At 67.0% G+C, this 56,387-nt stretch carries 51 protein-coding genes, 3 tRNA genes and 1 pseudogene (1 of these 55 running past the window's edge); 35 read left to right on the forward strand and 20 right to left on the reverse strand.

Translation table 11 applies throughout. The features are described from left to right. From V8246_RS12800 to V8246_RS12815, 4 genes and pseudogenes are all read right to left on the reverse strand, one after another. A pseudogene (locus V8246_RS12800) lies at positions 1-95 on the reverse strand (endonuclease III); the annotation flags it as partial. 68 nt (positions 96-163) lie between these two features. Further along, complete coding sequence (gene nth, locus V8246_RS12805) at positions 164-826, reverse strand: endonuclease III (RefSeq protein WP_336189537.1); 663 nt, start codon at positions 824-826, stop codon at positions 164-166. Continuing rightward, entirely contained in the window at positions 823-1,185 is a 363-nt protein-coding gene (locus tag V8246_RS12810; RefSeq protein WP_336189538.1) for a hypothetical protein, read from the reverse strand. Before V8246_RS12810 ends, nth begins: the two co-directional genes overlap by 4 nt. A 9-nt stretch (positions 1,186-1,194) precedes the next feature. Then, on the reverse strand, positions 1,195-1,977 hold the full coding sequence (locus V8246_RS12815) for an enoyl-CoA hydratase-related protein (protein WP_336189540.1): 783 nt from the start codon (positions 1,975-1,977) through the stop codon (positions 1,195-1,197). Positions 1,978-2,139: 162 nt separating this feature from the next. Here V8246_RS12815 and V8246_RS12820 point away from each other — a divergent pair, with 162 nt between their 5' ends. The 3 genes from V8246_RS12820 (at position 2,140) to V8246_RS12830 (ending at position 4,598) form a co-directional block, all read left to right on the forward strand. Beyond that, a complete protein-coding gene (locus V8246_RS12820) occupies positions 2,140-2,841 on the forward strand; it encodes an FKBP-type peptidyl-prolyl cis-trans isomerase N-terminal domain-containing protein (RefSeq protein ID WP_245092850.1) in 702 nt (233 codons plus the stop codon). A gap of 99 nt (positions 2,842-2,940) precedes the next feature. Beyond that, positions 2,941-3,744, forward strand: coding sequence for a CoA pyrophosphatase (locus V8246_RS12825; protein WP_336189541.1), 804 nt, complete (start codon positions 2,941-2,943; stop codon positions 3,742-3,744). Then, positions 3,741-4,598 (forward strand): sulfurtransferase, encoded by an 858-nt coding sequence (locus V8246_RS12830; RefSeq protein ID WP_336189542.1) that lies wholly within the window; start codon positions 3,741-3,743, stop codon positions 4,596-4,598. The genes V8246_RS12825 and V8246_RS12830 overlap by 4 nt, the downstream gene beginning before the upstream one ends. 9 nt (positions 4,599-4,607) lie before the next feature. Here the strand turns inward: V8246_RS12830 and V8246_RS12835 are convergent, their stop codons facing one another. Continuing rightward, positions 4,608-5,384, reverse strand: coding sequence for an enoyl-CoA hydratase/isomerase family protein (locus V8246_RS12835; RefSeq protein WP_336189543.1), 777 nt, complete (start codon positions 5,382-5,384; stop codon positions 4,608-4,610). 38 nt (positions 5,385-5,422) lie between these two features. On the opposite strand from V8246_RS12835, the gene V8246_RS12840 reads away from it, so the two are divergent. Next, a complete protein-coding gene (locus V8246_RS12840) occupies positions 5,423-5,866 on the forward strand; it encodes a copper chaperone PCu(A)C (protein WP_336189545.1) in 444 nt (147 codons plus the stop codon). A 32-nt stretch (positions 5,867-5,898) separates the two neighbouring features. Here the strand turns inward: V8246_RS12840 and V8246_RS12845 are convergent, their stop codons facing one another. Together V8246_RS12845 and uvrA are read right to left on the reverse strand one after the other, a co-directional pair. Beyond that, positions 5,899-6,330: a thioesterase family protein gene (locus tag V8246_RS12845; RefSeq protein WP_162111290.1), complete on the reverse strand. Its 432-nt coding sequence runs from the start codon at positions 6,328-6,330 to the stop codon at positions 5,899-5,901. Next, positions 6,327-9,272, reverse strand: coding sequence for an excinuclease ABC subunit UvrA (gene uvrA / locus V8246_RS12850; RefSeq protein WP_336189546.1), 2,946 nt, complete (start codon positions 9,270-9,272; stop codon positions 6,327-6,329). The genes V8246_RS12845 and uvrA overlap by 4 nt, the downstream gene beginning before the upstream one ends. A 414-nt stretch (positions 9,273-9,686) precedes the next feature. Here uvrA and rplU point away from each other — a divergent pair, with 414 nt between their 5' ends. The 3 genes from rplU to cgtA all read left to right on the forward strand — a co-directional run bounded on the left by rplU (position 9,687) and on the right by cgtA (position 11,446). After that, on the forward strand, positions 9,687-9,995 hold the full coding sequence (rplU, locus tag V8246_RS12855) for a 50S ribosomal protein L21 (protein WP_055935657.1): 309 nt from the start codon (positions 9,687-9,689) through the stop codon (positions 9,993-9,995). 12 nt (positions 9,996-10,007) lie between these two features. After that, positions 10,008-10,268, forward strand: coding sequence for a 50S ribosomal protein L27 (gene rpmA / locus V8246_RS12860; RefSeq protein ID WP_245092869.1), 261 nt, complete (start codon positions 10,008-10,010; stop codon positions 10,266-10,268). Positions 10,269-10,393: 125 nt separating this feature from the next. Next, positions 10,394-11,446, forward strand: a complete 1,053-nt coding sequence (gene cgtA, locus V8246_RS12865) for an Obg family GTPase CgtA (RefSeq protein ID WP_336189548.1) — start codon at positions 10,394-10,396, stop codon at positions 11,444-11,446. 126 nt (positions 11,447-11,572) lie between these two features. Here cgtA and rpsT read toward each other — a convergent pair whose 3' ends face one another. Beyond that, positions 11,573-11,842 carry a 30S ribosomal protein S20 gene (gene rpsT / locus V8246_RS12870; protein WP_185896652.1) on the reverse strand — a complete coding sequence of 90 codons (270 nt, stop codon included), beginning with the start codon at positions 11,840-11,842 and terminating at the stop codon, positions 11,573-11,575. 127 nt (positions 11,843-11,969) lie between these two features. Here rpsT and murJ point away from each other — a divergent pair, with 127 nt between their 5' ends. The 7 genes from murJ (at position 11,970) to V8246_RS12905 (ending at position 19,812) form a co-directional block, all read left to right on the forward strand. Further along, the gene (murJ, locus tag V8246_RS12875) at positions 11,970-13,580 is read left to right on the forward strand and encodes a murein biosynthesis integral membrane protein MurJ (RefSeq protein ID WP_336189549.1); all 1,611 of its coding nucleotides are present in this window, start codon (positions 11,970-11,972) and stop codon (positions 13,578-13,580) included. Positions 13,581-13,664: 84 nt separating this feature from the next. After that, positions 13,665-14,612: a bifunctional riboflavin kinase/FAD synthetase gene (locus V8246_RS12880; RefSeq protein WP_336189550.1), complete on the forward strand. Its 948-nt coding sequence runs from the start codon at positions 13,665-13,667 to the stop codon at positions 14,610-14,612. After that, positions 14,609-17,440, forward strand: a complete 2,832-nt coding sequence (ileS, locus tag V8246_RS12885; protein WP_336189551.1) for an isoleucine--tRNA ligase — start codon at positions 14,609-14,611, stop codon at positions 17,438-17,440. Before V8246_RS12880 ends, ileS begins: the two co-directional genes overlap by 4 nt. Next, positions 17,440-17,937, forward strand: coding sequence for a signal peptidase II (gene lspA / locus V8246_RS12890; RefSeq protein ID WP_336189552.1), 498 nt, complete (start codon positions 17,440-17,442; stop codon positions 17,935-17,937). Before ileS ends, lspA begins: the two co-directional genes overlap by 1 nt. 196 nt (positions 17,938-18,133) lie before the next feature. Further along, positions 18,134-19,084: a 4-hydroxy-3-methylbut-2-enyl diphosphate reductase gene (gene ispH, locus V8246_RS12895; RefSeq protein ID WP_336189553.1), complete on the forward strand. Its 951-nt coding sequence runs from the start codon at positions 18,134-18,136 to the stop codon at positions 19,082-19,084. Positions 19,085-19,200: 116 nt separating this feature from the next. Beyond that, positions 19,201-19,515, forward strand: a complete 315-nt coding sequence (locus V8246_RS12900; RefSeq protein ID WP_336189554.1) for a hypothetical protein — start codon at positions 19,201-19,203, stop codon at positions 19,513-19,515. A gap of 221 nt (positions 19,516-19,736) precedes the next feature. Beyond that, a tRNA-Thr gene (locus tag V8246_RS12905) sits at positions 19,737-19,812 on the forward strand. A gap of 135 nt (positions 19,813-19,947) precedes the next feature. Here V8246_RS12905 and V8246_RS12910 read toward each other — a convergent pair. Both V8246_RS12910 and V8246_RS12915 read right to left on the reverse strand, forming a co-directional pair. Continuing rightward, positions 19,948-20,784, reverse strand: a complete 837-nt coding sequence (locus V8246_RS12910) for a hypothetical protein (protein ID WP_336189555.1) — start codon at positions 20,782-20,784, stop codon at positions 19,948-19,950. Positions 20,785-20,907: 123 nt separating this feature from the next. Then, positions 20,908-22,128: a hypothetical protein gene (locus tag V8246_RS12915; RefSeq protein ID WP_336189556.1), complete on the reverse strand. Its 1,221-nt coding sequence runs from the start codon at positions 22,126-22,128 to the stop codon at positions 20,908-20,910. Between the two features lie 524 nt (positions 22,129-22,652). On the opposite strand from V8246_RS12915, the gene radA reads away from it, so the two are divergent. Beyond that, a complete protein-coding gene (gene radA, locus V8246_RS12920; protein WP_336189557.1) occupies positions 22,653-24,041 on the forward strand; it encodes a DNA repair protein RadA in 1,389 nt (462 codons plus the stop codon). A gap of 133 nt (positions 24,042-24,174) precedes the next feature. On the opposite strand, the gene V8246_RS12925 is transcribed toward radA, so the two are convergent. Next, positions 24,175-24,693 (reverse strand): demethoxyubiquinone hydroxylase family protein, encoded by a 519-nt coding sequence (locus V8246_RS12925; RefSeq protein ID WP_336189558.1) that lies wholly within the window; start codon positions 24,691-24,693, stop codon positions 24,175-24,177. After that, entirely contained in the window at positions 24,690-25,481 is a 792-nt protein-coding gene (gene ccsA, locus V8246_RS12930) for a cytochrome c biogenesis protein CcsA (RefSeq protein WP_336189559.1), read from the reverse strand. Before ccsA ends, V8246_RS12925 begins: the two co-directional genes overlap by 4 nt. A gap of 124 nt (positions 25,482-25,605) precedes the next feature. On the opposite strand from ccsA, the gene ffh reads away from it, so the two are divergent. The 8 genes from ffh to V8246_RS12970 all read left to right on the forward strand — a co-directional run bounded on the left by ffh (position 25,606) and on the right by V8246_RS12970 (position 31,858). Further along, positions 25,606-26,976 carry a signal recognition particle protein gene (gene ffh, locus V8246_RS12935; RefSeq protein WP_336189560.1) on the forward strand — a complete coding sequence of 457 codons (1,371 nt, stop codon included), beginning with the start codon at positions 25,606-25,608 and terminating at the stop codon, positions 26,974-26,976. A gap of 119 nt (positions 26,977-27,095) precedes the next feature. After that, positions 27,096-27,896: an aminotransferase class IV family protein gene (locus V8246_RS12940; protein ID WP_336189561.1), complete on the forward strand. Its 801-nt coding sequence runs from the start codon at positions 27,096-27,098 to the stop codon at positions 27,894-27,896. A gap of 105 nt (positions 27,897-28,001) precedes the next feature. Beyond that, positions 28,002-28,259 carry a 30S ribosomal protein S16 gene (gene rpsP, locus V8246_RS12945; protein ID WP_185896634.1) on the forward strand — a complete coding sequence of 86 codons (258 nt, stop codon included), beginning with the start codon at positions 28,002-28,004 and terminating at the stop codon, positions 28,257-28,259. A 38-nt stretch (positions 28,260-28,297) separates the two neighbouring features. Next, positions 28,298-28,825 carry a ribosome maturation factor RimM gene (rimM, locus tag V8246_RS12950; protein WP_336189562.1) on the forward strand — a complete coding sequence of 176 codons (528 nt, stop codon included), beginning with the start codon at positions 28,298-28,300 and terminating at the stop codon, positions 28,823-28,825. Positions 28,826-28,957: 132 nt separating this feature from the next. Continuing rightward, positions 28,958-29,716 (forward strand): tRNA (guanosine(37)-N1)-methyltransferase TrmD, encoded by a 759-nt coding sequence (gene trmD / locus V8246_RS12955; RefSeq protein WP_336189563.1) that lies wholly within the window; start codon positions 28,958-28,960, stop codon positions 29,714-29,716. Positions 29,717-29,865: 149 nt separating this feature from the next. Next, entirely contained in the window at positions 29,866-30,264 is a 399-nt protein-coding gene (gene rplS, locus V8246_RS12960) for a 50S ribosomal protein L19 (protein WP_185896631.1), read from the forward strand. A gap of 126 nt (positions 30,265-30,390) precedes the next feature. Next, positions 30,391-31,413 (forward strand): PHB depolymerase family esterase, encoded by a 1,023-nt coding sequence (locus tag V8246_RS12965; RefSeq protein WP_336189564.1) that lies wholly within the window; start codon positions 30,391-30,393, stop codon positions 31,411-31,413. Positions 31,414-31,471: 58 nt separating this feature from the next. Further along, positions 31,472-31,858 (forward strand): S4 domain-containing protein, encoded by a 387-nt coding sequence (locus V8246_RS12970; protein WP_336189565.1) that lies wholly within the window; start codon positions 31,472-31,474, stop codon positions 31,856-31,858. A 46-nt stretch (positions 31,859-31,904) separates the two neighbouring features. On the opposite strand, the gene V8246_RS12975 is transcribed toward V8246_RS12970, so the two are convergent. The 4 genes from V8246_RS12975 to V8246_RS12990 all read right to left on the reverse strand — a co-directional run bounded on the left by V8246_RS12975 (position 31,905) and on the right by V8246_RS12990 (position 38,456). Then, entirely contained in the window at positions 31,905-32,519 is a 615-nt protein-coding gene (locus tag V8246_RS12975; protein WP_336189566.1) for a DUF937 domain-containing protein, read from the reverse strand. Between the two features lie 160 nt (positions 32,520-32,679). Beyond that, positions 32,680-34,926 (reverse strand): catalase/peroxidase HPI, encoded by a 2,247-nt coding sequence (gene katG / locus V8246_RS12980; protein ID WP_336189567.1) that lies wholly within the window; start codon positions 34,924-34,926, stop codon positions 32,680-32,682. A 400-nt stretch (positions 34,927-35,326) separates the two neighbouring features. After that, a complete protein-coding gene (mutS, locus tag V8246_RS12985; RefSeq protein ID WP_336189863.1) occupies positions 35,327-37,867 on the reverse strand; it encodes a DNA mismatch repair protein MutS in 2,541 nt (846 codons plus the stop codon). A gap of 205 nt (positions 37,868-38,072) precedes the next feature. Continuing rightward, positions 38,073-38,456 carry a hypothetical protein gene (locus V8246_RS12990; protein WP_336189568.1) on the reverse strand — a complete coding sequence of 128 codons (384 nt, stop codon included), beginning with the start codon at positions 38,454-38,456 and terminating at the stop codon, positions 38,073-38,075. Here V8246_RS12990 and V8246_RS12995 point away from each other — a divergent pair. The 9 genes from V8246_RS12995 to V8246_RS13035 all read left to right on the forward strand — a co-directional run bounded on the left by V8246_RS12995 (position 38,431) and on the right by V8246_RS13035 (position 48,923). Further along, positions 38,431-40,863, forward strand: coding sequence for a TonB-dependent receptor (locus tag V8246_RS12995; protein ID WP_336189569.1), 2,433 nt, complete (start codon positions 38,431-38,433; stop codon positions 40,861-40,863). The genes V8246_RS12990 and V8246_RS12995 overlap by 26 nt on opposite strands. Positions 40,864-40,990: 127 nt before the next feature. Further along, positions 40,991-41,482 (forward strand): CinA family protein, encoded by a 492-nt coding sequence (locus tag V8246_RS13000; RefSeq protein WP_336189570.1) that lies wholly within the window; start codon positions 40,991-40,993, stop codon positions 41,480-41,482. Positions 41,483-41,510: 28 nt separating this feature from the next. Continuing rightward, positions 41,511-43,196: an AarF/UbiB family protein gene (locus tag V8246_RS13005; RefSeq protein ID WP_336189864.1), complete on the forward strand. Its 1,686-nt coding sequence runs from the start codon at positions 41,511-41,513 to the stop codon at positions 43,194-43,196. Positions 43,197-43,242: 46 nt separating this feature from the next. Further along, positions 43,243-43,884 (forward strand): transcriptional repressor LexA, encoded by a 642-nt coding sequence (gene lexA, locus V8246_RS13010; RefSeq protein WP_336189572.1) that lies wholly within the window; start codon positions 43,243-43,245, stop codon positions 43,882-43,884. A gap of 186 nt (positions 43,885-44,070) precedes the next feature. Continuing rightward, positions 44,071-45,105 (forward strand): recombinase RecA, encoded by a 1,035-nt coding sequence (recA, locus tag V8246_RS13015; RefSeq protein ID WP_336189573.1) that lies wholly within the window; start codon positions 44,071-44,073, stop codon positions 45,103-45,105. A gap of 33 nt (positions 45,106-45,138) precedes the next feature. Continuing rightward, positions 45,139-45,651 (forward strand): recombination regulator RecX, encoded by a 513-nt coding sequence (recX, locus tag V8246_RS13020; RefSeq protein WP_336189575.1) that lies wholly within the window; start codon positions 45,139-45,141, stop codon positions 45,649-45,651. Between the two features lie 93 nt (positions 45,652-45,744). Further along, complete coding sequence (gene alaS, locus V8246_RS13025) at positions 45,745-48,396, forward strand: alanine--tRNA ligase (RefSeq protein WP_336189576.1); 2,652 nt, start codon at positions 45,745-45,747, stop codon at positions 48,394-48,396. A gap of 149 nt (positions 48,397-48,545) precedes the next feature. Next, entirely contained in the window at positions 48,546-48,755 is a 210-nt protein-coding gene (gene csrA, locus V8246_RS13030) for a carbon storage regulator CsrA (protein WP_162110288.1), read from the forward strand. 75 nt (positions 48,756-48,830) lie between these two features. After that, a tRNA-Ser gene (locus tag V8246_RS13035) sits at positions 48,831-48,923 on the forward strand. Positions 48,924-49,046: 123 nt separating this feature from the next. Here the strand turns inward: V8246_RS13035 and V8246_RS13040 are convergent. Continuing rightward, positions 49,047-49,123, reverse strand: a tRNA-Arg gene (locus V8246_RS13040). Between the two features lie 259 nt (positions 49,124-49,382). Between V8246_RS13040 and V8246_RS13045 the strand changes: the two genes are divergently transcribed. Next, a complete protein-coding gene (locus tag V8246_RS13045; protein ID WP_312769161.1) occupies positions 49,383-50,951 on the forward strand; it encodes a right-handed parallel beta-helix repeat-containing protein in 1,569 nt (522 codons plus the stop codon). A gap of 232 nt (positions 50,952-51,183) precedes the next feature. Further along, entirely contained in the window at positions 51,184-52,581 is a 1,398-nt protein-coding gene (locus V8246_RS13050) for a TIGR03013 family XrtA/PEP-CTERM system glycosyltransferase (protein ID WP_312769163.1), read from the forward strand. 27 nt (positions 52,582-52,608) lie between these two features. On the opposite strand, the gene V8246_RS13055 is transcribed toward V8246_RS13050, so the two are convergent. Continuing rightward, positions 52,609-53,556 carry a glycosyltransferase gene (locus tag V8246_RS13055; protein ID WP_336189578.1) on the reverse strand — a complete coding sequence of 316 codons (948 nt, stop codon included), beginning with the start codon at positions 53,554-53,556 and terminating at the stop codon, positions 52,609-52,611. Between V8246_RS13055 and V8246_RS13060 the strand changes: the two genes are divergently transcribed. Then, a complete protein-coding gene (locus V8246_RS13060; protein ID WP_336189580.1) occupies positions 53,522-54,541 on the forward strand; it encodes a polysaccharide deacetylase family protein in 1,020 nt (339 codons plus the stop codon). The two genes, V8246_RS13055 and V8246_RS13060, sit on opposite strands and share 35 nt — an antisense overlap. Before the next feature lie 36 nt (positions 54,542-54,577). On the opposite strand, the gene V8246_RS13065 is transcribed toward V8246_RS13060, so the two are convergent. Continuing rightward, the gene (locus tag V8246_RS13065) at positions 54,578-55,633 is read right to left on the reverse strand and encodes a hypothetical protein (protein WP_336189581.1); all 1,056 of its coding nucleotides are present in this window, start codon (positions 55,631-55,633) and stop codon (positions 54,578-54,580) included. Positions 55,634-55,636: 3 nt separating this feature from the next. Beyond that, positions 55,637-56,387, reverse strand: partial view of an NAD(+) synthase gene (gene nadE / locus V8246_RS13070; RefSeq protein ID WP_336189583.1) — the 3' portion only. Its footprint extends 230 nt past the window's final position; only the last 751 of its 981 coding nucleotides appear in the window; the start codon falls outside the window, past its right edge; its stop codon occupies positions 55,637-55,639.

Raw genomic sequence — 56,387 nt, forward strand, 5'->3', positions numbered from 1 at the left:
ACGGTCTTGTCCTTGAACCGGCAGAGGTCGCGGATCACGCATTGCGGGCAATCGGGCTTGCGCGCCTTGCATACGTAGCGGCCGTGAAGGATCAGCCGGCCCGCAACAACCCGGGGGCGCCCTTCGCAACGAGGCCGCGCCGACGGCAGGCGATGCTGCCGCGTCAGGCGACGGTTTTGTCCTTAAACCGGCAGAGGTCGCGGATCACGCATTGCGGGCAATCGGGCTTGCGCGCCTTGCATACGTAGCGGCCGTGAAGGATCAGCCAATGATGCGCATCCTGCATGAACTCCGCCGGCACCACCTTCATCAGCTTGTCCTCCACCGCGCGCACATCCTTGCCGGGCGCAAGTCCCGTGCGGTTGGCCACGCGGAAGATGTGCGTGTCCACCGCCATGGTCGGCTCGCCGAAGGCGGTGTTGAGCACCACGTTCGCGGTCTTGCGGCCCACGCCCGGCAGGCTTTCCAGCGCCTCGCGCGAGCGCGGTACCTCCCCGCCGTACCGCTCGATCAGGATCCGGCACGTGGCAATGACGTTCTTCGCCTTGGCGTTGAACAGGCCGATGGTCGATATGTAGTGCTTCAGCCCGTCTTCGCCCAGCGCGAGGATCGCCGCCGGTGTGTTGGCCACCGGGAACAGGCGTCGCGTGGCCTTGTTGACGCCCACGTCGGTGGCCTGCGCGGACAGCGTCACCGCGACCAGCAGTTCGAACGGCGTGCCGTATTCCAGTTCCGTCGTCGGGCGCGGATTGAGTTCGCGCAGCCGCGAGAACAGTTCCACCACTTCATCGCGCTTCAGGGTGGAACTCCGGCGGGGTGGGGTCATGGCTTTGAACGCTCCGCGGCCCTGGCGCGCGCGCGCTCAAGGATGGCGGCGGCCGCGGCCGGCAGGGCTGGCCTGGCCGGGGCTACGGGGTCGGCGGGCAGGGCCGCGATGCGTCGTGCCTCGCGCTCGGCGGCGCGCCGCTCCAGTCGCGCCTGGCGCTGCCGATAGCGTGCGCGTGCTGCCCACGCCGTGCGCAGACGGGTCTGCGCCTGCGTGATCGCCTCGGCCCGCGCGGGATCGGTGCCGTCGACAGGACAGGGCGCCCACGTCATGAGACCCGCTTCCAGCGCGGCGTCGACCTCATCGTTCGCCAGCAGGAAAGCCAGGCGCTGCGTCCTTTCGCAAGCGGGGCAGGGCACGGACACGACTCAGCGACCGGTGAAGGTCGGCTTGCGGCGCTCCATGAACGCACGGGTGCCTTCGCGCATGTCGTCGGTGGCGAACATCAGGCCGAACTGCGCGGTCTCGTACTGCAGGCCTTCCTCGATGCCGCATTCGCCGCCGACGTTGACCACGTCCAGCGTGGCACGCAGGGCCAGCGGAGCGGACGCGGCGAGTTGCGTCGCCACTTTCAGGGTTTCGGCCTCCAGCTCGGCGGCCGGCACCACGCGGTTGACGATGCCCAGTTGAAGCGCGCGCTCGGCCGTCACCGGTGCGCCCAGCAGGCACAGTTCCAGCGTGGCGGCGCGGCCGGCCAGGCGCAGCAGGCGCTGGCTGCCGCCGAAGCCGGGGATCAGGCCCAGGCCGATCTCCGGCTGGCCCACCTTGGCGGTATCGGCGGCGATGCGCAGGTGGCAGCCCATGGCCAGTTCCAGCCCGCCGCCCAGCGCGAAGCCGTTCACCATTGCCACGACGGGTTTGGGCAGGGTCTCGATGGTGCGCATCAGCCGTTGCCCGCGCAGCGAGAAGTCCCGGCCCTCGGTGGGGCGCAGGTCCGCCATCTCGGCGATGTCCGCCCCCGCCACGAAGGCCTTGGGCCCTGCGCCGGTCAGGACCACCACGCGCACGGCATCGTCCGTCGCTGCGGCGTCGAAGGCCGCCTGCAGGGCGTCCAGCGTGGCGGCATTGAGGGCGTTGAGCTTGTCGGGGCGATTGACAGTGATGCGGCGAATGCCATCGGCATCGGCAACCAGGACGAGAGGTTCGGACATGGGTTTTCGGCGGCTGTTTGTAAATTTTGGGTAAAGAGGGAACTCGCACCGGAACGCCCGGTCAGAGTCGCCTGTCGTCAGTGGCGGTTAAGCGCCCCGGCGGCTATCCTAGCGCGTCCATTCCAGGCGGTATGCCGCCGCCCTATCCCGGAGACTGTGTTGATGAAGTTGCGTTCGTTAGTGGTCGCTGTTGCGGCATTCGCCATGGCCGGTAGCGCCCTGGCCCAGGACGTCTCGTCCGAGAAGGGCAAGTTGAGCTACTACTTCGGCTACGACTATGGCAACAACCTGGCCGAGCTGACCGCACGCGGCGAGCAGCTGGACATCAACTCCGTGGTGAAGGGCCTGCAGGACGCGTACGCCAAGCAGAAGCCGGCGTTGACGGCCGAGCAGCTGAAGCCCGCACTGGAAGCCTTCCAGAAGCGCGAGCAGGCCCGCGCGCAGCAGGCCAAGGCCGAGTACGACAAGGTCGCGGCCGAGAACAAGACCAAGAGCGACCAGTTCATCGCCAGCTTCAAGGCGCAGCCGGGCGTGAAGACCCTGCCCGGTGGCGTGGCCTACAAGGTGCTGGAGAACGGCACCGGTGCCAAGCCGACCCAGGCCAGCACGGTCGAGCTGCAGGTGGCCGGCGCCTATCCGTTCGGCCAGCGCCCCAGCGAGGCCCGCCCGCCGCAGCAGATGAAGGACGTGAAGGTCAGCGCCATCGAGATGCAGGCCATGCGCGACGTGCTGCTGCAGATGCCGGTCGGCTCGAAGTGGGAAGTCGCCCTGCCGCCGGACAAGGCCTACGGCGCCGACCCGCGCACCGGCTTCCCGCCGAACGTCGCGGTGGTGTTCGAGATCAAGCTGGTCAGCGCGAAGTAATCCCCGCCCGATCGGTTTTCCCCTGCGCCGGCCTTGTGCCGGCGCAGTGCTTTCCGCGCAGGCGAACGTTCCGCGCTACCCTGCGCAGGTGTGAGACGAATGAATACCGCTTTCCGTGCCGTGCTGAGTCCCTGCATCGGCGTGTGCACGCTGGACGACGATGGGCTTTGCGAGGGCTGTCTTCGCACCACCTCGGAGATCGCGCGCTGGTCGCAGATGAACGATGACGAACGCCTGCGGTTGATGGAACACGTGTTGCCCGGTCGGGAACGCGCGCGCGCGCCCTGGGCCGAGCGGCTGCATGAAGGTGAGCGCCTGCGGCGCGCACTGCATCCGCTCGAAGCGGTGCCTGGCGTGCCGGGTTGGAACCATGAGGAACTGATCGACCTGCTGCCGCCCGGGCAGTTGGCCGAAGCCGCCGTGCTGGCCGGACTGGTACCACGCGCGGAGGGGACCCAGGTGCTGTTGACGCGACGCACGGATGGCCTGCGCCATCATGGCGGGCAGGTGAGCTTCCCCGGCGGTCGCGTCGAGCCGACGGACGCGGATGTCGTGGCCGCCGCCTTACGCGAGAGCCGTGAGGAAATCGCGCTGCCCGCCGCACAGGCGGTGCCGCTGGGGTTCCTGGACCCGTTCACCACCGTCAGCGGCTTCCGCGTGGTGCCGGTGGTGGCGGTGATCGATCCCGCCTTCGTGCCGCAGCCCGAGCCCAACGAGGTCGCCGACGTGTTCGAAGTACCGCTGGACTACCTGCTGGCGCCGGACAGCCTGCGCCGGGTGGAAGTGGATTACCGCGGCCGGCGGCGGGTGGTGCTCGAGTATGGCTGGCCGGGGCAGCGCATCTGGGGCGCGACGGCCGCCATCCTGTTCAACCTGCGGGAGCGGCTGGAGCGGATCACATGAACTGGACCACCCTTGTCGAAGCGACAGATCTGGCACGTGCCTTGGGCGACCCGGCATTGCGATTGGTGGATGCGCGGTTCGTGATGCTCAACGCCGCCCCCGATGCCGGCCGTACGGCCTACGCCGAAAGCCATATCCCCGGCGCGGTATACGCCGATCTGAATCGAGACCTGTCGGACCTCTCGAAGGTCGGCGAAGGGCGGCATCCGTTGCCCGACAGCGAGGCCTTCACCCGCCGACTGGGCGAATGGGGTATCGGGCCGTCGCATCAGGTGGTCGTCTACGACGCGGGCGACGGCAGCATGGCGGCCGCCCGCGCCTGGTGGTTGCTGAAGCTGCTCGGCCATGCGCGCGTGGCGGTGCTCGATGGCGGCCTGGCCGCCTGGCGGGCCATCGGCGGCGAAGAGACCAGTGCGCGTTCGGTGCCATCGCCGGTGGCGGCCTACCCGGCGCGGTTCGAGGCGCGCCACTTCGTCAGCGCAGATGAGGTCGCGGAGCGGCTGGACGAGGACACGGGCTGGCTGTTCGATGCGCGTGCCGCCGAACGCTTCCGTGGCGAGGTGGAGCCCATCGACCCGGTGGCGGGCCATGTGCCGGGTGCGGTCAACCTGCCATTCGTGCAGATGCTCCGCGATGGCCGTTTCAAGCCCGCCGTGGAACTGCATGCGCTGTTGTCGGACAGGCTGGGCGATCGTCATCCCTCGGACAGCGTGCTGATGTGCGGTTCCGGTGTGACGGCGTGCCACCTGCTGCTCGCCTTCGAGCATGCCGGCCTGCACGGTGCGCGGATCTACCCGGGATCATGGAGCGGCTGGATCAGCGATCCCGGGCGACCGGTCGCGCGCGGCGACTGAGGCGCCGCGCTACTTCTTCAGCTTGTCCACCAGGGCGCGCAACGCCGCCTGCGTGTCCGGCGCATGCCAGGCATCGACGAAGCGTTCGAGCTGGATGAGGGAAGGGTCCAGCGCCTCCACCAAGTCGCGGCGGGCCAGCGCGCGCGTCTGCAGCATGGGCTGGTGCGGCAGGCCCAGCAGGTGCTGCAGCCAGACCACGGCGCGCGCGACGACGTCGTCCTGGTCCGCCAGTTCATCCACCAGGCCAATCTCGAACGCCCGCTCGGCGGCCACCATCTCGCCCGCCACCAGCAGGCGCTCGGCGCGATACGTGCCCACCACGCGCCGCATCAGGCGCTGGATGCCTTCGGGCACCACCAGCCCCACCTGGGTTTCGTTCAATCCCAATGCGAATGGCCGCGCCGGATCGGCACTGCGCGCCATCACCCGATAGTCGCAACACAGGGCCAGCACGCAGCCCCCGGCGGGGGCGTGGCCGGTGATCGCGGCCACCACCGGCACGCGCGACTCCGCCAGCGTGCGCGCCGCGCCGAAAAAGGCCTGCCAGGCATCGAGCAGCGCCTTGCGGTCGTCGCCCAGCGACATCAGGTAGGGCACATCCATGCCGGCGGAGAAGATCTTCGGATTGCCGGCCAGCACGATGCCGCGCACGCCTTCATCGAGGGCCCTGTTGAGCGCCTCGATCAGGGCGCGGCACAGGTCCGTATCGAGCGCGTTGACGGGCGCGCGCGCCAGGCGGATTTCGCGGATGTCGCCATGGTCGGCGGTTTCGATAAGCGCGCTCATTCACCATCTCCCTGAGGTCAGGCCATTATCATAGGCGCATGAACCGATCCGTCGTGACGACCCTGCTGCCGGGACTGTTGTTCGCCGCCTCGATGCCTGCCGTCGCGGGCGATTGCCTGCCGAAGGTGGAGGATGCGTGGATCCGGATGCCGCCGGTGGCAATGCCGATGATGGCCGGCTTCGCCCGGATCGAGAATCCGTGCTCTTCGCCCGCGACCGTGGTCGGGGCGGAAAGCCTGGCCTTCGCGGACGTGTCCCTGCACGAAACGCGCCAGGAAGCGGGCATCAGCCGGATGCGCGAGGTCGAGCGGTTGCCTGTCGCGCCCGGCAAGGCCGTCGAACTGAAGCCGGGCGGGCTGCACCTGATGCTTCATGGTCCCTACCAGCCGCTGGCCGCAGGGGAAAAGGCGGTGATCACGCTGAAGCTGGCGGACGGACGCGCGCTGCCGGTGCAGTTCGAGGTGCGCAAGTCGGCCCCCTGAGCCGGTGGGCTCCTACAGGGAGCGGGCGTGCGCTATGACTCCGACACCGCCCGGATCGCTGCCGGCAGCGGTGCGCTATGGCCGGTCTGCGTGTCCATCCAGACCACCACCACGTTGCCGTCGGAATACAGCACGCTGTCGTCCTTCGCCGACACGATGCGGTGGCCGATGGTGACGCTGCTGGTGCCCAGGCGATCGACGTACAGCTCCACCACCACATCGTTGGGCCACGTCAGCGGGCGCTTGTAGTTGATGTTGTTGGCGGCCACGACCGGCGCGATGCGGTCGGTCATGGACACATCCGGCACCGTCAGCATCCACCGCACGCGGGCCTCTTCCAGGTACGAGATGTACTTGGCGTTGTTCACGTGGCCCATGCTGTCCATGTCGCGCCAGCGTACGCTGATCGGGATCTTCGCCAGCAGCTTGCGGCCTGCGGCGTTGGCGTCGTGCGTCGAACTCATCGTGCGGCCTTCTTCGTCGTGGTCTTGGTGGTTTTCTTGGTGGCCGACTTGCGCGGCGGCAGGACGTCGGGTTTGGCCACGGCAGCGGGCTTCGTGGGCTTGGGGGCCTTGGCTGCGGGCAGCAGCTTGGCGAGGAAGCGGCCGGTATGCGAATCCGGATGCGCGGCGATGTCTTCCGGCGTACCGGTGGCAAGGATCTGCCCACCGCGATGGCCGCCTTCCGGGCCCAGGTCCACCACCCAGTCGGCGGTCTTGATGACGTCCAGGTTGTGCTCGATCACCACGATGGTGTTGCCCTCGTCGCGCAGCTTGTGCAGGACGGCCAGCAGGTGCTCGATGTCGTGGAAGTGCAGGCCCGTGGTCGGCTCGTCCAGGATGTACAGGGTGCGGCCGGTGTCGCGGCGCGAGAGTTCCTTGGACAGTTTCACGCGCTGTGCTTCACCGCCCGACAACGTGGTCGCGCTCTGGCCCAGCTTGATGTAGCTCAGCCCCACATCCATCAGCGTTTCCAGCTTGCGCGCGATCGCCGGTACCGGCTCGAACAGGGTCAGCGCATCCTCGACGGTCATTTCCAGCACGTCGTTTATGTTGTAGCCCTTGTAGAGGATCTCCAGCGTCTCGCGGTTGTAGCGCTTGCCGTGGCAGACATCGCAGGGCACATACACATCGGGGAGGAAGTGCATCTCCACCTTGATCATGCCGTCGCCCTGGCAGGCCTCGCAGCGGCCGCCGCGCACGTTGAAGCTGAAACGACCCGGCGAATAGCCGCGCGCGCGCGCTTCCGGCACCTGCGCGTACAGTTCGCGCAGCGGGGTGAACAGGCCGGTGTAGGTCGCGGGATTCGAGCGCGGCGTACGCCCGATCGGCGACTGGTCGATGTCGACCACCTTGTCGAACAGGTCCAGGCCCTCGATCTCGCGATAGGGCGCCGGCTTGTGCGAGGCGCCGTTGATCTCGTTAGCGGCCAGCGCGTACAGGGTGTCGTTGATCAGCGTCGACTTGCCCGAGCCGGACACGCCGGTGATGCAGGTGAACAGGCCCGACGGGATGTCGAGATCGACATCCTTCAGGTTGTTGCCGGTGGCGCCACGCAGGTGCAGCGTCATCTTGGGGTTGGCCTTGTGGCGCGCCTTGGGTACTTCGATCTGCCGTTTGCCGGAGAGGTACTGTCCCGTCAGCGAACGCGGTGCCTTGAGCAGATCGTCCAGCGTGCCCTGGCCGACGATCTCGCCGCCATGCACGCCGGCGCCCGGGCCGATGTCGAGCACGTAATCGGCCATGCGGATGGCGTCTTCGTCGTGTTCGACGACGATCACCGTATTCCCCAGGTCGCGCAGGCGGGTCAGCGTGCCGAGCAGGCGCTCGTTGTCGCGCTGGTGCAGGCCGATGCTGGGTTCGTCCAGTACGTACATGACGCCGACCAGGCCGGCGCCGATCTGCGACGCCAGGCGGATGCGCTGCGCTTCGCCGCCGGACAGCGTGTCCGCCTTGCGTTCCAGGGTCAGATAATCCAGGCCCACGTCGACCAGGAAACCCAGCCGTTCGGCGATTTCCTTGACGATCTTGGCGGCGATCTCGCCGCGCCAGCCGGGCAGGTCCAGGCCGCGGAAGAAGGCCAATGCTTCGTCGACGGGCAGCACGACCAGCGACGGCAGCGGACGGTCGGCGACGAACACGTTGCGCGCGGATCTGTTCAGGCGCGCGCCGCCGCAGTCGGGACAGGGCCGGTCGCTGATGTACTTGGCCAGTTCCTCGCGCACCGCGGGCGATTCCGTCTCGCGATAGCGACGTTCCAGGTTCGGCACGATGCCTTCGAAGCGGTGCTTGCGCTGCGTGCGACCGCCCGATTCGGTGAGGTAGGTGAAGGTGATGACGTCCTCCCCGCTGCCGTACAGCACCGCCTGCTGCACCTTCTCCGGCAGGAATTGCCAGGGTGCGTCGGTGTCGAACTGGTAGTGCTTGGCCAGCGAGGCGATCAGCTGGAAGTAGTAGGCGTTGCGGCGGTCCCAGCCGCGCACGGCGCCGGCCGCCAGCGACAGCTCGGGGTGCACGACCACGCGCGCCGGGTCGAAGAACTGGGCCACGCCCAGACCGTCGCAGGTCGGGCAGGCGCCGACCGGCGAGTTGAACGAAAACAGGCGGGGCTCCAGTTCGGGCAGCGAGTAGTCGCAGACCGGACAGGAGTACTTCGACGAGAACAGCAGCGGCGCGGATTCGGGCTGGTCCAGCGACATGACCTGGGCCATGCCGTCGCCCAGCTTGAGCGCGGTCTCGAAACTTTCCGCCAGACGTTGTTTCAGGTCCTCGCGCGGCCGGAAACGGTCGATCACCGCCTCGATGGTGTGCTTCTGGCGCAGCGCCAGCGCCGGCACGGCGTCGATCTCGTACAGCTCGCCGTCCACGCGCACGCGCACGAAACCCTGCGCGCGCAGCTGGTCGAACACCTGGGCGTGCTCGCCCTTGCGCTCGCGGATCACCGGCGCCAGCAGCATGTAGCGCTGCTCGCCGTCGAGCGCCAGCACCTGGTCCACCATCTGGCTGACCGTCTGCGCCTCCAGCGGGTAGCCGTGATCCGGACAGCGGGGCAGGCCGACGCGCGCGTAAAGCAGGCGCAGGTAGTCGTAGATCTCGGTGATCGTGCCGACGGTCGAGCGCGGGTTGTGGCTGGTCGACTTCTGTTCGATCGAGATCGCCGGCGACAGGCCCTCGATGTGGTCCACGTCGGGCTTTTCCATCACCGACAGGAACTGCCGGGCGTATGCGGACAGCGATTCCACGTAGCGGCGCTGGCCTTCGGCGTAGATGGTGTCGAACGCCAGCGACGACTTGCCGGAGCCGGACAGGCCGGTGATCACGATCAGCTTGTCGCGCGGCAGGTCGAGATCGATGTTCTTGAGGTTGTGGGTACGGGCTCCGCGAATGCGGATGAAGTCCATGGCCATCGGGTGGGGGATCCGGAAGCGAACAAGGAAGCGTAGCGGTCCGTCCAGATGGGGGCAAATAGCCCCGGTATCCGGGCAGAGTCATGCAACGACAGGGGAGGTCAGGCGGGCAACCGTCGGGTGCCGCGTGGGGGAACGGACCGCCGTGATGCGGACAGGCCCAGGGCTAAGGCCAACGGCTGCGGGGACAGAGGTTTGGGCAAGTGCATGATTTTCAAGGGTAGCAATCGTCGCCTGGGCACCAGCCGGCCAGTGTGCGGTGGCCTCGAGGGCGAATTCCGTCCGCAATGGGCCGTTGTCGCCACGGGGCGGGGGTGGTTGACCCTAACCGCATGAATCCACTAGAATTCCGCTTCTGTCCGCCCTCGATGGCAGGCAGGCACCCAGAATAACTACAGAATCCAAGGAATCCACATGTACGCAGTCGTAGTCACCGGCGGTAAGCAGTACCGCGTGATGAAGGGCGAGACGCTCCGCGTCGAGAAGCTCGAAGCCGAAGCCGGCAACGAGCTCACCTTCGACAACATCCTGATGCTGGGCGATGGCGAGACCATCAGCCTGGGCGACGCCCTGAAGGGCGCCACCGTCACCGCGAAGGTCGTCGGCCATGGCCGCGCCGACAAGGTGCGCATCATCAAGTTCCGCCGCCGCAAGCACCACATGAAGCGCCAGGGTCACCGGCAGCATTACACCGAAATCGAAATCACCGGCATCAACAAGTAAGGAGAAGCAGTCATGGCACACAAAAAGGGCGTAGGCTCATCGCGCAACGGCCGCGACTCCAACCCGAAGATGCTGGGCGTGAAGGTCTTTGGCGGTCAGGCGATCGATGCGGGCAACATCATCGTCCGCCAGCGCGGCACCCAGTTCCATCCGGGTCCGGGCGTCGGCCTGGGTCGCGACCACACGCTGTTCGCGCTGGTCGACGGCAAGGTCGAGTTTTCGATCAAGGGCGCCAAGAAGCGCCGCACCGTCAGCGTGGTGGCGGAAGCCTGAGGCTCCGGCGATCCGCAGTGATACCGGAAAGCCCCGCTTCGGCGGGGTTTTCTGTTTGAAAGGCCGGGGTCCCACATCCCGCTGCCAGACGAATCCCGAATTCCCAATTCCGCATCCCGGCTTTTATGAAACTCGTAGACGAAGCTGAAATCCTGGTCACCGCCGGCAATGGCGGCAACGGCTGCGTCGGCTTCCGCCGCGAGAAGTTCATTCCGCTGGGCGGGCCCGATGGCGGCGATGGCGGCAGCGGCGGCAGCGTCTGGCTGGTGGCCGACGAGAACCTCAATACGCTGGTCGACTTCCGTCACCAGACGACGTTCCGTGCCCAGCGTGGCGAGAACGGCATGGGTCGGCAGATGTACGGCAAGGCGGGCGAGGACCTGACCATCACCGTCCCGGTCGGCACCGTGGTCACCAACGTCAGCACGGACGAGGTGATCGGCGACTTGACCCGGCATGGCGACCGCCTGCTGGTGGCCAAGGGCGGCAAGGGCGGCCTGGGCAACATGCATTTCAAGAGTTCCATCACCCGCGCGCCGCGCAAGGCGACGCCGGGCGAGGAGGGCGAGGAGCGCCTGCTGAAGCTGGAACTGAAACTGCTGGCCGACGTCGGCCTGCTGGGCTTCCCGAACGCGGGCAAGAGCACCTTCATCCGTGCGGTGTCGGCGGCGACGCCCAAGGTCGCCGACTACCCCTTCACCACCCTCTATCCGAATCTGGGCGTGGTCAGCGTCGAGGCCCACCGCAGTTTCGTCATCGCCGACATCCCGGGCCTGATCGAAGGGGCCGCCGATGGCGCCGGCCTGGGCGCGCAGTTCCTTCGCCACCTGCAGCGTACCCGCCTGCTGCTGCACCTGGTGGACATGGCGCCGATGGAGGGGGGCGTGGAGGGCATCGACCCCGTCGAGCAGGTGCGTGCCATCGAGCGCGAGCTGGAGAAGCACGACCCCGAGCTGCTGCAGAAGCCGCGCTGGCTGGTACTCAACAAGGCCGACCTGATGTTCGAGGACGAGGCGAAGGAGCGCGCGGAGCAGATCGTTGCCAGCCTGGGCTGGACGCAGCCGTGGTATCAGGTCTCGGCGATCTCGCGGGAGGGCACCTGGCCGATCATGAAGGACGTGATGGCCTTCTTCGATCGGCAGAAGGAAGAGGCCGACGAGGCCGCCCGCGAAGGCTGATGCCCGAAAACCCGCCGGAAGGCGGGTTTTTCGTATGCGTCCCCCCGCGTGCTGCGTCCAGCGGACAGGCAAAAAGAAACCCGCCTTCCGGCGGGTTCCGTGTCTTCGCGTCCATGTACCGCTGGATCAGGCGGCCTGCAGCGCCTTGATGCGGGCGTTCAGGCGGCTCTTGTGGCGGGCAGCCTTGTTCTTGTGGATCAGACCGCGCGAGCTCAGGCGGTCGAGGATCGGCTGGGCCGAGGCGAACGCGGCCTGGGCGCCGGCGGCGTCGTTGGCGTCGAGGGCCTTCAGGACCTTCTTGACGGCGGTGCGCAGCATCGAGCGCTGACCGGCATTGCGCGCATTGCGCACGACGGTCTGCTTGGCGCGCTTCTTGGCGGACTTGATATTGGCCACAGTGGGATTCCTGGTGAATACCTGAGAGAATTCAGGGGTTGAACGGAAGACGGATAATCGAGCCGGAAATTATGGGGCATTCAATGGGTTGCGTCAAGCCGGCGGTTCTGTCGGGGGATCCGTCGCGATGAGCGGAAAGCTCCTGCGCTCGGCCGCCGTCTTCAGCTCCATGACCTTCCTGTCCCGCTTGTCGGGGCTGGTCCGGGACCAGGTGTACGCGAGCGTCTTCGGAGCCGGCGGCATGATGGACGCCTTCTTCGTGGCCTTCCGCATCCCGAACTTCATGCGCCGGCTGTCCGCGGAGGGTTCATTCTCGATGGCCTTCGTGCCGGTGCTGGCCGAATACAAAGCCACCCGTAGCGCGGCGGAGGTCAAGGCCCTGGTCGACCGTGTGGCCGGCACCCTCACGGCGGCCCTGCTGGTGCTGACCGCCATCGTCATCCTGCTGGCGCCGCAGCTGGCCCGTGTCATCGCGCCGAACTTCGATCCGGCGCAGATGGCCATGCTGACCGATCTGCTGCGGGTGACGTTTCCGTATGCGCTGTTCATCTCGCTGGCCTCGCTGGTGGGCGCCATCCTCAACAGCCATCAGCGCTTTGCGATTCCCGCGCTGTCGCCGGTGCTGCTGAACCTGGCGATGATCACCGCGGCGCTGGCGGCCCGGGAATGGTTCGACAGTTCGGTGATGGTGCTGGGCTGGGGCGTGTTCGCCGCCGGCATGCTGCAGTTGGCTTTCCAACTGCCGTCCCTGGCCCGGCTGGGCCTGCTGCCGCGGCCCCGGCTGGATTTCGCCCATGCCGGCGTGCGCAGGATCCTGACCCTGATGGTGCCGACCCTGTTCGGTTCGTCGGTGGCGCAGGTCAACCTGCTGCTGAACACTTGGGTGGCCGCGCTGCTGGTCAGTGGCAGTGTCAGCTGGCTGTATTACAGCGACCGCCTGCTGGAGTTCCCGCTGGGCATGTTCGGCGTGGCCATCGGCACGGTGATCCTGCCGCACCTGTCCAGCCGCCATGCGGAAACCGACCCGGAAGGCTATTCGAAGGGCCTGGACTGGGGCTTCCGGCTCTGTCTGCTGATCGGCCTGCCGGCCTGCGCCGGCCTGATCCTGTGCGCCCAGCCGCTGTTGTCGACCCTGTTCCAGTACGGCAGGTTCGATGCGGCCGATGTCCGCATGGCCAGCTGGAGCCTGATGGCCCAGTCCATCGCGGTGCCGGCCTTCCTGCTGGTGAAGGTGCTGGCGCCGGCGTTCTATTCGCGCCAGGACACCCGCACGCCGGTCAAGGCCGCCGTGGTGGCGGTGCTGACGAACGCCTCCTGCACGCTGTTGTTCTTCGCCGCCATGCTCTACGGCACCGAGCCGGGCCGACAGGCCCTGCAGGCCGCTGGCGGGGACCTGAAGCTGGCCCTGGGCCAGGTGCAGGGCGCGCATGCCCTGCTGGCCCTGGCCATCGCGGTGGCCGGGTGGGTGAACGCGCTGCAGCTGGCCTGGCTGCTGCGCAAGGCGGGTGTCTACCGGCGGCAGCCCGGCTGGGGCCGGTTCCTGCGCCAGATCGGAGTGGCCACGGTGGCGATGACGCTGGTGGTGCTGGCTTTTCGCGTGCTCTGGCCGGACTGGACGCCGTGGGCCTGGTGGGATCGAGGCTGGCGCCTGGCGGTGATGGTGGGCGCGGGCGGCGCACTGTATGCCGGGCTGCTGTGGGTGCAGGGCATCCGGCCGCGTGACCTGCGGGGTCATTGAGGTCCGGCACGCCCGGCTATACTTCAGGATTGTTGCATCTCCTGCGGATCGCCCCGACCGGACGCTCCGCCCCGACAGGATTCCATGAGCAGGCTGTTCCGTGACGTCGATGGCGGGCTTCTGTGCCCGCACGGTAGCGTGGTCTGCATCGGCGCCTTCGATGGCCTGCATTCGGGCCACCGTGCGCTGGTGCGCCATGCCGTTGCGCGTGCCCGGACCCTGGGCGTGCCGGCCGTGGTGGTAACGTTCGAACCGCTGCCGCGCGAGTTCTTCGCCCGGGACAACCCGCCGCCGCGGCTTACCCTGGCACGGGCCAAGGTGGAAGGCCTGCTGACCCTCGGCGCCGACCATGTCGGCCTGCTGCGCTTCGACGCCAAGCTCTCCGCCCGGTCCGCCGAGGACTTCGTCCGCACCCTGCTGGTCGGCCGACTGCAGGCGAGTGAAGTGTGGATCGGTCCGGAGTTCCGCTTCGGCCACCGCCGCGGCGGCGATCTCGCCCTGTTGCAGGCGATGGGCGGCGAACTCGGCTTCAGCGCTGGCGAGATTGAGCCCGTGCACGCGCAGGGCGACCGCGTCTCAAGCACGCGCATTCGCGAAGCCCTGAAAAGCGGCGATTTCGCCACGGCCAACCGCCTGTTGGGGCGGCCCTATGCCATCGGTGGCCGCGTCGTCCGCGGCAAGCAGCTCGGCCGCACGCTCGGTTTCCCCACCGCCAACCTGCGTTTCCCGAAGACGCCCGCGCTGTCCGGCATCTACGCCACCTGGGTCCACGGCGTGGGTGATGCGCCGTGGCCGTCGGTCTCCAGTTTCGGCACCCGTCCTACCGTGGACGGCGTCGAGCCGCTGCTGGAAGCGCACCTGTTCGATTTCGCCGGCGACCTCTACGGGCGCCATATCCAAGTCGAGTTCGTCGCCAAGCTGCGCGACGAACTGAAATTTCCCGATCTGCCCAGCCTCACCGAGCAGATGCATCGCGATGCGGACGACGCGCGCGAGATCCTTTCCGAACATCAACGACGAGCGACGGCGTGAGCCAGGACTACAAAGCGACCCTTCATCTGCCCGCCACGGATTTCCCGATGCGCGGCGACCTGCCCAAGCGCGAGCCCGACACGCTGGACCGCTGGGAACGCCAGGGCCTGTACGCGCAGCTGCGCGAAAACGCCAAAGGCCGCCCGCTGTTCGTGCTGCACGACGGCCCGCCGTACGCCAACGGTGCGATCCACCTGGGCCATGCGGTCAACAAGATCCTGAAGGACATCATCGTCAAGTCGAAGTACCTGGCCGGCTTCGATGCGCCCTACATCCCCGGCTGGGACTGCCACGGCCTGCCGATCGAGATCGCCATCGAGAAGAAGTTCGGCAAGGTCGGCGTGAAGCTGGATGCGGTCGAGTTCCGGCAGAAGTGCCGGGAATACGCCGAGTCGCAGATCGACCTCCAGCGCAGGGACTTCAAGCGCCTTGGCGTGATCGGCGACTGGGACAACCCGTACAAGACGCTGGATTTCCGCTTCGAAGCGAACGAGATCCGCGCGCTGGCCAAGATCGTCGCCAACGGCCACCTGACCCGCGGCGTGAAGCCGGTGCACTGGTGCTTCGACTGCGGCTCGGCGCTGGCCGAGGCCGAGATCGAATACGCCGACAAGGTCTCGCCCGCCGTCGATGTCGCCTACGCCGCGCGCGATGCGCAGGCGGTCGCGAAAGCATTCGGCGCCGCGGTGCCGGCGGATGTCGAGGTCGCGCTGCCGATCTGGACCACCACGCCGTGGACGCTGCCCGCGTCGCTGGCGATCTCCATCGGCGGCGAGCTGGAATACGCCCTGGTCGAAGGCCCCGCGCACGACGGAAAGCGTCGCTGGCTGGTCCTGGCCGATGCGCTCGCCGCGCGTGCGCTGCAGCGCTACGGCGTCACCGACGTGGTCGTGCACGCGCGGGTGAAGGGCAGTGCGCTGGAAGGCCTGCTGTTCGCGCACCCGTTCTACGACACGCGCGACATTCCCGTGCTGCTGGGCGACCACGTGTCGGCCGAAGACGGTACCGGCGCCGTGCATACCGCCCCTGGCCACGGCCAGGAAGACTACGTGGTCAGCAAGCAGTACGGCCTGCTGGACAAATACACCCCTGCCCAGCTCAATCCGGTCGATGGCCGCGGTGTATACCTGCCCTCCACACCGGCCGCGTATGGCGTGGAGCTGGCCGGACTGCATATCTGGAAGGCCAACGACGTCATCGTCGACGTGCTGAAGCAGAGCGGCGTGCTGCTCGCCTTCAGCAAGATGGAACACAGCTATCCGCACTGCTGGCGCCACAAGACGCCGATCGCGTTCCGCGCCACGCCGCAGTGGTTCATCTCGATGGAGCAGGCGAACCTGCGCGCCGACGCGCTGCAGGCGATCAAGCAGGTCGGCTGGTTCCCGCAGTGGGGCGAAGCCCGCATCGCCGGCATGGTCGATGGCCGTCCGGACTGGACCATCTCGCGCCAGCGCACCTGGGGCGTGCCGATCGCGCTGTTCGTGCACCGCGAGACCGGTGAGCCGCACCCGCGCAGCGTGGAGCTGATGCGCGCGGTCGCCGACCGCGTGGAGCGGGGCGGCGTCGATGTCTGGTATACGCTGGACGCCGCCGAGCTGCTGGGCGACGAGGCGAAGGACTACGACAAGATCACCGACATCCTCGATGTCTGGTTCGACTCCGGCGTGACCCACGAAGGCGTGCTGCTGGAGCGTGGCCTCGGCAAGCCGGCCGACCTCTACCTGGAAGGCTCGGACCAGCATCGCGGCTGGTTCCAGTCCTCGCTGTTGACCGGCGTGGCGATCGACAAGAAAGCGCCGTACAAGCAGTGCCTCACTCACGGATTCACCGTGGACGAGCACGGTCGCAAGATGTCCAAGTCGCTGGGCAACGGCATCGAGCCGCAGGACATCATGAAGACCCTCGGCGCGGACATCCTGCGCCTGTGGATCGCCAGCGCCGACTACAGCAACGAGATGTCGCTGTCGCAGGAGATCCTGAAGCGCAACGCCGACGCCTACCGTCGCCTGCGCAATACCGCGCGCTTCCTGCTCAGCAACCTCAACGGCTTCGATCCCGCCCGCGACCTGGTGGTGCCGGCCGACATGGTCGCGCTGGATCGCTGGATCGTGCACCGCGCCTTCGAGGTGCAGGAGAAGATCAAGGCCGCCTACGACCGTTACGACTTCGCCGAAATCGTGCAGGCGTTGCTGAACTTCTGCAGCGTCGACCTCGGTTCGCTGTACCTGGACGTCACCAAGGATCGCCTGTACACCATGCGCGAGGATTCGCGCGGGCGCCGCAGCGCGCAGAGCGCGATGTACCGCATCGCCGAAGCTTTTGTACGCTGGATCGCGCCGGTGCTGAGCTTCACCGCGGACGAGATGTGGGGCTACCTGCCGGGCGAGCGCGCGGGCAACGTGCTGTTCGCCACCTGGTACGACGGCCTGGCGCCGCTGCCGGCCGACGCCGCCTTGAACGCGAACGACTTCGACCAGCTGCTGGCCCTGCGTGAGCAGGTCGCCAAGGTGCTGGAGCCGATGCGCGCCAACGGCCTGATCGGCGCCGCGCTGGAAGCCGAGATCGCTGTCTCCGTGAATGCCGCCACTGCGGCGAAGTGGCAGCCGCTGGCCGAGGAGCTGCGGTTCTTCTTCATCAGCGGCGACGTCACCGTGTCCGAAGTCAGTGCGGACGAGGTCTTCGTGCTCGCCACGCCAACCACGAAAAGCAAGTGCGTGCGCTGCTGGCATCACCGCGCCGACGTCGGTGCGCATGCCGAACATCCGGAACTGTGCGGGCGCTGCGTCAGCAACATCGACGGCACCGGCGAAACCCGGGAGTGGTTCTGATGGCCGCCGCTCCCAAGCCCAACGCCCTCATCTGGCTGCTGCTGTCGGTCATCGTCATCGCGCTGGACCAATGGTCCAAGGCCTGGGTGCTGGCGTCGCTGCCGGAATACACCGCCATCCCGGTGATCGACGGCTTCTGGAACTGGTACCGCACCTACAACACCGGCGCGGCGTTCAGCTTCCTGGCCGATGCGGGCGGCTGGCAGTTGTGGTTCTTCACGGTGCTGGCGGTGGGCATCAGCGGCCTGCTGGGCTACTGGCTGTCGCGTACGCGCCGCGGCGACTGGCGCCAGGCGCTGCCGTACGCACTGGTGATCGGCGGCGCGCTGGGCAATGTCATCGACCGCCAGATCCACGGCCACGTGATCGATTTCATCCAGTGGCACTGGCGCGACCATTATTGGCCGGCCTTCAACATCGCCGATTGCGCCGTCGTCGGCGGGGCGATCGGGATTGCGATGTTCGGGTTGTTCGACGGCAAGAAAAAAACCGCGTAGGGCGAGCCTTGGCCCGCCGCTCGGTGACACACCCCTACGCTGGGCCAGGGCTCACCCTAAGGGGTACATCGCGGCGGTTTGCCCTCACCCCGTTCCCCTCTCCCGCAGGCGGGGGAGAGGCGTAGGTGCCATGCGGAATCGGCACCGGCAACACGTTTAGCGTTTCATTCTCCTGCCTTCGGTACTATCGGATTCTATGGACGTCCTGCTCGCCAATCCCCGTGGTTTCTGTGCCGGCGTCGACCGCGCCATCGAGATCGTCAAGCGCGCCATCGAAACGCTGGGCGCACCGATCTACGTGCGCCATGAAGTGGTGCACAACCGCTTCGTCGTCGACGACCTCAAGCAGCGCGGCGCGATCTTCGTGGAAGAGCTGGACGAGGTGCCCGATGGCGCCACCGTCATCTTCAGCGCGCATGGCGTGTCGAAGGCCGTCCGCAGCGAGGCCGATCGCCGCGGACTGAAGGTGTTCGACGCCACCTGCCCACTGGTCACCAAGGTCCATTTCGAAGTGGCCCGCCACTGCCGCGCCGGTCGCGACGTGGTACTGATCGGCCATGCCGGCCACCCGGAGGTGGAGGGCACGATGGGGCAGTGGAGCCGCGAAGGCGGGGAAGGCCACATCTATCTGGTTGAGGACATCGAAGGCGTCGCCGCGCTGGAGGTCAGCCAGCCCGACAATCTGTTCTACACCACCCAGACCACGCTGTCGGTCGACGATACCGTGGGCATCATCCAAGCGCTGCAGGCGCGCTTTCCCGCCATCCAGGGGCCGAAGAACGACGATATCTGCTACGCCACGCAGAACCGCCAGGATGCCGTGCGCGATCTGGCCAGGCAGTGCGACCTGGTGCTGGTGGTCGGCTCGCCGAACAGCTCCAACTCCAACCGCCTGCGCGAACTGGCCGAGCGCGACGGTGTGGAGTCGTACCTGATCGATGGCGCGCACGAGATCGATCCGCGCTGGATCGAAGGCAAGCAGCGTGTCGGCGTCACCGCCGGTGCGTCGGCACCGGACGTGCTGATCGATGGCGTCATCCAGCGCCTGCGCGACCTCGGCGCCGCCGGTGTCAGCGAGCTGGACGGTGAACCGGAAAACATGGTGTTCGCGCTGCCGAAGGAACTGCGGCTGCAGCTGGTCGGCTGAGGTTTCCGATCCCCGCCGCGACAAAGGCCCCGCACTGCGGGGCCTTGCTTCTTGTGTCGTCTCATTCTGCGCGACAGCCGCCGATCATCCTGCCCGCCACGAGCAAGGGGGGGCCGATGACGCGCACGTACCGGATGGCTTTCAGGTTGTATTGGCCGGCACTGGCATGCCTGCTGTTGGCATTCGCATCGACGTGGGGGCATGTTGCCCATTTCGATCCGTGGGGCGACGTGCTGCGCTGGATGCCTTACGCTCTGTTGGCGCTCGCCATGCTGTTGGCCGCCGTCGCAAGCCTGCGTCTGATGCGCTGGGAAACCCGCGGTGCGTTGATCTGCAACTGCGGCGGATTGCTCGGCACGGAGCGGAAAGGGCCCCTCGGCCGCTATCGGAAATGTGCGGCGTGCGGACGGCACCATGCCTTGCGTGAATAGCCCAGGCGGCCGTCGATGGTGGTGAGATCCTCGCATCGCGCGCGAGTTGTTGACTGCTATGCAATTGACGCAATCAACGGTTTGGAGGCGTCTACTGAACCCGGGGCGATCCACCTCCATGTCGGGCGACGTCTGACTCGGCCTCCCGGCGGCTTACCACCCGATACCCAATACCCCCGCATTGACCAGCCCCCACCCCAGCCCCTAAAATTCGCGGCTCCGCCGGAATAGCTCAGTTGGTAGAGCGGCGCATTCGTAATGCGTAGGTCGTAGGTTCGATTCCTATTTCCGGCACCATTTAATGAAAGTTCTTTAGGATCAGCTACTTAGCGCAACCTTTAGCGGCGCGCCTAGTACAAGTCTCTAGCACAGGTGAAAGGCTTCGGGTGCATGCCCGGAGCCTTTTTTGTCTGCCCTGAGCGGGTTTACCCCTCACTCTCGATACGGGTCGCGCTCAAGATATGTCTTGACCCTCGCGAACCATGCTTCCGGGTGTTCCAGCCGCCCCTCGCTTCGCAGTAGGAGCATCTCCCCTGCGAACTGGAGAAGCTCACCTTGGGTGGCTTGACGTACCTCTTCATCGAGCAGAGGTACTCGGCTCAGGCGGGTAAGAATCTCGTTCGGGTAGCCTTCGATAGGCAAGTTTGTGTAGAGATCCTTTACCAATACACGCTGGAACTCGTAGATCTCACCTTGGAGTTGCGACCGCGTCTCTGCCTCCTCTGGCGTCTCAGCCGCACGGTCCCGCTTGCGCATTTCTTGCAGTTTCGTTTGGAGGTTCTTAGCTGCCGGGTGCAGCAGGGCTGTCGTCAAATCAAACAGCATCATGTGAACAAACGGCCTCAGCATCCGCCGTATCGCTTCTGGCTTGGAGTTGAGATTGAGCATAACCGCGCGCACTGCTTGTGCATGCATATATGACTCTTCCGCCGTTGGCGCTGAACCCATGCGCCCAAGTTTGCTGTTGGCTGCAACACTTTCGGTACCCAGCGTCTCTGCAAGCTGGCGAAGCTGGTCTATCGCTCTGTCGGCTTCCACGAGCTTCTCTGTCAGTTGTCTCGTCTTGGCCTCAACGCCTAGGCCCTTGATGGATTCAAACCTATCGATAGTTCCCGAAAAGATGAGCAGGATCGCTCCGGCTATGCAGACTGCCAGCAGGGTCGAGTTGCCTTCGTGGGCGTAGTAGAGACCGAACCCGAGTAGGGCGGCGCCCGACATCATCAGCAAACCGTTTAGTAACTTGGTCACCACTAGCTTGTAGTCCTTCACGCTTAGGTCTCTGGGTCATCTTGCTGGGGTCGGTTGCCGCTAGCAGGCGAACACTTCGGAACCTGGCTAGCTGAGTCCCCAGCTTCCACAACAAGCCTGACGCGATCTCAGAGTCCTTGAGGCCTACTTTGCCTTCTTGACGATGAGGTCAACCAGATTCGTAACTTGGGCAAGAACGTTTGTAGTTTCAGGGGACTTGTCGTCTAGCGTGGGAAGAGCGTCAGAAAAGATGCTCTTGGCAACATCGGCCTTGATCTCCTCCGCTCTTTTCTTGTCTAGGAGAGCAAGGTAGGGGCCAATGGTTGTCAGTATGTGCTGCCGCCGGCGGTTGAGGATCTCGTTGTTCCTATGTCGTGACGACTCGCGGGTCAGGTAATAGGCGGGCGCGAAGAGAATGACAGAGAAAGGGAGCCTATGTAGAGCCGCCTTCCAGTCGATCGTGTATTGACTCACCGCCTTTGCTGCATTGACGAGTTCGGGCAGAAATAGAACCAGTGCCGCCGCGCACATTAGTCCAAGGGCCAAATACCTGTATAGGTTCGCGCTTTTCTTCTCCTCGCTTGCGTACTGAGCGTAAGCCCCTGCTTGCGACGTGTCGATGATGGATCCGAGTACTTTGCCGGCACTTTCAAGCGCGCTGCCTAGTGCGGAGTGGCCCGCTGCGAATAGTGCTGCAGAATCGGCGATCTGGCGGTCCGCGCGGTCCTTGAAGAATGTGGATTGAGCCTCGTACAGTTCCTTTCGGGAGTTCTCGCTTGCCTGAAAGTCTGAATTGAACCTAGCAAGTATGCTCTGGAACTCCGATGCCATACGTTCTGCTGTGGCTTCCAGTTTGTCGAGTCTGCGGCTTAACTCGGTACTGCGGCTCTCCAGTGCGTCCTGCTGCGCCTGCAGCGTTTCCTTGAACGCCGTAAGTAGCCCTTCAAATTTTCCTATGTGGAGTTGGACGAAGGCCGTATAGGATTCGGCCGCGCCCTGTGTAGCTTTTGCTCCGGGGAATACGGGGGCGAGCGGCTGCTGCTGCACCGACAACATCATGCTGTCAAGAAAGTTGTTTGCGTTGCTCAGATGGTGCTGGTTTTGGTTAGTAGGGTAGTTCGACAGTTCTGACACTGCATTTGTAAGAGAGCCGTGCGCAGCGCTAACGAAGTTCAGCCCCCAGAGCTCAGGATCGAGCTTCTTCAGAAGAGTATCCACATAGCCCACCACCTTGTGCATCCGCGCAACCTCTTGGACGGCCTGCGGATCCTCTGCGGGAGGAGCGACTGTGCCGAGTATTTGTTTAAAGGCTGCCCAGTCGGCGAAGAACTGATGATTCGAATATTGATCAGACCAGCGAGACATGCCACCTCCTTGAGTGCCCCGACGCCAACGGCCGGGCCGGCTGCCGTTTCTGCAAAAAAATCTGAGGGGGTCTCGATGGATCGCCCCGGCCAAGTCCCCCATAACCCACCTCAAGGATCCTCCCAGGCATGACCTGGCTGCAACCCTTGTGCTGCTGCAACAGCACAGCGGACTGACCTCCTCTCTGTCTCGGGGGTCCCCCAACCGATGCCCACTTCCACTCCCTGTGGCGGCGGCTGCGAGACGCCCGTGACGCCGCCTCATAGTGACTCCCGAGGTATAGGGGAGTGGTTGGCCGCCCACGCCGACCTGATGGCCCATGTGGAGGCGTGCAAGCGGGTGGCCGATGCGGAGCGCCCAATGTTCCGTCCGCCGGGCCGTCCGATCTCCATGCCTCCTCGTCGACGATAAGCACCAAATCTCTGGACAATGGTGCTTGCTCCTCTCATCTTTGTTTTCCCGGGTCTCGCCCCCGGAGACGGCGGCCCGATACAGTAGCCGCTCGCCGTCCCGACAGGTTCCCCGTGGCCAAGACCTCCGCCAAGTCCCGTACCGCCTACGTCTGCACCGAATGCGGGGCCGAGCACAGCAAATGGCAGGGGCAGTGCGCCGACTGCGGCGCGTGGAACTCCCTCAGCGAGATCGTCCTGGAGACCGCCGCCGGCGCCCCGGCCGCCGCCCGCCGCTCCGGCTGGGCCGGCAAGGCCGAAGCACCCAGGATCACCGCCCTGAAAGACGTGCGCCACAGCGAAGAGGCCCGCGTGACCACCGGCATCGGCGAGTTCGACCGTGTGCTGGGCGGCGGCCTGGTGGAGGGGGCCGTGGTGCTGGTGGGCGGCGACCCCGGCATCGGCAAGTCCACCCTGCTGCTGCAGGCCCTGGCCCGGATGTCGGCCAGCCTGCCGGCGCTGTACGTCACCGGCGAGGAATCGCTGGCCCAGGTCGCCGGCCGCGCCGTGCGCCTGGACCTGCCGCTGGACAACCTGCAGGCGCTGGCCGAGACCGGCATCGAGACCATCCTGCAGCACGCCTCGGTGGCGCGGCCGAAGCTGATCGTCGCCGACTCCGTGCAGACCCTCTGGACCGAATCGCTGACCGCCGCGCCCGGCTCCGTCAGCCAGGTGCGCGAGAGCGCGGCCCGGCTGGTGCGCTATGCCAAGGAGACCGGCACGGCCGTATTCCTGGTGGGCCACGTCACCAAGGAAGGCGGCATCGCCGGCCCGCGCGTGCTGGAACACATGGTCGATGCCGTGCTGTATTTCGAAGGCGAGAGCGGCAGCCGTTTCCGCGTGCTGCGCGCTTTCAAGAACCGCTTCGGCGCGGTCAACGAACTGGGCGTGTTCGCGATGGGTGAGAAGGGTCTGAAGGAAGTGCCCAACCCGTCGGCGATCTTCCTGTCCGGCAGCGCCCAGCAACCGGGCAGCTGCGTGATGGTCACCCGCGAGGGCACGCGGCCGCTGCTGGTGGAAGTGCAGGCGCTGGTGGACAGCTCACCCCTGTCCAATCCGCGCCGCGTGGCGGTGGGCCTGGAACAGAACCGCCTGGCCATGCTGCTGGCCGTGCTGCACCGGCACGGCGGCGTGGTGGTGGGCGACCAGGACGTGTTCGTGAACGTCGTCGGCGGCATCCGCGTGCAGGAAACCGCGGCCGACCTGCCGGTGCTGCTGGCGGTGCTGTCCTCGCTGCGCGACCGCCCGCTCGCCGAGAAGACCGTGGCCTTCGGCGAAGTGGGCCTCTCGGGTGAGATCCGCCCCGTGCCCAACGGCGAGGAGCGCCTGCGCGAAGCCGCCACGCATGGTTTCAAGCGCGCCATCGTGCCCAAGGGCAATGCGCCGAAGTCGGGCAGCTTCAAGGGCCTGGAAGTCGTGGCGGTGGAGCGGCTGTCGCAGGCGCTGGAGGCCGCCGCGGAGTAGGGCTCATGCGGCTTTTGTAGGAGCGACGTGAGTCGCGACCGCGAGATCGATTTGTCCTTGGAAAGTCGGTGCACGCGTCAGCCGTGCGGTCGCGACTGACGTCGCTCCTACAAGGAGCAGGTCGCGACGAGCATCAGAGGCGCATGCCCAGCCAGATCACCGCCTCGGTCGACGCGCGCACGACCGGTGTCAGAATCGGCGGCCAGAAGGCGCCTGCCTGCATCGCGTCGCGGCCGTGATCGTGGTGCTCCTGTTCTTCCGCGATGATGCGCGACACGGTGTCGAAAGCGTCCGGGTCGGCGGTCTCCAGCTGCCGCCGTTGTTCCAGCAGGTGCTGCAACACCACGCTTTCAACGGCATACGTGGTCGCCGCGATGGCGGACGCGCCCAGCAGGCCGGTCACCAGCCCCAGCGTCCAGCCTCCCACCCCGCACAACACATAGCTGTGGCAGCGGCGGACACCTCGCGCCTGGAGCTGGCCCCCGAACAGCGCGCGATGGCCAAGCTCGTGCTCCAGGAAGTGCCGGAGTACCGGCGTCATGTGCGGTGCCGTCCAGCGTGCCACCAGGATCTGCGCGCGATAGATGTTGACGGCGCCGTGTTCGCCCGCGTGATCGACCTTCAGGATCCGGTCGCCCAGACGCGTGCTCAACCCCGCCCCAACACCATCTCGTAGACGAACTTGCTGCCGAAGAACGCCAGCAGCAGCAGCGCCATCGCGGCGAGGGTCCAGCGGACGGCTTTCACACCCCGCCAGCCATAGCGCCAACGTCCGACCAGCAGCGCCCCGAACGCCAGCCATGACAGCACGCTCAGCACCGTCTTGTGGCTGAGCTTCTGGGCGAGGAAGTTCTCGACGAACAGCACGCCGGTCAGCAGCGTGGCGGTCAGCAGGATGAAGCCGACCGTGATCGTGCGGAACAGCAAGTCTTCCAACTCCGTCAGCGGGGGCAGGGCACGCAGCCAAAGGTGGAATTCGCGCCGGCGCAGGGCGCGTTCCTGCGCCCATAGCATCACCGCCAGCAGCGCGGCGATGGCCAGCGCCGCGTAGGCCAGCAGTGCCAGCCACGCATGCAGCTGCAGGCGCCATTCCAGTCCGCTGGACGCCTGGTGGCCATAGACGTGGTAGGCGGCCAGCAGCACGGCCGCCAGCGGGAACGCCACCACCCCCAGCGCCGCCATCCGGCCCTGGATGGCCACCAGCAGCGTCATCGCCGCCATGCCCAGCGACACCAGCGAAAGGGCCGCGAAGAAGTGCATGTCCGGCCCGCCAGGCGTGCGCCAGGCCACCAGCAGGTGATAGCCGCCGTGCAGCACCACCGCCCCCAGCGCCGGCCACCGCCACGGCCTTGCGGCCTCGCCCGCATCGCGGGCCACGGAGCGGACCAGCAGGCCGGCAGCAAGCAGGTAAAGCACAACGGCGATGAGAACGACTGTCATCCCGGAAGTGTCGCACAGCGGACGGTATCGGCGCAGGACATGGGCGCCCTGCGCATGGACGGGCCGGGTCGGGAGTGCCAGGCCGGTATAATCGCCGTCCGTTTTCCCTGGTCCCGTCCACCCCATGTTCGAATCCCTGACCCAGCGACTCTCCGGCACCATCGAGCGCCTGCGCGGCCGTGGCCGCCTGAGCGAGGAGAACATCCGCGAGGCCACCCGCGAGGTCCGCATCGCCCTGCTGGAGGCCGATGTGGCCCTGCCCGTGGTGCAGGCGCTGATCGAGCGCATCAAGGTGCGCGCCGTCGGCCAGGAAGTGCTGAAGTCGCTCACCCCGGGCCAGGCGCTGATCAAGGTGGTCCGCGACGAGCTGACCGCGGTGATGGGCTCCCAGGCCAGCGACCTGAATCTCAACGTACCCGCGCCCGCCGTCATCCTGATGGCCGGCCTGCAGGGCGCCGGCAAGACCACCACCGTCGGCAAGCTGGCCAAGCACCTGCGCGAGAAGCGCAAGAAGAAGGTGATGGTGGTCAGTGCGGACGTCTACCGCCCGGCCGCCATCGAGCAGTTGAAGACGCTGGCGCAGCAGGTGGACGTGTTGTTCTTCCCGTCCGACGCCGGGCAGAAGCCGGAGGACATCGTCCGCGCCGCCATCGACGACGCGCGCAAGTCCTTCGTCGACGTGCTGCTGGTCGATACCGCCGGCCGCCTGGCGATCGACGAGGCCATGATGGCCGAGATCAAGGCGCTGCACGCGGCGGTCAAGCCGGTGGAGACCCTGTTCGTCGTCGATGCGATGACCGGCCAGGATGCCGCCAACACCGCCAAGGCCTTCAGCGAGGCGCTGCCGCTGACCGGCGTGGTGCTGACCAAGACCGATGGCGATGCGCGTGGCGGCGCGGCGCTGTCGGTGCGCTACATCACCGGCAAGCCGATCAAGTTCATCGGCGTGGGCGAGAAGCCCGACGGCCTGGACGTGTTCCATCCCGAGCGCGTGGCCAACCGCATCCTCGACATGGGCGACGTGCTGTCGCTGGTGGAGCAGGTCGAGCAGAACGTCGATCGCGAGAAGGCCGAGAAGCTGGCCGCCAAGGTCATCAAGGGCAAGAAGTTCGACCTCAACGACATGCGCGACCAGCTGGAGCAGATGCAGAACATGGGCGGCATCGCCGGCCTGATGGACAAGCTGCCGGGCATGGGCCAGATCCCGGAGCACGTGAAGCAGCAGGTCCAGCAGGGCAAGGAAGTGCCGCGCATGATCGCCATCATCAACTCGATGACGAAGAAGGAGCGTCGCAATCCGGCGCTGTTGAACGGTTCGCGTCGCGCCCGCATCGCCAAGGGCGCAGGCATGACGCCGGCCGACGTCAACAAGCTGATGAAACAGTACCAACAGATGGAAAAGATGATGGGCAAGGTCGCCAGTGGCGGAATGAAGGGCCTCATGCGCAACATGAAGGGCATGATGGGCGGCCGCGGCGGCATGCCGTTCCGCTGAGATGTTGCCTCCTGTAGGAGCGACGTGAGTCGCGACCGCGCGCCAACAGGTTTTAGGGCGATTCCGTTTCCACGGTCGCGACTCACGTCGCTCCTACAACGAGATCAGGAGTCGCCCGCATGACCTCCGCCTTCCTCAACGGCAAACCGGCAACCGCCGAGAATTTGCGCGCGCTGGCACTGACCAACTACGGCCACTTCACCTCGATGCAGGTGCGCAACGGCGCCGTGCAGGGGCGCGAGTTGCACGTCAGACGACTGGAAGATGCGACGCAGGCGCTGTTCGGCACCTCGCTCGATGGCGCGTCGGTCCTGCAGCGGGCGACGCATGCGCTGGCGTCGGCCGGCCTGCGCGATGCGTCCGTGCGCGTCACCGTGTTCTCCACGCAGTTCGACTACCGCGATCCGGCGCGCGCCGTGGCGCCGGATGTCCTGATCACGCTGTCGCCGCCCTCCTCGGCGGAGAAGCCGGCGCTGCGGGTGAAGACGTACCCGTTCGTGCGCCCGCTGCCGCAGTTCAAGCACGTGGGCACGTTCCCGCTGTTCCACTATCGACGGCAGGCGTTGGCCGACGGATTCGACGACGCGCTGTTCGTCGACCCTGCGGGGCATATCGTGGAGGGTTCGATCTGGAATCTGGGCCTGTGGGACGGCGACACCGTCACCTGGCCAGTGGGGCCGGCCCTGCGGGGCACGGCCGAACGCTTGCTGCAGGCCGCCTTGACCCGGGCCGGCGTGCCCCAGCGGTCGACGCCGGTCCTTCGGCATGATCTGGGGCGGTTCCGGGCTGCTTTTGCCTGCAACGCCAGTGGGTTACAGCCGGTGGTGGGCGTCGATGACGTCGCATGGGGCGTTGATACGGCCCTCATGGCCCGGCTGGCGGGGGTGCTGGAGGCGTCTCCGTGGGAGCCGCTGGCCTGACCACGGGGACCGGAGAGCCCTGGTGGGTTTTCCTGAGCGATTCAATGGCTTAGAATAGCCGGCTTACCTCGCCATTCTGGCGACTGGGCAACACTGGAAAACACCATGGTCAAGATCCGTCTCACCCGCGGCGGCGCGAAGAAGCGCCCCTTCTACCACATCATCGTCACCGACTCGCGCAGCGCGCGTGACGGCCGCAACATCGAGCGCGTGGGCTATTACAACCCCGTCGCTGCCGGCAACGAAAAGCGCGTCGAACTCGACGTGGCCCGCGTCGACCATTGGGTCGGCAATGGCGCGCAGCTGACCGAGAAGGTCCGCAACCTGTACAAGGAAGTCGCCAAGTCCGCTCCGGCGGCCTGAGCGACCCGGCCGCGCACGCCGCGCGGCCTTCCGTCCGCATGAACACCGAGCGCCCACCGACTCCGCAGAAGATGATTCTGCTGGGAAGGCTACTGGGCGCTTTTGGTGTGCGCGGCCAGGTCAAGATCGAATCCTGGACCGAGCCGCGCGAGGCCATCTTCCGCTACCAGCCGTGGACGCTGCGCGATGCCGCCGGCGTCGAGCGCGAGCTCAGTGGCGCGCGTGGCAAGGCCTCCGGCAAGCACCTGGTGGCCACGCTGCCGGGCGTGGAGGACCGCGACCAGGTGGAAGCGATGCGGGGACTGGAGATCTTCGTCCCGCGTTCCGCGCTGCCACCGCCGAGCGCGGGCGAATTCTACTGGGTCGATCTGGAAGGCCTGCGCGTGGTCAATGTGGACGGCACCGACTTCGGCACCGTCTCGCACCTGTTTTCCACCGGTGCCAACGACGTGCTGGTGGCGCGTGGCGACCGCGAGCGTCTCATACCGTTTGTCGATCCCGATTACATCCGCTCGGTGGATTTCGAGGCGGGTGTGGTCACCGTGGACTGGGACCCCGAATTCTAGGCGTGAGTGGAGAGGAGTGAGAAGTGAGTGGGCACTGCAGTCGGTGCCGGCCCTGCCTTACTCTGGCGCGTCGCCATTCGCAGTGCAGCCGCTCTCCCTCATTCCACACTTCTCTCACTCACTCCCCGCCCCATGCGCATCGACGTCATGACCCTGTTCCCCGAGTTCATCGCCCAGGCGGCCGCGGTGGGTGTTGTCGGGCGCGCGCAGGAGCGCGGACTGCTGTCGCTGCATGGCTGGAATCCGCGCGACTACGCCAGCGGCGGCTACCGTCGCGTGGACGACCGCCCGTTCGGCGGCGGACCGGGCATGGTGATGCTGATCGAGCCCCTGCAGGCTTGTCTGGAATCGGTCCGGGCGGCCGATCCGGCCCCGGCGCCGGTGATCTACATGAGTCCGCAGGGCGCGCCGTTCACCCAGAAGAAAGCGCGCGAACTGGCGGCCCTGCCGCGCATGATCCTGCTGTGCGGGCGCTACGAAGGCGTGGACGAGCGCTTCCTTCAGGCCGAGGTCGATGAAGAGCTTTCGATCGGCGACTACGTACTGTCCGGCGGCGAGCTGGCAGCGGCCGTGGTCATCGATGCGGTCGGACGCCTGCAGGAAGGTGCGCTGAACGATGCGGAGTCGGCCATCCAGGACAGTTTCGAGGGCGACGGCCTGCTGGACTGCCCGCACTACACTCAGCCTTCGAGCCATCCGCTGGGCGACGTGCCGGCCGTCCTGCGCTCCGGCGACCATGCGGCCATCGCGCGCTGGCGCCGCCAGCAGGCGCTGGGTCGGACCTGGCTGCGGCGGCCGGACCTGCTGGACGAAACCCGCCTGTCCAAGGCCGACCGGACCCTGCTGGAGGCCTTCCGGGCCGGGCTGGCGGGTCGGGACGGGGCAGGGTAGCCACCCGGCCGGGAAATCCGGTAGAATGCGCGACCCTTGGGCGGTTCACGCCCCCGGATCCCATAAGAATATCGTGCAGCGCAATCCGGCGACTGCATCAGTTTCCGCTGTCGCAAGACACGATCACGCATACAAGCATTGGTGCCAACATGAGCAAGCTCCTCCAGGAATTCGAAGCCTCCCAGATCACGCGCGAGCTGCCCGCGTTCGGCCCCGGTGACACGGTCGTCGTCAACGTGAAGGTCAAGGAAGGCAACCGCGAGCGCGTGCAGGCGTACGAAGGCGTCGTCATCGCCAAGAAGAACGCCGGCCTGAACTCCGCCTTCACCGTGCGCAAGATCTCGCACGGCTACGGCGTCGAGCGCGTGTTCCAGACCCACAGCGCCTCGATCGACTCGGTCGAAGTCAAGCGCCGCGGCAAGGTCCGCGCCGGCAAGCTGTACTACCTGCGCGACCTGGAAGGCAAGGCTGCCCGCATCAAGGAAGACCTGGCCGCCAATGCCGCCGCCAAGGCCGCCCGCCAGGCCGCTGCCGCCGCTGCCGAGTAAACGCGCGTCCGTTACCGGATGCGCCACGAAGCCCCGGCCTGTGCCGGGGCTTTTTGCTTTAATGTCGCCCTCCCGCACGATGAGTCCTGGTGCACGCGGATGAGGCGATGTGCGATTGCGATCTGCATGATGGCTGCCCTGGCATGGCCGGCTGTTCTGGTCGCCGGCCAGGGGCGTCAGGACGATGTTCGCCTGGATGCGCCTTCAACGCTCGCGGGCGCGCGTGAGATCGCGCGCCGCACGCAGACGCCCACCACCTTCGATCGCATGCAGCGGTATGTATCCGGCTCAGGGCGCCAACTGGCCGAGCAGACGGTGGATATCGCGCAGGCCCGCTTCGACGTCTTCGTCCCGCGGAAACCGCCGCCCCCGCGCGGCTATGCACTGCTCGTCTGGATTCCGCCTCAGGACGCGTACCGTGCGCCCATGGACTGGATGCCGACCCTCGAAGCGCACGGCATGATCTATGTGTCGCCCCGCGAGGCGGGAAACGAAGCGATCGTGTTCGATCGCCGCATGCCGTTGGCGCTGCATGCGGCGCACGGCATCGCCGCGCGGTATCCGGTGGATCCCGAGCGCGTGTTCGTCGGCGGGTTCTCGGGAGGTTCGCGGACGGCGTTGAGGGTCGCGCTGGCCTATCCGGACGTGTTCCGTGGTGCGCTTCTGAATGCGGGGAGCGACGCCATCGGGAGCACTCGTTTGACCGCGCCGCCCGCCGACCTGATGCGACTGTTCCAGACGACGGTGCGCCTGGCCTACGTTACCGGCGCGCACGACCTGCCCAACCGTCGTGCGGACGCGGCCAGCCAGCGCTCCATGCAGGAGTTCTGCGTGCAACGGGTGCATCGCCACTCGATGGGATCGCGCGGCCACGCCACGCCGGACAGGCGGGCCTTCCAGAAGGTGCTGGCATGGTTGGATGCGCCCTTGCCGCCGCCCGACCACGCCGCCCTGGAAACATGCAGGAGAGGGCTGAACGAGCGGGTGCAAGCCGATCTGGCGAGGGTGCGTGGGCTGCTCGACGGGGGCGACCTGACAGCGGCCGGCATGGCATTGGGCGACGCGGATCAGCGTTGGGGCGGGCTGGCGGCACCGGAGAGCGTCGAACTGGCGCGCAGGATCGCCACAGGACTGGCGGAGACCCGGTAGGGTAGGCATCAAGCTGATGCGTGAGGACGTGATGAATTTGGGATCGGATGAGCAAGGCATGGCGACCCTGAGGCTGGACATCTGGCTCTGGGCCGCCCGCTTCTACAAGACCCGCAGCCTGGCCAAGCAGGCCATCGTGACCGGCAAGGTCGACGTGGGCGGCCAACGGGCCAAGTCCTCGCGCGCCGTGCGCGTGGGCGATGTCCTGGCGATCACGCGCGGTGACGACACCTACGAGATCGAAGTGCGCGGGCTCAGCGATCAGCGCGGGCCTGCGCCCGTAGCCCAGGCGCTGTATGCCGAATCCGAAGCCTCGCGCATGCGGCGCGAAGTGGCGCTGGCGCAGCGGCGGGCCGAGCGCGCCGGCTACCAGGCGCCACAGTCCAGACCCGACAAGCGTGCACGGCGCCTGATCCGCGCGCTGGGCGACATCGACGCGATGTAAAGAGAAGGGCGCCCGGGCGCCCTTCGTCTTCCTGCATGTTCAAGGCTCAGCGTCCGCCGCCGAACATGCCGCTGCCGATCTTGAGGATATCCCCCAGGCCCAGCTGGCCGTCGCCATCCTGGTCCAGCACCGCACCGAGCAGTCCGCCGCCCAGGCCGCCCTGCTGCTGCACCTGGCGCTGCTCCTGGCCCAGTACTTCGGCCAGTCCCAGCGGGTTGTTCTGCGCGCCGCCCTGGCTCAAGCGCTGGGCGATGAAGGCCAGCACGATGGGTGCCAGGATCTTCAGTAACTGGCCCGCGCGCTCCCCGCCCAGGCCGGTGGCCTGGCCCAGACCGAGTTCGGCCCGGTTCTGCTGACCGCCGAAGATATGGCCGAGGATGCCGGCGCCATTGGCCTGCGGCGACGATGCGCCGCCCAGCACCGCGCCCAGCACGCTGCCAAGGTCGAGACCGGCGTGGTTGCGCTGCAGGGCGCCGAAGAGCGCTTCCGCGCCTTGCGGCTGCGCCGTGTTGCGGCCCAGCGCGCCCAATAGCAGTGGAAGCGCGGCACTTACCGCGCTGGAGGCCTGCATCTGCCCGATGCCGAGTTGCTGGGAGACCTGCTGCAGCGGGGCGCCCTGCAACTGGGCGAAGAGATCTTCGGCGAGGGATGCGTTGCTCATCGTGCGATCGTCCTCCTGGACGGGGATGGAGAGTCGCGGATGATGCTAGCGTCAATCTGACCGGGCACCGACTCACAATTGACGTGGACCGACCGGCGGAGACGACAACGCCGCATGCCGGATCCGGCCATGCGGCGTTGCGAAGGCCTGCGGTGGAAGATCAGCGCAGGTCGAAACGGTCCAGTTCCATCACCTTCGTCCAGGCCGCCACGAAATCCTGCACGAACTTTTCCCTGCCATCCGCGCTGGCATAGACCTCGGCCAGTGCACGCAGCACCGAGTTCGAGCCGAAGACCAGATCGACCCGGCTCCCGGTCCACTTCTTCGCCCCCGTCTTGCGGTCATGTCCTGCGTAGCGGTTGTCGCCGGTGGCCTTCCACTCCGTCCCCATGTCGAGCAGGTTGACGAAGAAGTCGTTGCTCAGCGTGCCTGGCCTGTCGGTGAGCACGCCCGTGTCGCTACCGTCCGCATTGGCGCCCAGTACGCGCAGGCCGCCGACCAGGACCGTCATCTCCGGTGCCGTGAGGGTCAGCAACTGCGCTCTGTCGATCAGCAGGTGTTCGGCGGGCACGACCGAGCGTCCCTTGAGGTAGTTGCGGAACCCATCGGCGGACGGCTCCAGCACGGCGAACGATTCGACATCGGTCTGGTCCTGGCGTGCATCGGTGCGGCCGGGACGGAACGGCACCGTGACGTCGACGCCGCCCGCCTTCGCTGCCTGCTCCACGCCCACGCCGCCGGCCAGCACGATGAGGTCGGCCAGCGACACTTTCTTGCCGCCGCTGGCCTCCAGGTTGAACTCCATCTGGATGCGCTCCAGTGTCTTCAACACCTTCGCCAATTGGTCCGGTCGGTTGACCGCCCAGTCCTTCTGCGGCGCCAGGCGGACACGCGCACCGTTTGCGCCGCCGCGCTTGTCGCCGCCGCGGAACGTCGACGCCGACGCCCACGCCGTGGCGACCAGCTCGGACACCGACAGCCCCGAGGCCGCCACCTTGCCCTTCAACGTATCGATGTCGGCCGCATCGATGGGTGCGTAGTCGGCACTGGGCAGCGGGTCCTGCCAGATCAGTTCTTCCTTGGGCACTTCCGGGCCCAGGTAGCGCGCGCGCGGGCCCATGTCGCGATGGGTCAGCTTGAACCACGCCCGCGCGAACGCGTCGGCGAACGCCTGCGGATTTTCGAGGAAGCGCTTGGAGATCGGGCCATAGATCGGATCGAAGCGCAGCGACAGGTCGGTGGTCAGCATCTTGGGGCGCTGCTTGCGAGTCGGGTCGTGCGCGAGCGGCACGTCCTCCGGCGCGTTCTTGGCGACCCATTGGTGGGCGCCGGCAGGCGACTTCTCCAGTTCCCATTCGAACCCGAACAGGTTCTCGAAGAACTTGTTGCTCCACAGCGTGGGCGTCTGGGTCCAGGTGACCTCGATGCCCGAGGTGATGGTGTCGCCGCCCTTGCCGGTGCCGAATGTGTTGTGCCAGCCCAGGCCCTGCTGTTCCAGTTCGCCCGCTTCCGGTTCGGCCCCCACGTTGTCGGCAGGGCCGGCACCATGCGTCTTGCCGAAGGTATGGCCGCCGGCGATGAGGGCGACGGTTTCCTCGTCGTCCATCGCCATGCGGGCGAAGGTGTCGCGGATGTCCTTCGCCGCGAGCAGGGGATCGGGATTGCCGTCGGGGCCTTCCGGGTTCACGTAGATCAGGCCCATCTGCACGGCCGCCAGCGGATTCTCCAGCCGACGCGAATGCACGTTGCCGTCCGCCGTGTCGTCCGAGACCAGCACGCCCGCGTCGCCGGGCTTCTCGACGCCCTCGGAGCCGTGCGCATAGCGGATGTCGCCGCCCAGCCATGTGGTCTCGCGGCCCCAGTACACGTCCTGGTCCGGTTCCCAGGTGTCCTCACGCCCGCCGCCGAAGCCGAAAGTGCGAAAGCCCATCGTTTCCAGCGCGACGTTGCCCGCCAGGATCATCAGGTCGGCCCACGAAATGGCCTGGCCGTACTTCTGCTTGATCGGCCACAGCAGGCGGCGCGCCTTGTCCAGGCTGACGTTGTCGGGCCAGCTGTTGAGCGGCGCGAAGCGCTGCTGACCGCGGCCGCCGCCGCCGCGCCCGTCGCCGATGCGGTAGGTGCCCGCGCTATGCCAGGCCATGCGGATGAAAAGGCCACCGTAGTGGCCGAAATCGGCCGGCCACCAATCCTGCGAATCGGTCATCAGGTCGCGCAGGTCCTTCTTCAGCGCGTGGTAGTCGACCTTCTTGAACGCCTCGGCGTAGTCGAAGCCGGGGTCGAGCGGGTTGGAGCGCGACGAGTGCTGGTTCAGCAGGTCCAGGCGCAACTGGTTGGGCCACCAGTCGCGATTGCCGGTACCGCCACCCGCAGTCGGATGGAACGGGCACTTGGATTCAGTGGTCATGGCGGGGCTTCCTAGGGCAGTGGGGTGTTTCAGGAGGGGGCGGGAATACGTCGGTGCAGAAAGGAGAAAGCGACGCGCGATGCGGCGTGCGCTCCGCTGCGAGCGGGGGAGGAGGGTGCAGGGAGGACGGCAGGGCGGGTGTGCACACGGCTGACGTCCTCGAGGGCGTGGGCGGATGGCGACCAGACTAGGCAGTGCAGACGATCAAGGAAAATCGTTTTTTGCGAAGAGTCCGATAGCGGCATTCAATGGTGCGTTGCGCCATCCGTCGGCATCCCCACGGCACGCGCCCACGATACTCCGCAGGCGTTACGCGGGTGTTGTAGGCGCGTGCGCGGTCGTGCCTCGCCGCGATGGTCGCGGGGGCGCGGGAGGAATGCGCATGTCTGCGCCTACAGGATCAGAGCAGCGCCTTGAGACGGTACAGCGCTTCGAGCGCCTGCTTGGGCGAGAGTTCGTCGGGATCGATCGCCGCCAGGGCCTCCTGTGCGGCCGAAGGCGCCGCGGCGAACAGGCCGAACTGTTGCGGCGCATCCAGCGCCTGCGGCGCCATGCCCGATGCATGGGTTTCCCGGCCACGCTGTTCCAGCTCGGCCAGCCGCCGGCGTGCCTGCTGCAGCGTGGTCCTGGGCAGGCCGGCCAGCGCCGCCACCTGCAGGCCGAAGCTCCGGTCCGCCGCCCCCTCCTTCACCGCATGCATGAAGACCAGCGTATCGCCGTGCTCCACAGCGTCCAGATGCACGTTGGCGATGCCGCTGCCGGGTTCGCCTGCGAGCGCCGTCAATTCGAAATAATGGGTGGCGAACAGCGTGTAGCAGCGGTTGGTGCCGGCCAGGTGGCGCGCCACCGCGTCCGCCAGCGCCAGGCCGTCGTAGGTCGAGGTGCCGCGGCCGATCTCGTCCATCAGCACCAGCGACTGTGAAGTGGCGTGATGCAGGATGTAGCTGGTCTCCGCCATCTCCACCATGAAGGTGGACTGGCCACGCGCCAGGTCGTCGCCGGCGCCGATGCGGGTGAGGATACGGTCGATAGGCCCGATCACCGCACGCGATGCCGGGACGAAACTGCCGATGTGGGCCAGCAGCACGATCAGCGCGTTCTGCCGCATGTAGGTCGACTTGCCGCCCATGTTCGGGCCGGTGATCACCAGCATGCGCCTGCCTTCGTCCAGCACCAGGTCGTTGGGCTCGAACGGTTCCTTGCGCACCGCCTCGACCACCGGGTGCCGTCCGCGCTCGATGCGCAGGCCGGGTGCTTCATCCAGCTCCGGTTGCGCCCAGTCCAGTTCCTGTGCACGTTCGGAGAAGGCGGCGAGCACGTCCAGCTCGCTCAGCGCGGCAGCGCAGCGCTTGAGCGGCTCGAGGCGCGCATTGAGCGTATCCAGCAGTGCGTCGTAAAGCAGCTTCTCGCGGGACAGCGAACGCTCGCGTGCCGACAGCACCTTGTCCTCGAACTGTTTCAACTCCTCGGTGATGTAGCGCTCGGCGCCGGTCAGTGTCTGCCGGCGCGTGTAGTGCACCGGCGCCTTGTCGGCCTGGCCCTTGCTGATCTCGATGTAATAGCCATGCACGCGGTTGTAGCCCACCTTGAGCGTGGCGATGCCGCTGCTCGCGCGTTCGCGGGCCTCGAGATCGACCAGGAACTGGTCCGCGTTCGTGCTCAGCCGGCGCAGTTCGTCGAGTTCGGCATCGTAGCCGTCGGCCAGCACGCCGCCGTCGCTGAGTTTCAACGGCGGTTGCGCGGCGATGGCGGCGATGAGCAGCGCCGCGGTGTCCGCGTGCTCGCCCAGCTCCGCTGCCAGCGCCCGCAGGCGCGGCGAATCCAGCGGTGCGAGATGCCCCTGCACCTCCGGCAGCAGTGCCAGGCCATCGCGCAGCGTGGACAGGTCGCGCGGGCGCGCCGAGCGTAGCGCCACGCGGGTGAGGATGCGTTCCAGGTCGCCCAGCCCGCGGAAGCCGGTGCGCAGATCGCGCGCGGCGTGTTCCATCAGCGTGGCGACGGCATGGTGGCGCTCGCCCAGCAGGCGGCGGTCGCGCAGTGGCCGGTGCAGCCAACGCCGCAACAGACGCCCGCCCATCGGCGTGACGGTGGTGTCCAGCACGCCCAGCAAGGTGTGCCGCGTGTCGCCATCGACGCGGGTATCCAGTTCCAGGTGGCGGCGCGTGGCCGCGTTCATCGCGATCGCGTCGCTGGCCGACTCCACCGCGATCGCGGTGAGGTGCGGTAGCCGCTGCTTCTGAGTCTCTTCCACATAACCCAGCAGGGCGCCCGCAGCGGCCGTGGCCAACGCCTTGTCATCGATGCCGAACCCCGTGAGGTCATGCACGCCGAAGAAGCCCAGCAGCTGGCGGCGCCCGCTGTCGGGGTCGAACAGCCACGGCGCGCGCCGGCGCGTTCCCGTGCGCTGTTGCAGGAATGCCGGCCAGCCTTCCTCATCCGGCAGCAGCAGTTCGGCCGGCTCCAGCCGCGCCAGTTCGGCCTCCAGGGCGTCGTCGTTCTCGACCTCGTTGACCAGGAAGCGGCCACCGGCCAGGTCCGCCCAGGCCAACCCGTAACCCGCGCGCCCGCGCGCGACCGCCATGAGCAGGGTGTCGCGGCGTTCGTTGAGCAGGGCCTCGTCGGTCACGGTGCCCGGCGTCACCACGCGCACCACCTTGCGCTCCACCAGGCCCTTGGCCAGTGCGGGGTCGCCGATCTGTTCGCAGATCGCCACCGATTCGCCCAGCGCCACAAGTCGCGCCAGGTAGCCCTCGCAGGCGTGCACCGGCACCCCGGCCATCGGGATGGGGGCGCCCCCGGAACTGCCGCGCTGGGTCAGCGTGATGTCGAGCAACCGCGCGGCCTTGCGTGCGTCGTCGTAGAACAGTTCGTAGAAGTCCCCCATCCGGAAGAACAGCAGCAGGTCCGGGTACTCCGCCTTGGCGGCGAAGAACTGCTTCATCAGGGGCGTGTGTTCCGACTTGTCTTTGCTCACGAGGCCAGTGGGGATGAGGGGGCAAAAGGGCGTTGATTGTAGCCGCTGCCCGCGGCGCGCCCCGATGTCGGCGCGCGCCTGGGCCTGCTTGCCCTAACGTGTCAGGGACGGGGTGCGCCGCGCGCGAGGTCGGCAGAGGCGTAACTGGAGTTCCGCACGATCGTTCGTAAAATCAGTGGCTTATCCATGCCAAAGTGGTGGCCTGCGTATCGACGCAGTGCAGAATGCCGCGCTGTGAAGCCGGTGTTAATTTCGCGTTGACGCAAGGGGAGTTGCGTTCGTTTTCGGCGGTAAAGCCGCCTGTACCACTACGGATTTTCTTGTACGACATCGTCGCCAGAACATGGCCCTTGGGAGGGGACAACATGGTCACTGCATCGCATAGGCGCAAAGCGCTCTCGCTCGCCGTCTTCACCGCGCTCTGCGCAACCTCGCACGCATACGCGCAGCAGGCGGCTGCGCCGGCCGAGGAAGAGGAACCCACCACGTTGGCCACCATGACGGTGACCGCGCAGAAGCGTGAGGAGGCCATGCAGGATGTGCCGATCGCGGTCACCGCGATCTCCGAACAACTCCTGCAGGACACCGGTGTGCGCGACATCAAGGACCTGCAGGTGCTGGTGCCCGGCTTGACCGTGACCAGCACGCAGAGCGAGGCCATCACCACCGCGCGCATCCGCGGCATCGGCACCGTCGGCGACAACGTGGGCCTGGAGTCGTCGGTGGGTGTGGTGATCGATGGCGTGTACCGGCCCCGCAACAGCGTGGGTTTCGGCGACCTGGGCCAGCTCGAGCGGGTGGAAGTACTGAAGGGCCCGCAGGGCACGGTGTTCGGCAAGAACACCTCGGCCGGCGTCATCAATGTGGTGACCCGTCGCCCCGGCTACACGCAGAGTGCGGAGGGTGAAGTCACCGTGGGCAACCATGGTGCCCTGGGCGTGGCCGGCAGCTACAACGATGCGCTGGGCGAGGTGGGCGCATTCAACCTGTACGCGGCCAAGCGCAAGCGCGATGGCTGGATGGACGTGCGCACCGGCAACGGTCCGCGCAAGGAAACCGACGACTACGACCAGAACTTCCACACGGTGCGCGGCAAGCTGCTGCTGGAGCCCAGCGACAACCTGGACATCCTGGTGGCCGGCGACTTCACCAGCCGGGAGGAGAATTGCTGTACGGCGGTCCAGACCACCGTCGGCGCGACGGCCGCCATCCTCAACCGCCTGGTGAATGGTCAGGCCGTGGCCGCGCCCGGCGACGATCCGTTCGACCGCGTCGCGTACAGCAACCGGCCGACGACGCAGGACATCAAGGACAGCGGCGTGTCCGTGGAGGTCAACTGGGATTCGCCGTGGTTCGGCGACGCCACCCTGACCTCCATCACCGCCCAGCGCAAGTGGGAGGCCATCAATGGCCTGGACTACGACTTCAGCACGGCGGACATCCTGTACCGCAATGCGGACGAGGACGAGTCCTTCACCGGCTTCGACACCTTCAGCCAGGAGTTCCGCCTGACCGGGGCCACCGAACGCGTGGACTGGATGGTGGGTGCGTTCTACTCGGATGAGGATCTGGACCGCACCGAGACCTACCGCGTAGGCGCGCACTACGAGCCGTATCTGTCGGTGGCGCTGCTGTCCATCATCAATCCTGTCCTGGGCCAGTCGCCGACCGCACCGCTGTTCCTGTCGCAGGCCAGCGGACGCCCGTTCGGCACGGTCTTCGCCGGTCTCGGCGCGCTGGACACCTACAAGCAGAACGCCAAGAGCACCGCGCTGTTCACCAACAACACCTGGCACGCCACCGACGCCCTGGATATCACCGTGGGCCTGCGCTACACCCGGGAAAAGAAGAGCCTGGTGTCCAACTACAGCAACCCCAACGGGGGCGCCGGCTGCGGTGCGATGCTCGCCAATCCCGCGCAGGTCGTCGCGGCCCTGGTGGCTCGCGGCTTGACCGTGGCGCAAGCGTCGGCGGCGGCGCCCACGGTCGTCGGCTATGGCTGCCTGCCCTGGGCCAACCCGCTGCACAACGCGCCCACGCGCGACACGGTGCAGCAGCGCGAAGAGAAAGAATGGTCGGGCACGCTGAAGGCGGCCTATCGCTGGAACGACAACGTGATGACGTATGGTTCGTTCGCCCGCGGCTACAAGGGCGGCGGCTTCAACCTGGATCGCGTGCAGTCGTCGAACGGACTGAGCAGCGGCAGCGCGAACGGCATCCAGCCGGTGTTGGATACTTCCTTCGCCGGCGAGTTCGTCGACAGCTATGAGCTTGGCGCCAAGACCACCTGGCTCGACGGCAACCTGCTGTTGAACGCCACGCTGTTCCACCAGAAGTACGAGGACTTCCAGCTCAACAGCTTCCTGGGCACCAGCTTCGTGGTGCGCTCGATTCCGGAAGTCACCTCGCAGGGCCTGGATGCCGAACTGATGTGGCAGCCGAAGTCGATCCGCGGCCTGATGCTGCAGAGCGGCCTGATGTATGCCGACACGAAGTACGGCGACAATATCCCGGGTTGCGATTTCGTGGGGCCGGGACAGACCTCCGCCGCATGCCCCTCGGTCGGAGCGCTGTACAAGCTGCAGGGTGCGCAGATGAGCTTCGCGCCCAAGTGGTCCGGTTCGGCCTCGGTCACCTACGAGTGGGATATCGGCAGCCTGATGGCGCGCTTCAACATCGGCGCGAAGTACGTGTCCAAGTACAATACCGGCTCCGATCTCGACCCGGAGAAGATGCAGGACGCCTACACCGTGGCGAACGCGCGCTTCGGCATCGGTGCGCAGGACCAGCGGTGGATGCTGGAGTTCTGGGGCACCAACATCACCGACGAGGACTACGTGCAGGTCGGCTTCGACGGCCCGCTGCAGAACGTCTCGCCGGCGCCCAACAACCCGTTCAACACGTTCAACGCCTTCCTGGGCGCGCCCCGGATGTACGGCGTGACCCTGCGCGTCCGCTACTGATCCCCTTCGCACGACGTGGCGAGCGGCCCGCCTTCCCAGGCGGGCCGTTTTCTTTTTGTGGTCGAGCAGGGCGACAGCGCCCCGCAAATCGGCTACAACACGCACGCCTCCCTGTCGGAACCGAGCGATGTCCGTACCCACCGATGAAGCCCTGCGCGTGCTGGCCCACCATGTGGGCGAGCGCCTGCGGCAGGGCCGCGACCATCTGGTCACGGCGGAAAGCTGTACCGGTGGCTGGATCGCCAAGTGCGTGACCGACATCGCCGGCTCCTCCGACTGGTTCGACTGCGGGATGGCCGCCTACAGCTACGAGGCCAAGCAGGCATTGCTGGGGGTACGGCCGCAGACGCTGGAAGTCCACGGTGCGGTCAGTCGCGAAACCGTCATCGAGATGGTCTCCGGCGCTCTGGTCAACTCCGGAGCCAGCGTCGCGGTGGCGGTGACCGGCATCGCCGGTCCCGGCGGCGGCAGTCCCGACAAGCCGGTGGGCACCGTGTGGATCGGCTGGAAGCGGCGCGGTGGCTATGCGCGCGCAGAGGTATTCCTGTTCGCCGGTGATCGCGAAGCCGTGCGCCGGCAGACGGTGGAAGCCGCACTGCACGGGCTGGAGTCGCTGTGAGCGGCGCGCGACACGGAGCGGGCGCGTGATGTGGGAGACGCTGGGCACCGTGCGCGATCTGGGGCGGCTGCAGGACATCGCATCCGTCCTGATCCGCTGGGGCTTCGGCGACGTGGTCAAGCGCATCGGCATGGCCGGCGTGCTGGAGAAAGCAGGCCGGCTGCTGCACTGGCAGGCGGTGGAGGAGGGGCGCCTGCGCATGGACGTGCCGGCGCGCCTGCGGTGCACCCTGCAGGACCTGGGGCCGACGTTCGTCAAGCTCGGCCAGGTGCTCGCCACCCGCGTGGATCTGCTTCCCCCGGCGTGGATCGATGAACTCGGCAAGCTGCAGAACGCCGTGCCCGCGCTGCCTTGGGATGCGGTGCTGCCCCAGCTGCGCGAGGACCTGGGTACCGAACCCGAAGCGGTGTTCGCGCGCGTGGAGTTCGAGCCGCTGGCGGCCGCCTCGCTGGCGCAGGCCCATCGCGCCTGGTTGGCGGACGGGAGCGCGGTAGTCCTGAAGATCCGCCGCCCGGGCATCCGCGACACCGTCGAGGCCGACCTGCGACTGCTGAAGCACCTGGCGGTGATCGTCGAAAAGAACCTGCCGGAGCTGCGCCGCTACCATCCGCAGCGCATCGTCCAGCAGTTCAGCGCATCGCTGCGCCGCGAACTCGACTTCGCCGCCGAGTGCCGCAATGCCGAGCGGATCGCGCACAACTTCGCCGGCCGCGACGATATCGTCATCCCGAGGGTGTACTGGCAATGGACCTGCGAGCGGCTCAATGTGCAGGAATGCCTGGAGGGCGTGCCCGGGCGTGACCTGGCCGCCGTCGACGCGATGGGCCTGGACCGCGTGCAGCTGGCGCGCACGGGCGCCGGGCTGGTGCTGAAGATGGTGTTGGAGGATGGGTTCTTCCATGCGGATCCGCATCCCGGCAACATTTTCTACATGCCGGATGGCGCGATCGGCGTGATCGATTTCGGCATGGTGGGGCGGGTCACCGAGCCGCGGCGGTTCCAGATCGTGCGCCTGCTGCACGGGCTGGTGGTCCACGACTCGGCCGCCGTAGCCGAGGTGCTGGCCGACTGGACCGAGGAAAACAACGATATCGACGAAGTGCGCTTGCAGGAGTCGGCCGATGTCTTCGTCGACCAGTACCGCGGGGTCCCGCTCAAGGACCTGCGCATGGGGGCGATGCTCGGCGACGTCACGGCGATGCTGCGCGAGCATGGCCTCAGCCTGCCGGCCGACCTGGCGCTGATGATCAAGGCCTTCCTCACCCTGGAGGGCATGGGGCGGCAGCTGGATCCGGATTTCGACATGGCCAGCGAAGCGCGCCCCTACCTGGAGCGGGCGATGCTGGAGCGCTTCGCCCCGGATGTGCTGGTCCGGCGCGGGCGCCGCACGCTCTCCGGTCTGGTCGACCTGCTGCGCGACATGCCGCGCGACGTCCACCGCCTGCTGCAGTCGGCCCGGCGCGGCAAGCTGCAGATGCATATCGAAGTCGATACGCTCAGGGCCTTCGGCGAACAGGTGGACCGCGCCGCCAACCGGTTGACGATGGGCATCATCACGGCGTCGCTGGTGATCGGTTCCTCGATCGTGATGAACAGCGTGGGAGGAGGGGTCTCCAACCGCTGGCTGATGGCCCTGGGGGTGCTGGGCTTCGTCGGGGCCGCGCTCTGCGGTGTCTGGATCCTGTTCTCGATCTGGCGCAGCGGGCGACGCTAGCTGCGCCCCTTGCCAGGGCGGGGCGTTAGTAGTATTACTACTAACCATGGACCTGACCGATACCCAGCTCGCCATCCTTGCCTTGATCGCCGAACGGCTGGAGGCCGAGGGCATGCCGCCTTCGCAGGCCGAAATCGCCAAGGCGTTCGGTTTCAAGGGCGTGCGGGCGGCCCAGTACCACCTGGAGGCACTGGAACAGGCAGGAGCCATCGAGCGCGTGCCCGGCCGCGCCCGCGGCATCCGCCTGCTCAAGGCCCCACCTTCGCCCCAGCCGGATCTGGCATTCCCTGCAGCGAAGGAGGAGGGCATGCGCGTTCCCGTGCTGGGCCAGGTGGCCGCCGGCGCGCCGATCGGCGCCGATGCCGACCACCACGACTACGTGCTGCTGGACCGGGCCTTCTTCGCCCCGGCGCCGGATTACCTGTTGAAGGTGAGGGGCGATTCGATGCGCGACGAAGGCATCTTCGACGGCGACCTGATCGGCGTGCACCGTACCCGCGACGCGCGCTCCGGCCAGATCGTGGTGGCGCGCATCGACGACGCCATCACGGTGAAGCTGCTGAAGATCGGCAAGGACCGCATCCGGCTGCTGCCGCGCAACCCCGACTATGCGCCCATCGAGGTCGCGCCAGACCAGGATTTCGCCATCGAGGGGCTGTACTGCGGTCTGGTGAGGCCCAACCGGTGAATCTGCGCAGCGCCGCTTCCGACGCTGCCGCGCGGGGTTTTCCGACACGGCCGCGCGGCCTGGACCGCTCCCGCAGCGCCCCGCCGCATTTTATTTTCTCCCATGCCCGCACCGTCGCAGCCTGTGCGATGGGCGCCTCCCACACTCACCTCACCGCATACGACCACATTGACTAGGACCACGACGATGGACGAGAACAAGAAGCGCGCCCTTTCCGCCGCCCTGACACAGATCGAGCGCCAGTTCGGCAAGGGCTCGGTGATGCGCATGGGCGACCGGGTCATCGAGCCCGTCGAGGCCATTCCCACCGGTTCGCTGATGCTGGACCTGGCGCTGGGCATCGGCGGACTGCCCAAGGGACGCGTCGTCGAGATCTACGGGCCGGAGTCCTCGGGCAAGACCACGCTGACCCTGCAGGCCATCGCTCAATGCCAGAAGATGGGGGGTACCGCAGCCTTCATCGATGCCGAGCACGCACTCGACCCGATCTATGCCGCCAAGCTGGGCGTGAACGTGGATGATCTGCTGCTGTCGCAGCCGGACACCGGCGAGCAGGCGCTCGAGATCGCCGACATGCTGGTGCGTTCGGGCTCCATCGACATCGTGGTCATCGATTCGGTCGCCGCGCTGACGCCCAAGGCCGAAATCGAGGGCGAGATGGGCGACCAGCTGCCCGGCCTGCAGGCCCGCCTGATGAGCCAGGCGTTGCGCAAGCTGACCGGCAACATCAAGCGCTCCAACACCCTGGTGATCTTCATCAACCAGCTGCGCATGAAGATCGGCGTGATGATGCCGGGCCAGAGCCCGGAAACCACCACCGGCGGCAACGCACTGAAGTTCTACGCCTCGGTCCGCCTGGACATCCGCCGCATCGGCGCCATCAAGAAGGGCGACGAGATCATCGGCAACCAGACCAAGATCAAGGTGGTCAAGAACAAGCTGGCACCTCCGTTCAAGCAGGTGGTCACCGAAATCCTGTACGGCGAGGGCATCAGCCGTGAAGGTGAGCTGATCGACATGGGCGTGGAGGCCAAGCTGGTGGAGAAGGCCGGTGCCTGGTACAGCTACGGCAGCGAGCGTATCGGCCAGGGCAAGGACAACTCCCGCACGTTCCTGCGCGAGAACCCGGCCATTGCCGCGAAGCTCGAGGCCGAGCTGCGCGAGAAGTTCCAGCCGGCCGAAGCGCAGCGTGAAGAGCGAGCGGACGACGACGCCGAGTAAAGGTCGGGCGGCGGGATCGGGAGAGGCCACGCGATGGCGGATGAGAATGCACGGACGACTCGCGCCGCACGCCGCCGCAAGCCTGTCGAGCAGACGCCCCTGCAGCGGGCCTTGGGCCTGCTGACCAGGCGGGAGCACTCCCGGCGGGAACTGTCCCGGAAATTGACGTCCCGCGGTGTGGAAGCGGCCGATGTGCGATCGGCCGTGGACCGGCTGGAGGCGGAGGGCTGGCAGAGCGACACGCGCTTTGCCGAGGCGCTCGTCCGCAGCCGGGCCTCGGGTGGTTATGGTCCGCTGAGGATCAGGGCCGAGCTGTCCACCCACGGGCTGGACCGTGAGGCGATCACGGCGGCCATGGCCACCTTCGATGGCGACTGGACCGAAACGGCGTGCGACCTCGTCCGCCGGCGTTTCGGTCCAGCCCGCCAGATCGACCCGGCTCAACGGCGCAAGATCGCGGATTTCCTGATCCGACGGGGTTTCGATGCCGACGCCGTGCGCGCTGCCAGCCGGCTGGAGCTGGAGGACTGGGGCGGGGCAGCCTGATAATCTAGGGCATTGGGTTGCTTCCACCCGGCCGTGCCCGCATTACGCGGACAGCGCGGCGCAAGGAAGCGCCTTCCAGCCAATGCCTGCCAGATGACCACTCCCAAGACCTTCAGCACCCGCCAGATCCGCCAGGATTTCCTCGATTTCTTCGCCGGCAAGGGCCATACCATCGTGCCGTCCGCCTCCCTGGTGCCCGGCAACGATCCCACCCTGCTGTTCACCAACTCCGGCATGGTGCAGTTCAAGGACGTGTTCCTGGGGGCGGAGAAGCGCAGCTACGTGCGTGCGGCCGATGTCCAGCGCTGCCTGCGGGCCGGCGGCAAACACAACGATCTGGATTCGGTGGGGTATACCGCCCGCCACCACACGTTCTTCGAGATGCTGGGCAACTGGTCCTTTGGCGACTACTTCAAGAAGGAGGCCATCGCTTGGGCATGGGAGTTGCTGACCGAGGTCTGGAAACTTCCCAAGGAACGCCTGTTGGTCACGGTCTACCACACCGACGACGAAGCCTACGACCTCTGGCACGACATGATCGGCCTGCCGCCGGAGCGCATCGTGCGCATCGGCGACAACAAGGGCGCGCCCTATGCGTCGGACAATTTCTGGCAGATGGCCGACACCGGTCCCTGCGGTCCGTGTACCGAGATCTTCTACGACCACGGCGAGCACATCGCCGGCGGTCCCCCGGGCTCCCCGGACGAGGACGGGGACCGCTACATCGAGATTTGGAACAACGTCTTCATGCAGTTCGATCGCCAGCCGGACGGCACGCTCGTGCCGCTGCCTGCGCCGTGCGTGGACACCGGCATGGGCCTGGAACGCCTGGCCGCAGTGCTCCAGCATGTCCATACGAACTACGAGATCGATCTGTTCCAGGGCCTGATCCGCCAGGCCGCCGAACTCACCGGTACGACCGATCTCGAGAACAAGTCGCTGCGCGTCATCGCCGACCATATCCGCGCGTGCAGTTTCCTGATCGTGGACGGTGTGCTGCCCTCCAATGAGGGGCGTGGTTACGTGTTGCGCCGGATCATCCGTCGCGCGCTGCGCCACGGCTGGATGCTGGGCGTTCGCCAGCCTTTCTTCCACAAGATGGTCGGCACGCTGTCCGAGTTGATGGGCGATGCCTATCCGGAACTGCCGGCGGCACGCGCACTGGTCGAGAAGGCATTGAAGGCCGAGGAGGAGCGGTTCGCCGAAACGCTGGACTCGGGCATGCGCATCTTCGACGACGTCGCCTCGCGCGTGGTCGATGGCGTGATTCCCGGCGCCGACGCGTTCCGCCTTTACGACACCTATGGCTTCCCGGTGGATCTGACCGCCGATATCGCGCGCGAGCGCGGTCTGTCGGTGGATATGGCGGGTTTCGAGGCGGCGATGGAGCAGCAGCGCGAAACCGCCCGCGCCGCGGGCAAGTTCGCCTCCACCACCGGCCTGCCGGCCGACCTGGTGGCGCAGCTGTCGCCCACGGTGTTCCTGGGTTACGAGCATCTCGATGCCGGTGGCCTGCAGGTGGTCGCGCTGCTCAAGGACGGTCGTCCGGTGGCGTCCGTCCACGCGGGCGACGAGGCGGTGGTGATCCTGGACCGCACGCCGTTCTATGCGGAGTCCGGCGGCCAGGTCGGCGACACCGGTGTACTGGCGGAGCAGGGCGTCGAATTCGATGTCGCCGATACGCTCAAGTTCGCGGGCCAGTTCCATGGCCATGTCGGTCGCGTCGCTAAGGGCGGCCTGAAGGTCGGCGACCATGTGGTGGCGTCCGTCGATGCCGCGCGTCGCGCCAGTACCATCCTCAACCACTCGGCCACCCACCTGTTGCATGCGGCCTTGCGCGAGGTGCTGGGCACGCATGTCCAGCAGAAGGGCTCGCTGGTGGCGCCGGATCGCCTGCGCTTCGACTTCTCGCATTTCCAGCCGATGACGCAGGCCGAACTGGCCGAGGTCGAGCGCCGGGTGAACGCCCAGATCCGCGCCAACAGCGCGGCCGAGGTCCACCACATGGGCATGCAGGAGGCGCTGGATTTCGGCGCGATGGCGCTGTTCGGCGAGAAGTACGGCGAACAGGTGCGCGTCCTGAAGATGGGCGATTACTCCACCGAGCTCTGTGGCGGCACCCATGTGGGCCGTACGGGCGACATCGGCCTGTTCAAGCTGGTCGGCGAAAGCGGCGTGTCCGCGGGCGTGCGCCGCATCGAAGCGGTCACCGGTCAGGGTGCGCTGGATTACGTGGCGGACGAGGAGCGCCGGTTGGCCGAAGCGGCCGACCTGCTGGGAGGCAACGTTGGCGAAGTCGTCGACAAGATCCGCGCCCTGACCGATCGGCAGAAGAAGCTGGAGCGCGAACTGGAGACCCTGAAGGCCCGGGCCGCCTCCAGTGCGACCTCCGACCTGAGTGGCGCAGCGATCGATGTGGGCGGGATCCGTGTGCTGGCCTCGCGCCTGGAGGGCTTCGATGCCAAGGCGCTGCGCGATGCGATGGACCGTCTGAAGCAGCAGTTAGGCGACGCGGTGATCGTCCTGGCCGGTACCGCCGACGGCAAGGCGGCCCTGGTGGCGGGGGTGAACGGCGCCGCAACCGGGCGGGTCAAGGCGGGGGAACTCCTGTCACATGTAGCCGGTCAGATCGGGGGCAAGGGCGGTGGCCGCCCGGATCTCGCCCAGGGTGGTGGTGAGGACGGGCCCGCCCTTGCCACGGCGCTTCAAGGGGTTCCGGAGTGGGTCCGGGAACGGATCGGCTGACCCCTTATTGGACTAAACGGTGCTTGCGGCCCGACCTGTCCGGCCGCTAACATGCTTTAAGTTCATGAATGTACCAGGAAGCCCCCGGCCCTTTTCACGGGCCCGGCGCGCCCCCGGCACTATCCTTTGCCGGATTACGGAGAAGAAACATGTTGATCTTGACCCGCCGTGTCGGCGAAACCCTGATGATCGGCGATTCGGTCACGGTGACCGTGCTTGGCGTCAAAGGCAACCAGGTGCGTATCGGTATCACCGCGCCCAAGGATGTGGCCGTGCATCGCGAAGAAATCTACCAGCGCATCCAGCGCGGCGAAGAGATCGGCTCGCCTGCCGCATCGGAAAACATCACGTCGGAATGATTTTGTTTGCCGCCTGAGCGGCGAGCCGCTATTCTAGGCGGCCGCCGCGGCTCGCCTGCGGCATGCGACAGACCCGGAGTGATGCCCGAGTGGCCGAAGGGGCTCCCCTGCTAAGGGAGTATAGGGTCAAAAGCCTTATCGAGGGTTCGAATCCCTCTCACTCCGCCAGACAGAAAAAAGCCCCGCATAGCGGGGCTTTTTTCTGTCTCGTCGCACGTGCTTGCATCCCGGCCGCAGGCTTTCGTCGGGACGAAAAAAACAGGCAGACCATCAGTCTGCCTGTTTCGATAATGGCGCGCCCGGAGAGATTCGAACTCCCGACCGCCTGGTTCGTAGCCAGGTACTCTATCCAGCTGAGCTACGGGCGCGTTTCGTTAGACGCGGAATTCTGCACGAACCCTTTTCACCCGTCAACATCTTGAGCGAAAGATTTTCGCGACGACGGTTTCTGCGGCCGCTGCGCCCCGTGCCCCGCGTATCACTGTGGAGGCGGATGTCCGAAGTGGGGCGACCGTCTCATCCGCAGTGCCCATCCGGTGCGCGGATTAGCAGGGCATTCACGCCGGGGCCCGGAGAATGTCGGGACAGGGGATACAACGGAACGCGAGCACTCGCGGGAGTCAATTGATGCATTTTTCCAAACCCTTGCTCGGGCTGGGGCTGTTGGCCGTCGTACCCTTGAGCGCCGCCGCCGCCACTTACAGCGTCGGACCCGGTAGGCAGTACACCCAGCTCACCACGCTCTTCAACAGCGTCAACCTGGCGCCCGGCGACATCGTCGAGGTCGACGGCAACGCCACCTATGCCGGCAACATCGTGGTGGGTGACGACGACAGCGGGACCGAGGCCAGTCCGGTGACGATCCGCTGGCGCCGCGTGGCCGGCGCGACGCGGCCGCTGCTGTCCGGCGGCACGCATACGATCAAGTTCCAGCAGTCGAACCACATCGTGTTCGAAGGCTTCGAGGTCACCGGCGGCTCCAGTTCGTGCATCTTCAGCGAGGCGCACAACGCCACCGTGCGGGACGTCTACGTACACGACTGTCCGTCGCACGGCATCCTTGGCGCGGACCAGAACTCCGGTTCCTTCACGCTGGAGTACAGCGAGATCGCGCGCTCCGGCCAGGGCGACCGCCGCCATGCGATCTATATGCAGTCGGACGAAGTGGCGTATCCCGACACGGTTTTCAGGATGCGCTACAACTACGTTCACAGCGCCACCGGCGGCGTGCTGGTACGCGTGCGCCACCAGCGCGCCGAGATCCATTACAACTGGATCGAGGGATCGGACCTGCACGAAGTCGAGTTGATCGGGCCCGATTGCGAAACGCAGAAGGCCGGCTGGACGGCGGATCTGCGTCGCGAGGATGCCGAACTCGTCGGCAACGTCATCATCCACCGCTCGACCAGCCGTTCCGGAAATGCGCTGCGCATCGGGGGCGACCTGAACGGCCGCAACCAGGGACGTACGCGTCTGGTGAACAACACGATCCTCATGGACCGTTCCGGTACGGCGAACGCGGTGCTGGTCCAGCTGGGCCAGGGTTCGCTGGAGATGCACAACAACGTCATCTACCAGCCGGCGTCCGGAAGTGCGCCGAACATCGTCCGCGAGAATCCCGCCAGCAACGTCGATACCCCGTACTGCGGGCCGCAGAGCCGCGAGCCCTGGTCCGACGGCCGCAAGGTGGCCGGTTCCAACAACTGGGTGCAGTCCAGTGCCGCATCGGTGCCGGCGGAATGGACCGGCACCCTGCGCGGCAGCGACCCGATGTTCACCGACCTGGCGCAGCTGAATTTCCGTCCGCGGGCCGGCAGTCCGCTGTTGAACGCGGGCAACAATACCCCCGCCACGCCGTCGGCGTTTCCGTTCCCGACGCCTCAGCTGCTGCCGGCTTTCGATCCGCCGCGACGGATCAAGCTCGCGCCAGGCGATGCCCATGCGCGCCTGATGCTGGAAGGTCGCATCGACATCGGCGCGTTCGAGCAGTTCGACATCGACCAGGTATCCGATCCGATCCGTGTCAACGGGTCGCAGCCCTTGATCCCGCCGCGACCGGCGGGAACGGCGGCGCAGCCCACGACGGCGTCGCAGCCTGCGCTGACCGCGCCCAGCGCGGTGTTGCCCGTGCGCGAGCGCACGCGCTGGCGGACGACGCCGGCCGCACGCTATCGCCGCGGCGTGGTCCGGCCCTGACGCGGGCTTCACAGGCAGATGCATCGAGCCGCCCTCCGGGGCGGCTCTCTTTTTTGCGCTACGTGTCCGGCGCGGGGGGCAAGTCGCGTTGAGGGTTATGTGTCGGATACGCCAGATGTGCCGGGACCCGGAGGCCACTACCCCGGGTGCGGGTGGATGCATGGCGTAGGGATCAAAGGGCGGCCTCAGGACCGAAATCCGGGTCGCCGCAACCGCAGCGAGGGGGGCTTCGATGAAGGCAGCGCGCAAGAGCCGCAAGGACCGGGTCATCCGGTTTCTGTGGCTGGGGGAAGTGGTGGTCCTGTTCGCGGCCGTGATGGCCGCCGCCTGGTTGCGCTTCCATACCGAGCCGGAGTACCAGGTCCGCTTCCTGGAGCAGACGCCATGGCGCGCCCTGCTCGTGGCGCTGGCGATCACGGGCGCGATGACCGCCTTCGGCCTGTACCAGACGCATGTCCGCCATACGCGGACGGATTTCATCCTGCGCCTGGTGCTGTCGTTCGCCCTCGGCGGTATCGCCCTGGTGGTGTTCTACTACTTGGTTCCCCCGTCCTATCTCGGCCGCGGCGTGCTGGCGATCTCGCTGGCGATCGGCGCGCTGGGGATCCTCGTGGTGCGGCTGGCCTGGGTGCGGCTGTTCCATTCCGATGTGCTGAAGCAGCGCGTGCTGATCCTCGGGGCGGGGCGCAATGCCGACCTGATCAACTCGTGCATGCGCCGTCGTTCCGACCGCCGCACGTTCACCGTGGTGGGATTCGTGCCGGTGCCCGGCCAGCCCGTGCGGGTGCGCGAAGACCTGCTGGTGTCTGTGGGCGAGGAGGGCCTGCACGAACTCACCGACCGCCTGCAGATCGACGAACTGGTGATCGCGCCGGACGAGCGGCGGGGCGGGCTTCCGATGGAGCAGATGCTGCAGTGCGTGCAGCAGGGCATCTCGGTGGTGGACCTGTCCAGCTTCTTCGAACGAGAAGCCGGCATGGTGCAACTCAACGCGGTGGATCCGTCGTGGCTGGTGTTCTCCGGCGGCTTCGACTACTCCACGCCACGTCGGCTGAGCAAGCGGTTCTTCGATCTGCTAGCCGCCGGTGCACTTCTGCTGGTGAGCTGGCCGTTGATGATCGTGGTGGGCATCGCCGTGTGGATGGAATCCGGTGGCCCGGTCTTCTACAGCCAGACGCGCGTGGGCGAGCGCGGCCGCCATTTCACCCTGACGAAGTTCCGCAGCATGCGGGTGGATGCGGAAAAGGGTGGCGTGGCGGTGTGGGCCAGCAAGGACGACGACCGCAGTACCCGGGTGGGACGCTTCATCCGCAAGACGCGACTGGACGAGCTGCCCCAGTTGATCGCGGTGCTGCGTGGCGACATGAGTTTCGTCGGCCCGCGTCCGGAGCGCCCGCAGTTCGTCGACATGCTCAACGACGAGGTGCGCTACTACGGCGTTCGTCACAGCGTGAAGCCGGGCCTCACCGGTTGGGCGCAGCTCCGTTATCCGTACGGCGCGTCGGTGCGCGATGCGGAGGAGAAGCTCAAGTTCGACCTGTTCTACGTGAAGAACCACGGCCTGGTGTTCGATCTGATGATCCTGCTGCAGACCGTCGAAGTCGTGTTGTTCGGCCGTGGCGCGCGCTGAGCGGCGCCGCACGTGACGATCGCCGGGCTAGCCGGGCATCAGGCCGCGCAGGAAGCGCTTCACGCCGAACGGAAGCAGGCCCGCGATCTCGCGGCGCTGCGCGGGATCGCGCGACAGTCCCCAGGCGCGTCGCGCAAGCGCGGTGCCTGCGGCCCAGCGGCGGCGTATCAGCATGCCCCGGGCATTGCGCAGGTAGGTGCCGGCCAGGGCGGCATCCAGCTCGCCGTCGTCCAGCGTGCCGCGCGCGTCGGCGACCGCCTTCTCGACCACACGGACATAATCGTCGTACGTGCTGCTGGCCGCCGACAGGCCTTCGTGTCCGCGCATCGCGCGCACCAATGGCTGTTCGACCACGCCGATCGGCCAGTGGCGCGCGATGCGGAGGTGGAATTCGAGGTCCTCGGCGGTGCGCAGGGCTTCGTCGAATCCGCCCAGTTGTTCCACCACCTGCCGACGCAGCATCACCGATGCGGGAATCAGGGAGGGATTGTGCAACAGCCAGCGCAGGGCCCATCCGTCCTCGCGGACGACGTCGCGGCGGCGGAACACGTCGATGTGCCGGTAGTCGCCGTCGATGCGCTCGACGTCGCAGACCACCATGCCGAATTCCGGCCGTGCATCGAGGAAGGCGACCTGCAACGCAGTCTTCTCCGGCATCCATTCGTCGTCGCTGTCCAGCAGGGCCAGGTAGCGTCCGCGTGCGAGCCGCATGCCGTGGTTGCGCGCCGCCGATACGCCTGCATTGGACTGCCATACGTGACGCACACGCTCGCCGTAGCGTTCGCGCAGCATCTCGCCGGTGCCGTCGGTGGAGCCGTCGTCGACCACGATGATGTCCTCCACGGCGCGCGTCTGCGCCAGGACCGAATCGATGGCGCGCGGCAACAGGGCCCGGCGGTTGTACGTCGGTATAATCACTGAAACTTCGATGTCGCGCGCCATGTTGAAGGACGTCTCCAGGAAGCTGTTGTACACGAGCGGATTGCTCGGCCTCTATCATCGGCTGCGCAATGCCGACAGCCTGACGGTGGTGATGTTCCATCGTACCCTGAGTCCGGACGATCCGCGCTGGGCGTCCTGCGATCCGGACTACACCTTGTCCACCGAACGGCTGGAGCAGTCGCTCGCCTTCTTCCGGCGCCATTACAACGTGGTGTCGCTGGAGCAGGTGCTGGCCTCCCGGCGCACCGGCGCGGCGCTTCCCCCGCGCGCGCTGCTGATCACCTTCGACGATGGATGGGCCGACAACGCGGACTACGCGCTGCCCGCGCTGCGGCGCGCCGGACTGCCCGCGCTGCTGTTCGTCGTGGCCGATGCGGTGGGCACGCGCCAGCCTTTTTTCCAGGAACGCCTCATCGCCGCGTGGCGGCGTGGCGCGTTGAGCGTGGGCGAACTGGTGGCGGCGCTGCCGGAAGATGAGTTACCGGTCGCCGGCGTCGACGAATCGATCGCGTCGCTGCGCAAGGTGATCGCGCGTCTGGAAGCGCTGGATGCCGGCACGCGCGCCCGCGTGCTGGAGCCGCTCATGGCCCGCCTCGACGACGGGCATCGCCACATGGTCACCGTGGAGGAACTGCAGCGGTTGCAGGACGGCGGCGTCGCGCTCGGGCTGCATGGCAAGACCCACACGCCGATGCGGCTGGCCGAGGACCTGGATGCCGAACTGGGCGGTGCCCGTGAGGCGCTGGCCAGGCAGCTGGGTCAGCCGCGCGCACGCGCCGAATCGATGTCGTTCCCGCATGGCTCGTTCGATGCGGCCATCGCGCAGCGCGCGCGCGAGGCGGGCTACGAACTGGTGTTCACCAGCGTGCCGGTGCTCAATCCGACCGGGCACGGGGTGGGTTGGCTGCTGGGACGCACCGGTTTCGAGACCGACACCGTTGTCGATGGCAAAGGCCGCTTCCGCGAGGACTGGCTGGCGCTGTACCTGTTCCGCCGGCAGGCGCGCCGCCTGGCGTGATGGCGGTCGGGCCTGCCCGGTGTCAGGCCGCTGGCGTTACTCGTCTTCGTCGGCGGAGGTGAGGAACAGCGGCGCGGCCGCGGCCGCATCCTGCGGCGAACTCCAGCGCAGGAACACCGGGCGGCGGCTGCGTTCGACAAAGTGCAGCGCGTGCCATCCGCGCCGCTGCGCATCCGAAGCGCACATCTCCACCGACACCGCGCTGCAGCGGGCCTTCCGTGCTGCGTGCAGCAGTTCGCCTACGTGCATCGCCGCCATCCCGTCGGCGCCGTCGACCGACCAGAAATCGCGCACATGCAGTGTGCCGTCGATCCGCTGCACGGCGAACCAGGCCTGCAGTGCGCGGTCATGCGACCGCTTCACCAGCACGTAGCGCGTGCTCGCCAGCGGCGATTCGTCGAAGCGCCAGCGCAGGTGGCCGACATCGCGGATCGCGATCACGTCATCGCCCTTGGGCGAATCGGACCAGACCGCATCGATGCGCGCATCGGCCTGGTCGGCCCAGGCCGAACACAGCTGGGGGCTGCGCAGGCGCGTCCATGCGTCGCGGCATGCGATCACGCGGTCGGCCAGCCAGCCCGCCGCCGGCGCAAGCCAGTGCGGGAGGCGCTCGCGCAGATAGCCCGCATGGCGCAGGACGCGCGCGTAGCGCACCAGCTGTGCGGGTTGCGCGTAGCCGATGCGCTTGAACACCGGCGCCGCCTTGGGATTGGGAAATCCGTACAACACGTCCAGCGCTTCCCCTGCCGCTGCGATCAGGCCCTGCTGCAACATCAGTGCAGGGCCCAGCGAGCGGTGCTGCGGAAGCACAGCCAGGTCGACCAGTACGCCGGCACGCAGCTCACGCCCGCGCCACACCAGCCGCCTGCGGCCTGCCGATGCGGTGCCTACGTGAGCCTGGCCGGGGACGTCGAGCAGCAACTGCATCAGGGGCTCTCCGTGCGGGCAGCGCAGGTAGAACCACTCGTACTTGGCGGTCATCCGGGCATCCTGGCCCAGGTTGCCGCGCCACAGCGCCAGCACCGTGTCGCGGTCGCGCGCCGGCAGGCCGGCTTCCACGAGGTACTGCGGCGCGGTGGGCATGGCGTTCATCGCTCAGTCCAGTTCGGGAACATCGCCGGCCAGCACCGGCGCCATGTGCAGGTACTTCGTCGTCCTGCGCTTGTTGTGGATGTCGTCGTAGACGGCCTGCGCGTGCTCCGGGGTGATGCCCAGGGCGATGGCAAGTTCGCTCGCCGGCCGCCCATGGTTGAGCGCCCACAGCGCCAGGTCCATCTGCTGGTAGGGCAGGGCGAAGTAGAACTCGTCCTGGCCCTGGCTCAGGCTGTAGGTGTCCGTGGTCGGCACCGCCGCGCAGACGCGCTCGGGCAGGCCCAGGTGGCGTGCCATGCCGTAGACCTGCGACTTGTAAAGGTGCGCGATGGGCTTGACGTCGGCCGAGCCGTCGCCGTTCTTGACGAAGAAGCCCTGGTCGTACTCGACGCGGTTCGGGGTGCCGACCACGCCGTAGTTGAGGCGGTCGGCGTGGAAGTACTCCAGCGTCTTGCGGATGCGCTGCTTGAAGTTGGTCGCGGCCACGATGGTGAGGTAATCGGCCAGGGCCAGGTCGCGCTCGTGCAGGGTGCCGTCGGGCGACTGCGCCACCAGGCGGAACCGGTTGATGCGGCCTTCGGTGCCGCCGTCGATGACGATCTTGAACTTCCAGCCTTCGCCGTACTCGGGAAGCGTGTTGCGTACCGCCTGATCGCGCGCGCGGTAGCAGCCGATCGCCGCCAGTGCGGGCGCGATGTCCACGGTCTCGGTGCGCACGCCCAGGTGCTCGGCCAGGATGCGCGCGCGCGCAGCG

It is taken from the genome of Pseudoxanthomonas sp. F11, assembly GCF_037046485.1.
Classification (GTDB): domain Bacteria; phylum Pseudomonadota; class Gammaproteobacteria; order Xanthomonadales; family Xanthomonadaceae; genus Pseudoxanthomonas_A.

Bases quoted from the DNA above. Each gene is read 5' to 3' on its own strand.
- nth (WP_336189537.1), bottom strand. From the start codon at position 826: ATGACCCCACCCCGCCGGAGTTCCACCCTGAAGCGCGATGAAGTGGTG.
- V8246_RS12815 (WP_336189540.1), bottom strand. From the start codon at position 1,977: ATGTCCGAACCTCTCGTCCTGGTTGCCGATGCCGATGGCATTCGCCGC.
- V8246_RS12820 (WP_245092850.1), top strand. From the start codon at position 2,140: ATGAAGTTGCGTTCGTTAGTGGTCGCTGTTGCGGCATTCGCCATGGCC.
- V8246_RS12825 (WP_336189541.1), top strand. From the start codon at position 2,941: ATGAATACCGCTTTCCGTGCCGTGCTGAGTCCCTGCATCGGCGTGTGC.
- V8246_RS12830 (WP_336189542.1), top strand. From the start codon at position 3,741: ATGAACTGGACCACCCTTGTCGAAGCGACAGATCTGGCACGTGCCTTG.
- V8246_RS12835 (WP_336189543.1), bottom strand. From the start codon at position 5,384: ATGAGCGCGCTTATCGAAACCGCCGACCATGGCGACATCCGCGAAATC.
- V8246_RS12840 (WP_336189545.1), top strand. From the start codon at position 5,423: ATGAACCGATCCGTCGTGACGACCCTGCTGCCGGGACTGTTGTTCGCC.
- V8246_RS12845 (WP_162111290.1), bottom strand. From the start codon at position 6,330: ATGAGTTCGACGCACGACGCCAACGCCGCAGGCCGCAAGCTGCTGGCG.
- uvrA (WP_336189546.1), bottom strand. From the start codon at position 9,272: ATGGCCATGGACTTCATCCGCATTCGCGGAGCCCGTACCCACAACCTC.
- rplU (WP_055935657.1), top strand. From the start codon at position 9,687: ATGTACGCAGTCGTAGTCACCGGCGGTAAGCAGTACCGCGTGATGAAG.
- rpmA (WP_245092869.1), top strand. From the start codon at position 10,008: ATGGCACACAAAAAGGGCGTAGGCTCATCGCGCAACGGCCGCGACTCC.
- cgtA (WP_336189548.1), top strand. From the start codon at position 10,394: ATGAAACTCGTAGACGAAGCTGAAATCCTGGTCACCGCCGGCAATGGC.
- murJ (WP_336189549.1), top strand. From the start codon at position 11,970: ATGAGCGGAAAGCTCCTGCGCTCGGCCGCCGTCTTCAGCTCCATGACC.
- V8246_RS12880 (WP_336189550.1), top strand. From the start codon at position 13,665: ATGAGCAGGCTGTTCCGTGACGTCGATGGCGGGCTTCTGTGCCCGCAC.
- lspA (WP_336189552.1), top strand. From the start codon at position 17,440: ATGGCCGCCGCTCCCAAGCCCAACGCCCTCATCTGGCTGCTGCTGTCG.
- ispH (WP_336189553.1), top strand. From the start codon at position 18,134: ATGGACGTCCTGCTCGCCAATCCCCGTGGTTTCTGTGCCGGCGTCGAC.
- V8246_RS12900 (WP_336189554.1), top strand. From the start codon at position 19,201: ATGACGCGCACGTACCGGATGGCTTTCAGGTTGTATTGGCCGGCACTG.
- V8246_RS12915 (WP_336189556.1), bottom strand. From the start codon at position 22,128: ATGTCTCGCTGGTCTGATCAATATTCGAATCATCAGTTCTTCGCCGAC.
- ccsA (WP_336189559.1), bottom strand. From the start codon at position 25,481: ATGACAGTCGTTCTCATCGCCGTTGTGCTTTACCTGCTTGCTGCCGGC.
- ffh (WP_336189560.1), top strand. From the start codon at position 25,606: ATGTTCGAATCCCTGACCCAGCGACTCTCCGGCACCATCGAGCGCCTG.
- V8246_RS12940 (WP_336189561.1), top strand. From the start codon at position 27,096: ATGACCTCCGCCTTCCTCAACGGCAAACCGGCAACCGCCGAGAATTTG.
- rpsP (WP_185896634.1), top strand. From the start codon at position 28,002: ATGGTCAAGATCCGTCTCACCCGCGGCGGCGCGAAGAAGCGCCCCTTC.
- rimM (WP_336189562.1), top strand. From the start codon at position 28,298: ATGAACACCGAGCGCCCACCGACTCCGCAGAAGATGATTCTGCTGGGA.
- trmD (WP_336189563.1), top strand. From the start codon at position 28,958: ATGCGCATCGACGTCATGACCCTGTTCCCCGAGTTCATCGCCCAGGCG.
- rplS (WP_185896631.1), top strand. From the start codon at position 29,866: ATGAGCAAGCTCCTCCAGGAATTCGAAGCCTCCCAGATCACGCGCGAG.
- V8246_RS12965 (WP_336189564.1), top strand. From the start codon at position 30,391: ATGATGGCTGCCCTGGCATGGCCGGCTGTTCTGGTCGCCGGCCAGGGG.
- V8246_RS12970 (WP_336189565.1), top strand. From the start codon at position 31,472: ATGGCGACCCTGAGGCTGGACATCTGGCTCTGGGCCGCCCGCTTCTAC.
- V8246_RS12975 (WP_336189566.1), bottom strand. From the start codon at position 32,519: ATGAGCAACGCATCCCTCGCCGAAGATCTCTTCGCCCAGTTGCAGGGC.
- katG (WP_336189567.1), bottom strand. From the start codon at position 34,926: ATGACCACTGAATCCAAGTGCCCGTTCCATCCGACTGCGGGTGGCGGT.
- mutS (WP_336189863.1), bottom strand. From the start codon at position 37,867: ATGAAGCAGTTCTTCGCCGCCAAGGCGGAGTACCCGGACCTGCTGCTG.
- V8246_RS12995 (WP_336189569.1), top strand. From the start codon at position 38,431: ATGCAGGATGTGCCGATCGCGGTCACCGCGATCTCCGAACAACTCCTG.
- V8246_RS13000 (WP_336189570.1), top strand. From the start codon at position 40,991: ATGTCCGTACCCACCGATGAAGCCCTGCGCGTGCTGGCCCACCATGTG.
- V8246_RS13005 (WP_336189864.1), top strand. From the start codon at position 41,511: ATGTGGGAGACGCTGGGCACCGTGCGCGATCTGGGGCGGCTGCAGGAC.
- lexA (WP_336189572.1), top strand. From the start codon at position 43,243: ATGGACCTGACCGATACCCAGCTCGCCATCCTTGCCTTGATCGCCGAA.
- recA (WP_336189573.1), top strand. From the start codon at position 44,071: ATGGACGAGAACAAGAAGCGCGCCCTTTCCGCCGCCCTGACACAGATC.
- recX (WP_336189575.1), top strand. From the start codon at position 45,139: ATGGCGGATGAGAATGCACGGACGACTCGCGCCGCACGCCGCCGCAAG.
- alaS (WP_336189576.1), top strand. From the start codon at position 45,745: ATGACCACTCCCAAGACCTTCAGCACCCGCCAGATCCGCCAGGATTTC.
- csrA (WP_162110288.1), top strand. From the start codon at position 48,546: ATGTTGATCTTGACCCGCCGTGTCGGCGAAACCCTGATGATCGGCGAT.
- V8246_RS13045 (WP_312769161.1), top strand. From the start codon at position 49,383: ATGCATTTTTCCAAACCCTTGCTCGGGCTGGGGCTGTTGGCCGTCGTA.
- V8246_RS13050 (WP_312769163.1), top strand. From the start codon at position 51,184: ATGAAGGCAGCGCGCAAGAGCCGCAAGGACCGGGTCATCCGGTTTCTG.
- V8246_RS13060 (WP_336189580.1), top strand. From the start codon at position 53,522: ATGTTGAAGGACGTCTCCAGGAAGCTGTTGTACACGAGCGGATTGCTC.
- V8246_RS13065 (WP_336189581.1), bottom strand. From the start codon at position 55,633: ATGAACGCCATGCCCACCGCGCCGCAGTACCTCGTGGAAGCCGGCCTG.